General features: G+C 60.7%; 49 protein-coding genes and 12 pseudogenes (1 of these 61 running past the window's edge). 29 read left to right on the forward strand and 32 right to left on the reverse strand.

Going from position 1 to position 57,671, the window contains the following annotated elements:
* The coding region (locus tag ABK249_RS33955) for a transposase (RefSeq protein ID WP_415926492.1) at nt 1-175 on the reverse strand (175 nt) is incomplete at its 3' end.
* Nucleotides 176-178: 3 nt separating this feature from the next.
* A pseudogene (locus tag ABK249_RS28215) lies at nt 179-549 on the reverse strand (transposase); the annotation flags it as partial.
* On the opposite strand from ABK249_RS28215, the gene ABK249_RS28220 reads away from it, so the two are divergent.
* Genes ABK249_RS28220 through ABK249_RS28230 form a run of 3 tightly spaced genes read left to right on the forward strand, consistent with a single transcriptional unit; the run spans nt 548 to nt 2,534 of the window.
* Entirely contained in the window at nt 548-904 is a 357-nt protein-coding gene (locus ABK249_RS28220) for a hypothetical protein (protein ID WP_348864653.1), read from the forward strand. The pseudogene ABK249_RS28215 and the gene ABK249_RS28220 sit on opposite strands and share 2 nt — an antisense overlap.
* Nucleotides 898-1,347, forward strand: coding sequence for a GNAT family N-acetyltransferase (locus ABK249_RS28225; RefSeq protein ID WP_348864654.1), 450 nt, complete (start codon nt 898-900; stop codon nt 1,345-1,347). Before ABK249_RS28220 ends, ABK249_RS28225 begins: the two co-directional genes overlap by 7 nt.
* A complete protein-coding gene (locus ABK249_RS28230) occupies nt 1,233-2,534 on the forward strand; it encodes a YbfB/YjiJ family MFS transporter (protein WP_227705623.1) in 1,302 nt (433 codons plus the stop codon). Before ABK249_RS28225 ends, ABK249_RS28230 begins: the two co-directional genes overlap by 115 nt.
* Before the next feature lie 399 nt (nt 2,535-2,933).
* Here ABK249_RS28230 and ABK249_RS28235 read toward each other — a convergent pair whose 3' ends face one another.
* The 11 genes and pseudogenes from ABK249_RS28235 to ABK249_RS28285 form a co-directional block, all read right to left on the reverse strand.
* Nucleotides 2,934-3,776: a hypothetical protein gene (locus tag ABK249_RS28235; protein WP_227705622.1), complete on the reverse strand. Its 843-nt coding sequence runs from the start codon at nt 3,774-3,776 to the stop codon at nt 2,934-2,936.
* A gap of 142 nt (nt 3,777-3,918) precedes the next feature.
* Nucleotides 3,919-5,085, reverse strand: a complete 1,167-nt coding sequence (locus ABK249_RS28240) for a hypothetical protein (protein ID WP_227705621.1) — start codon at nt 5,083-5,085, stop codon at nt 3,919-3,921.
* A gap of 111 nt (nt 5,086-5,196) precedes the next feature.
* Nucleotides 5,197-6,507: a hypothetical protein gene (locus ABK249_RS28245; RefSeq protein ID WP_227705620.1), complete on the reverse strand. Its 1,311-nt coding sequence runs from the start codon at nt 6,505-6,507 to the stop codon at nt 5,197-5,199.
* 102 nt (nt 6,508-6,609) lie between these two features.
* On the reverse strand, nt 6,610-10,083 hold the full coding sequence (locus tag ABK249_RS28250; protein ID WP_227705619.1) for a c-type cytochrome: 3,474 nt from the start codon (nt 10,081-10,083) through the stop codon (nt 6,610-6,612).
* 16 nt (nt 10,084-10,099) lie between these two features.
* Nucleotides 10,100-11,371: a ferredoxin reductase family protein gene (locus tag ABK249_RS28255; protein ID WP_227705618.1), complete on the reverse strand. Its 1,272-nt coding sequence runs from the start codon at nt 11,369-11,371 to the stop codon at nt 10,100-10,102.
* 61 nt (nt 11,372-11,432) lie between these two features.
* Nucleotides 11,433-12,074 carry an OmpA family protein gene (locus ABK249_RS28260; RefSeq protein WP_227705617.1) on the reverse strand — a complete coding sequence of 214 codons (642 nt, stop codon included), beginning with the start codon at nt 12,072-12,074 and terminating at the stop codon, nt 11,433-11,435.
* Nucleotides 12,075-12,100: 26 nt separating this feature from the next.
* Nucleotides 12,101-13,552 carry a caspase family protein gene (locus ABK249_RS28265; RefSeq protein WP_052182645.1) on the reverse strand — a complete coding sequence of 484 codons (1,452 nt, stop codon included), beginning with the start codon at nt 13,550-13,552 and terminating at the stop codon, nt 12,101-12,103.
* A 10-nt stretch (nt 13,553-13,562) separates the two neighbouring features.
* Nucleotides 13,563-14,690: a hypothetical protein gene (locus ABK249_RS28270; protein WP_227705616.1), complete on the reverse strand. Its 1,128-nt coding sequence runs from the start codon at nt 14,688-14,690 to the stop codon at nt 13,563-13,565.
* Nucleotides 14,691-14,969: 279 nt separating this feature from the next.
* A pseudogene (locus ABK249_RS28275) lies at nt 14,970-15,266 on the reverse strand (DDE-type integrase/transposase/recombinase); the annotation flags it as partial.
* A 91-nt stretch (nt 15,267-15,357) separates the two neighbouring features.
* A complete protein-coding gene (locus ABK249_RS28280) occupies nt 15,358-16,488 on the reverse strand; it encodes a helix-turn-helix transcriptional regulator (RefSeq protein ID WP_037146388.1) in 1,131 nt (376 codons plus the stop codon).
* Between the two features lie 127 nt (nt 16,489-16,615).
* Nucleotides 16,616-17,545, reverse strand: a complete 930-nt coding sequence (locus tag ABK249_RS28285; RefSeq protein ID WP_227705615.1) for a nucleotidyltransferase domain-containing protein — start codon at nt 17,543-17,545, stop codon at nt 16,616-16,618.
* Between the two features lie 103 nt (nt 17,546-17,648).
* Between ABK249_RS28285 and glnQ the strand changes: the two are divergent.
* Nucleotides 17,649-17,810: pseudogene (gene glnQ / locus ABK249_RS28290) on the forward strand (glutamine ABC transporter ATP-binding protein GlnQ); the annotation flags it as partial.
* Nucleotides 17,811-18,092: 282 nt separating this feature from the next.
* Here the strand turns inward: glnQ and ABK249_RS28295 are convergent.
* The 3 genes from ABK249_RS28295 to ABK249_RS28305 all read right to left on the reverse strand — a co-directional run bounded on the left by ABK249_RS28295 (nt 18,093) and on the right by ABK249_RS28305 (nt 21,147).
* Nucleotides 18,093-18,710: an RES family NAD+ phosphorylase gene (locus ABK249_RS28295; protein ID WP_348864655.1), complete on the reverse strand. Its 618-nt coding sequence runs from the start codon at nt 18,708-18,710 to the stop codon at nt 18,093-18,095.
* A complete protein-coding gene (locus ABK249_RS28300) occupies nt 18,711-19,373 on the reverse strand; it encodes a hypothetical protein (RefSeq protein WP_037146383.1) in 663 nt (220 codons plus the stop codon).
* 292 nt (nt 19,374-19,665) lie between these two features.
* On the reverse strand, nt 19,666-21,147 hold the full coding sequence (locus ABK249_RS28305) for an FAD-dependent oxidoreductase (RefSeq protein WP_081952622.1): 1,482 nt from the start codon (nt 21,145-21,147) through the stop codon (nt 19,666-19,668).
* A 140-nt stretch (nt 21,148-21,287) separates the two neighbouring features.
* Here ABK249_RS28305 and leuC point away from each other — a divergent pair, with 140 nt between their 5' ends.
* The 20 genes and pseudogenes from leuC to ABK249_RS28405 form a co-directional block, all read left to right on the forward strand.
* Nucleotides 21,288-22,724: a 3-isopropylmalate dehydratase large subunit gene (leuC, locus tag ABK249_RS28310; protein WP_227705614.1), complete on the forward strand. Its 1,437-nt coding sequence runs from the start codon at nt 21,288-21,290 to the stop codon at nt 22,722-22,724.
* 15 nt (nt 22,725-22,739) lie between these two features.
* Nucleotides 22,740-23,375, forward strand: coding sequence for a 3-isopropylmalate dehydratase small subunit (gene leuD, locus ABK249_RS28315; protein WP_037144993.1), 636 nt, complete (start codon nt 22,740-22,742; stop codon nt 23,373-23,375).
* Nucleotides 23,376-23,377: 2 nt separating this feature from the next.
* A complete protein-coding gene (locus ABK249_RS28320; protein ID WP_227705613.1) occupies nt 23,378-24,349 on the forward strand; it encodes an oxidoreductase in 972 nt (323 codons plus the stop codon).
* Nucleotides 24,350-24,433: 84 nt separating this feature from the next.
* The gene (locus tag ABK249_RS28325; protein WP_037144988.1) at nt 24,434-25,279 is read left to right on the forward strand and encodes a GntR family transcriptional regulator; all 846 of its coding nucleotides are present in this window, start codon (nt 24,434-24,436) and stop codon (nt 25,277-25,279) included.
* Nucleotides 25,276-26,499, forward strand: coding sequence for an ABC transporter substrate-binding protein (locus tag ABK249_RS28330; protein ID WP_037144985.1), 1,224 nt, complete (start codon nt 25,276-25,278; stop codon nt 26,497-26,499). The genes ABK249_RS28325 and ABK249_RS28330 overlap by 4 nt, the downstream gene beginning before the upstream one ends.
* 76 nt (nt 26,500-26,575) lie before the next feature.
* A complete protein-coding gene (locus ABK249_RS28335; protein WP_227705612.1) occupies nt 26,576-27,448 on the forward strand; it encodes a branched-chain amino acid ABC transporter permease in 873 nt (290 codons plus the stop codon).
* Nucleotides 27,445-28,413, forward strand: coding sequence for a branched-chain amino acid ABC transporter permease (locus tag ABK249_RS28340; RefSeq protein ID WP_348864657.1), 969 nt, complete (start codon nt 27,445-27,447; stop codon nt 28,411-28,413). Before ABK249_RS28335 ends, ABK249_RS28340 begins: the two co-directional genes overlap by 4 nt.
* Nucleotides 28,413-29,174, forward strand: coding sequence for an ABC transporter ATP-binding protein (locus ABK249_RS28345; RefSeq protein WP_227705610.1), 762 nt, complete (start codon nt 28,413-28,415; stop codon nt 29,172-29,174). Before ABK249_RS28340 ends, ABK249_RS28345 begins: the two co-directional genes overlap by 1 nt.
* A complete protein-coding gene (locus tag ABK249_RS28350) occupies nt 29,167-29,865 on the forward strand; it encodes an ABC transporter ATP-binding protein (protein ID WP_037144968.1) in 699 nt (232 codons plus the stop codon). The genes ABK249_RS28345 and ABK249_RS28350 overlap by 8 nt, the downstream gene beginning before the upstream one ends.
* 28 nt (nt 29,866-29,893) lie before the next feature.
* Complete coding sequence (locus tag ABK249_RS28355) at nt 29,894-31,324, forward strand: MmgE/PrpD family protein (protein ID WP_348864658.1); 1,431 nt, start codon at nt 29,894-29,896, stop codon at nt 31,322-31,324.
* A gap of 1 nt (nt 31,325) precedes the next feature.
* Nucleotides 31,326-32,225, forward strand: coding sequence for an isocitrate lyase/PEP mutase family protein (locus ABK249_RS28360; RefSeq protein ID WP_227705608.1), 900 nt, complete (start codon nt 31,326-31,328; stop codon nt 32,223-32,225).
* Entirely contained in the window at nt 32,222-33,961 is a 1,740-nt protein-coding gene (locus ABK249_RS28365; protein ID WP_227705607.1) for a hydantoinase B/oxoprolinase family protein, read from the forward strand. Before ABK249_RS28360 ends, ABK249_RS28365 begins: the two co-directional genes overlap by 4 nt.
* Nucleotides 33,958-36,033, forward strand: coding sequence for a hydantoinase/oxoprolinase family protein (locus tag ABK249_RS28370; RefSeq protein WP_037144933.1), 2,076 nt, complete (start codon nt 33,958-33,960; stop codon nt 36,031-36,033). The genes ABK249_RS28365 and ABK249_RS28370 overlap by 4 nt, the downstream gene beginning before the upstream one ends.
* Nucleotides 36,030-36,638, forward strand: coding sequence for a cysteine hydrolase family protein (locus ABK249_RS28375; protein ID WP_037144930.1), 609 nt, complete (start codon nt 36,030-36,032; stop codon nt 36,636-36,638). Before ABK249_RS28370 ends, ABK249_RS28375 begins: the two co-directional genes overlap by 4 nt.
* A gap of 21 nt (nt 36,639-36,659) precedes the next feature.
* On the forward strand, nt 36,660-37,151 hold the full coding sequence (locus tag ABK249_RS28380; RefSeq protein ID WP_052182546.1) for a tautomerase family protein: 492 nt from the start codon (nt 36,660-36,662) through the stop codon (nt 37,149-37,151).
* Complete coding sequence (locus tag ABK249_RS28385) at nt 37,148-38,533, forward strand: FAD-dependent oxidoreductase (protein ID WP_227705606.1); 1,386 nt, start codon at nt 37,148-37,150, stop codon at nt 38,531-38,533. The genes ABK249_RS28380 and ABK249_RS28385 overlap by 4 nt, the downstream gene beginning before the upstream one ends.
* 16 nt (nt 38,534-38,549) lie before the next feature.
* Nucleotides 38,550-39,308: an aspartate/glutamate racemase family protein gene (locus ABK249_RS28390; protein WP_037145899.1), complete on the forward strand. Its 759-nt coding sequence runs from the start codon at nt 38,550-38,552 to the stop codon at nt 39,306-39,308.
* A gap of 11 nt (nt 39,309-39,319) precedes the next feature.
* Entirely contained in the window at nt 39,320-39,976 is a 657-nt protein-coding gene (locus tag ABK249_RS28395; protein ID WP_037144924.1) for an aspartate/glutamate racemase family protein, read from the forward strand.
* 83 nt (nt 39,977-40,059) lie between these two features.
* A pseudogene (locus ABK249_RS28400) lies at nt 40,060-40,257 on the forward strand (aldehyde dehydrogenase family protein); the annotation flags it as partial.
* A 290-nt stretch (nt 40,258-40,547) separates the two neighbouring features.
* A pseudogene (locus tag ABK249_RS28405) lies at nt 40,548-40,685 on the forward strand (NADP-dependent oxidoreductase); the annotation flags it as partial.
* 319 nt (nt 40,686-41,004) lie between these two features.
* On the opposite strand, the gene ABK249_RS28410 reads toward ABK249_RS28405, so the two are convergent.
* A complete protein-coding gene (locus ABK249_RS28410; RefSeq protein WP_227705605.1) occupies nt 41,005-42,441 on the reverse strand; it encodes an ABC transporter transmembrane domain-containing protein in 1,437 nt (478 codons plus the stop codon).
* 194 nt (nt 42,442-42,635) lie between these two features.
* On the opposite strand from ABK249_RS28410, the pseudogene ABK249_RS28415 reads away from it, so the two are divergent.
* A pseudogene (locus ABK249_RS28415) lies at nt 42,636-42,725 on the forward strand (DDE-type integrase/transposase/recombinase); the annotation flags it as partial.
* Between the two features lie 34 nt (nt 42,726-42,759).
* Here the strand turns inward: ABK249_RS28415 and ABK249_RS28420 are convergent.
* From ABK249_RS28420 to ABK249_RS28460, 9 genes are all read right to left on the reverse strand, one after another.
* A complete protein-coding gene (locus ABK249_RS28420) occupies nt 42,760-43,983 on the reverse strand; it encodes a metal-dependent hydrolase family protein (protein ID WP_227705604.1) in 1,224 nt (407 codons plus the stop codon).
* 22 nt (nt 43,984-44,005) lie between these two features.
* On the reverse strand, nt 44,006-44,470 hold the full coding sequence (locus tag ABK249_RS28425) for a GAF domain-containing protein (RefSeq protein ID WP_227705603.1): 465 nt from the start codon (nt 44,468-44,470) through the stop codon (nt 44,006-44,008).
* The gene (locus ABK249_RS28430) at nt 44,467-45,378 is read right to left on the reverse strand and encodes a branched-chain amino acid ABC transporter permease (protein ID WP_037155460.1); all 912 of its coding nucleotides are present in this window, start codon (nt 45,376-45,378) and stop codon (nt 44,467-44,469) included. Before ABK249_RS28430 ends, ABK249_RS28425 begins: the two co-directional genes overlap by 4 nt.
* Nucleotides 45,378-46,241, reverse strand: coding sequence for a branched-chain amino acid ABC transporter permease (locus ABK249_RS28435; RefSeq protein WP_227705602.1), 864 nt, complete (start codon nt 46,239-46,241; stop codon nt 45,378-45,380). Before ABK249_RS28435 ends, ABK249_RS28430 begins: the two co-directional genes overlap by 1 nt.
* A 7-nt stretch (nt 46,242-46,248) precedes the next feature.
* Nucleotides 46,249-47,454: an ABC transporter substrate-binding protein gene (locus tag ABK249_RS28440; RefSeq protein ID WP_037155466.1), complete on the reverse strand. Its 1,206-nt coding sequence runs from the start codon at nt 47,452-47,454 to the stop codon at nt 46,249-46,251.
* Between the two features lie 40 nt (nt 47,455-47,494).
* Nucleotides 47,495-48,196: an ABC transporter ATP-binding protein gene (locus tag ABK249_RS28445; protein WP_037155469.1), complete on the reverse strand. Its 702-nt coding sequence runs from the start codon at nt 48,194-48,196 to the stop codon at nt 47,495-47,497.
* 2 nt (nt 48,197-48,198) lie between these two features.
* A complete protein-coding gene (locus ABK249_RS28450) occupies nt 48,199-48,963 on the reverse strand; it encodes an ABC transporter ATP-binding protein (RefSeq protein WP_037155472.1) in 765 nt (254 codons plus the stop codon).
* Nucleotides 48,960-49,619, reverse strand: coding sequence for a TetR/AcrR family transcriptional regulator (locus tag ABK249_RS28455; RefSeq protein WP_037155475.1), 660 nt, complete (start codon nt 49,617-49,619; stop codon nt 48,960-48,962). Before ABK249_RS28455 ends, ABK249_RS28450 begins: the two co-directional genes overlap by 4 nt.
* Before the next feature lie 104 nt (nt 49,620-49,723).
* The gene (locus tag ABK249_RS28460; RefSeq protein WP_161784785.1) at nt 49,724-49,885 is read right to left on the reverse strand and encodes a hypothetical protein; all 162 of its coding nucleotides are present in this window, start codon (nt 49,883-49,885) and stop codon (nt 49,724-49,726) included.
* Between the two features lie 401 nt (nt 49,886-50,286).
* Here ABK249_RS28460 and ABK249_RS28465 point away from each other — a divergent pair.
* Nucleotides 50,287-50,585: pseudogene (locus ABK249_RS28465) on the forward strand (DUF736 domain-containing protein).
* Between the two features lie 36 nt (nt 50,586-50,621).
* Here ABK249_RS28465 and ABK249_RS28470 read toward each other — a convergent pair.
* Complete coding sequence (locus tag ABK249_RS28470; protein ID WP_227705601.1) at nt 50,622-53,102, reverse strand: TOTE conflict system archaeo-eukaryotic primase domain-containing protein; 2,481 nt, start codon at nt 53,100-53,102, stop codon at nt 50,622-50,624.
* A 166-nt stretch (nt 53,103-53,268) separates the two neighbouring features.
* Between ABK249_RS28470 and ABK249_RS28475 the strand changes: the two are divergent.
* A pseudogene (locus ABK249_RS28475) lies at nt 53,269-53,445 on the forward strand (DUF736 family protein); the annotation flags it as partial.
* Nucleotides 53,446-53,654: 209 nt separating this feature from the next.
* On the opposite strand, the pseudogene ABK249_RS28480 reads toward ABK249_RS28475, so the two are convergent.
* Nucleotides 53,655-54,278 (reverse strand): annotated as a pseudogene (locus tag ABK249_RS28480) (RES family NAD+ phosphorylase); the annotation flags it as partial.
* On the reverse strand, nt 54,278-54,892 hold the full coding sequence (locus ABK249_RS28485; protein WP_037155496.1) for a helix-turn-helix domain-containing protein: 615 nt from the start codon (nt 54,890-54,892) through the stop codon (nt 54,278-54,280). The gene ABK249_RS28485 and the pseudogene ABK249_RS28480, both read right to left, overlap by 1 nt.
* 106 nt (nt 54,893-54,998) lie before the next feature.
* Between ABK249_RS28485 and ABK249_RS28490 the strand changes: the two genes are divergently transcribed.
* Nucleotides 54,999-55,469 (forward strand): hypothetical protein, encoded by a 471-nt coding sequence (locus tag ABK249_RS28490; protein ID WP_280107532.1) that lies wholly within the window; start codon nt 54,999-55,001, stop codon nt 55,467-55,469.
* A 114-nt stretch (nt 55,470-55,583) separates the two neighbouring features.
* Here ABK249_RS28490 and ABK249_RS28495 read toward each other — a convergent pair.
* Nucleotides 55,584-55,739: pseudogene (locus ABK249_RS28495) on the reverse strand (IS5/IS1182 family transposase); the annotation flags it as partial.
* Nucleotides 55,740-55,818: 79 nt separating this feature from the next.
* On the opposite strand from ABK249_RS28495, the gene ABK249_RS28500 reads away from it, so the two are divergent.
* A complete protein-coding gene (locus tag ABK249_RS28500) occupies nt 55,819-56,628 on the forward strand; it encodes a hypothetical protein (protein ID WP_227705599.1) in 810 nt (269 codons plus the stop codon).
* A gap of 259 nt (nt 56,629-56,887) precedes the next feature.
* Here ABK249_RS28500 and ABK249_RS28505 read toward each other — a convergent pair.
* Together ABK249_RS28505 and ABK249_RS28510 are read right to left on the reverse strand one after the other, a co-directional pair.
* A pseudogene (locus tag ABK249_RS28505) lies at nt 56,888-57,196 on the reverse strand (IS110 family transposase); the annotation flags it as partial.
* A 339-nt stretch (nt 57,197-57,535) separates the two neighbouring features.
* A pseudogene (locus tag ABK249_RS28510) lies at nt 57,536-57,671 on the reverse strand (reverse transcriptase domain-containing protein); it runs 794 nt beyond the window's last position.

A 57,671-nucleotide genomic window follows, 5' to 3' on the forward strand; every position in this document is an offset into this window, starting at 1 on the left:
CCTGATCTGTCAGACTATGTGCAATGATCTCCCCACTGTCGGCGTCAACAGCTAGATGCAGCTTTCGCCAGCTGCGTCGGGATTTTACGCCGTGTTTTTCTTCCAGCCATTGGCCAGCACCATAGATCTTCAATCCCGTGCTATCGATCAAGACGTGAACCGGCCCGTCCACCACGGATTGGCGGTCATTGCTTTTGCTCGATGGCTTCCAGGTTCTGGCCCTCCGGCTTAGCGTGGTGTGATCGGGCACGGGCAAACCCAATCGCATCATGTCAAGCACCGAACTCAGAAGCCCTTCGCTTTGTCGCAAACGCCGCCCAACACCATGCCCAGCATCAGAGCAGTTTCGATCGCCAGATCCGAATACAGAGGCTGACCACCGCGCGTTTTGCGACGTGGTGCTGCCCAGCCCGCCAACGCTTCCGGCGTTATCCAAAGGGTTAAACTGCCCCGGCGGCGAAGGCCCGCCTCATACTCCGCCCAGTTCGTTACCTTGAACTTCATCTTACCGATGTGATGGCGGCGGGCGGCCTTATGTTTGTGCGGCATGCTGGATCAATCTTGCTATCTTCGATCGCAGCCACATAGTTGCAAAACGTTGAAATTTGATCCCCGCACCAACGCCCCGATCCTCGCGATCGGCCTCGACGACGATTCCCACGGAACGCCTGCCGCGCTCGGTCGGCTACTGTCTTATTTTACGGCCAGTGCCTGGCGCCATTGGCATATCGCTCCCGAAGACATCGGCGTTGAGGCGATCGGACATTTCGCCTTTTTCCATGACCGCTTCAAGGACAGCCTGTGGCCCCTGGCGCTGACATGGCTTCGATCCGGCGAGATCCCGGCTGGTTCACCCGGCCGCCTTCTGACGCAAGCAACTCCCATGAAGGAGCACCAATGTTGACCATCAAGACTGGAGGCGTCAACGATCGACGGAATTGGGAGCGCTTGTGGGGAGAAAACTGCGCCGATTTCGGAGCCGAGGACATGGATGATGCTGTCGTTGACGGACTCTGGCTGCGGATAATCGATGACGCCTATCCAATGCAGGCTTGGCTGGCAGCCGGCGATGCGGGATCGGTTGGGCTGGCTCACACCATTCTTCACCCACACACATTCTCCCTGAAATCCGTCTGCTATCTTGAGGATCTTTGGGTTTCGCCTCGTGCGCGTGGTGCCGGAGTGGCTACAGCGCTGATTAGTCATCTGGAAAATCATGGGAAGCGCGAAGGATGGCGCCGCATCTATTGGGAAACGGACGCGCAGAATTCGCAAGCGCAACGCCTTTACGAACGAATTGCGTCCCGCCGCCAATCGATCATCTATCAAATCGACACGGCATCATGACGATGGCTGTCCGCTTCCACTCCGCCAGGAGGCACGATCTCATCGTTATTGCGTCGCTGGCCCTAGCCCCGGCGATTGGACTTGGCATCGCACGCTTCGCCTACGCACTGGTTTTACCCGACATGCGCGCCGATCTGGGATGGACCTATGCGGATGCGGGCTGGATGAACACCACCAATGCAGCGGGCTACTTGCTTGGCGCCCTGCTCGCGGCACGCTCAAGTGCGAGGTTCGGCGCATTCCGCGCGGTGGTCGCTGGGGCTTGGGCTTGCATCCTTGCCCTTCTGCTCTGCGCCTTCTTCCGCCATCCCTTGCCACTCAACGTCGCCCGCTTGCTCGCTGGTACCGGCGGTGGATTGACTTTCGTATCTGGGGGTGTGCTTGCGGTCAGGGTGGCGCAGCGCAATCCCGAGCGCTCTGCATTCATGCTCGGCCTTTTCTACGCCGGTCCAGGACTCGGAATCCTATTGTCTGGCATCGCCGTCCCCGCAATCCTTTACAGAAGCGGACCGGAGTCATGGGCAACTGCCTGGGCGGCGCTGGCCATCCTATCCGTGCCGCTGGCAATCGGCCTACTGGCAGCACGCGGCGAAAATATCGTGACCTCCTCCGTCGCGCGTGAGCAGCCGCGCTACAAGTCGATGCTTTGGCTTCTTCCCGGCTATGCCGTCTTCGGAGCAGGTTACATCGCCTACATGACGTTCATGATCGCCTGGGTGCAGAATAGCGGAGGAAGCGCGGGTTTTCAGGCGCTGTTCTGGTGTACGATTGGTCTGGCAACAATTGCATCGCCATGGCTCTATGCGGCCATTCTCAAGCGTTTTCGGCACGGCAACGCATTTGCGATCCTGACTGGCATTACAGCGATCGGCGCCGCCCTTCCTCTCCTGTCGGAAGGTGTCCCGCCGTTGCTGACATCGGCCGCCGTGTTCGGCAGCGCATTCTTCTCGGTTGTTGCATCCACGACAGCATTTGTCCGGCGCAATTACCGCCCTGAGCAATGGGCCGCCGCTATCGGCATGCTCACCATCTTCTTCGGAATTGGCCAGATGCTCGGGCCAATCGCGACTGGTTTCATCAATGACTTGATGGAGAACCTCGCAGGCGGTCTATGGACGTCGGCACTCCTGCTGTTCGTCGCCATGTTGCTCGCGAAGCTTCAACGCGATCAGAGCTTTGGGCCATAGGCCTGGAGCAAATCGCAGGTTTCGGATCGGCGACTTGCAATCGCCAGTCTCAGCCACGCGGGATTTCGGCACCGCGCCGCAATCTTTAGCAGAGATCGGATCTCCGAGCCGCTGCGGGAAGCTCAGACGAAGCCTCCATAGAGTCACACTTCGGACGTCTACCATGTCGACGCCAGTGAACGACCAGATCCAGCCCAAAATTCGGTTTTTTCCAGATCTCGGCGTGCCCCCACCACCACACCTGCGCAAAGCCCCGCTCCCTCCAACCAGGACGGGCAGGCCGCCACGAGGTTCCCAGAAACAAGGGGCGCCGATCATACCGTCTGTCCTAGGGTCCTCGTAAGCGCCGCAGACAGTCTGCCAACTCTTCGTCATGGGGCAAACCATTTCTTGATGATATTAAGCTGGCATGACTTCCAGAACTTCCAACTCTCTGATAGCAAGCCGCAACGTTCCTTGCGATTCCACAGGGCTCGCAACGTGCAGCGGATAACCGGTTTGCACGTCATAGGCCCACGTTGCGGTTACGGCCGGGCCGTTTTGAACGCTTTTCACGCTGGTGCCATACAAATCGGCGAGAAGCTTGGCGTAGCGGTCAAGCAAGCCTCTCGGACCCACCTCTATATGAGCGCTGTCTTGCAGAAATGCATGCGCCTGCGAGGCTGAAAATCCCCTCTTTTTCAAAACCCTGATAGCCGCAAGCCAATCTTCGTCGAGGCCGTCCCTACGAAAAGTCTTTTGAGCCCCGGCACTGGAAGCGCGACGGAGGGCCAAGGCTACCGCTGCAGAGATCTTCTGATAGCGATCTTCCAATTCATAGGGATAGGTGAAATGTACTATAGCATAACAACCGCATATCTCCACCCAGATACAATGGGAGGTTATATGCACATTTTCGTTATTCCACTGTTTTATCCTGCATTCACCTTTTGTAAGAACAGCACTCTCGTCATCGTAACGATATCGCCTGCCGGCGACACCGACCATCCGCTCCCGAACCAGTGTTTTGCAGTCGGGATAACGGTCCTGGATCAGATGCAAGTTTATTCCAATGCCGCGAATGGTCGCATTGCGGTCGACGCCTGCGCTTTGGAATTTGGCGCCGCCAGGGAGGGGCACATCAAATTCATATTTCGCGCCATTTCGGAAAAGTTCGACCGCGCTAACCCCATCGCACGCTGCTAATAATACGACGCCGGCAAAAAGCTGAATCAACAGCAATCGTAGGAGGAAGAAGGGCATGGATGCGGATTTTTCCGGTTATACTCTGTCTCCCAGAAGAGTAACGGCCTCGGCCGAACGGCACATGCCCCAAATGAGGCACGTGCTGCGCAAATGGTCTTTTCATGACGCGACACGCCGGATGAAACCTTGAAGCCAATCTTCAGTATTTGCCAACATAGGCTTTCAGCATGCCGTCGTCGCAGGCGGGAGCCTTTCGCAGCTTCACAATCATGGCCTGGCTTTTTGCCTTTTCGGCAGATGGCAGCGTCACCGTTTTTTCCGCCGCAGTCGTCATCGGCGCCATCGGCAAATCGCCTTTCGGTGTCCACAAGCAGAGGTCTCCATACTGACGGAAGTCCTTGTCCGTTACGGTCTTGCGGCAGAAGCGCTTCCATTTTTCCGTCATCATGCAGCCCATCCGCGAGTGATAGGTCATCTTGCATTTTCGGGCATAATCGACTTTCTTGTAGCAATCGGAAATTGAGCGGGCGACGTCCTGAGGCTTTACTGACTTCCCCCAGAAATCAAAGCCATTCTCCATATCGAATGCCAGGTCGGGTTGCCCGATAGTCTCATCGTTTCCGGTTTCCTCGAACGCCCACCTGGTCCCGGATTTCTTTTTCGCACCCCATATATGCGCGATGTAATCCACGCCCGCACGCCTTGGCATCCTGGGATCCGAAATGCCGTTGGCATGACTGTAGCCGAAGAAGCTCGTCTGGATGGTCAAGGCCATCCGGGGCGAAAAGCCGCGATCACGCAATATCCGAATCGCCGCCATCCAGTCGGCATCGAGCGCGGCAGAACCGTCCAATCGACCCTTGCTTGTCGATGCGCGGGCTGCCGTCTCCAACGGGCCGAGAACATGGTCCCTACTCGCCTCGAAATAACCACCAGAGACAGCCTTGTAGCGGAAATGTACCGCCGCGTAGCACCGACACATTTCAAGCCAGTAGTAATAGGAGGACATCATGTTGTCGTGCTCGCGACTGCCCAGGCTGATGACGCATTGGCGCGGCAGTATCAAGTTCTCGTAGACCTGCGTGTAGCCCTGCCTGAGGTAGTTGCGCTTCCTGCCTTCTATGAGCGTCCCGCATTCCGTCATCTCGTCCTGGATGAGTCGCAGCGTGCCGGAAATGTCAGGTAGATTGCCGAGACCCGCTATCGTGAACAGGCGATCGACCCCCTGCCTGGCAAAGGGAATACCGGACGGAGGCGGAATGTCGATGTCATAGCGCTTCTGGTTGCGCCAGAGATCGATCGCCTGGGCGTTCTGGGTGGCGAGCAGAGAGCCGACAAGCACGGCAACACATGATAATAGCTTCATTGATATCCGTTTTCCCCACAGTTCGTTTTGGCTCGTGATGACGGCTGCCCCACGGGACACGCCGCTCGCCCGGACAATCGCATGATTGCCGCGGCCGGTGTCGCATGACGTTCAGTTTTCTTCCTCGCCGCCCTCCCAGACGTCGATGCTGCTGCAGGCCATGCGGCCGGCCGGATTGTCGTTGCTCGCAACCTTCTTCTTGCCTGTCGGCTTCTTTGGCTTCTGTTGGTCGGCGCGGCTGGCTTTAGACAGATCGAAGGGCTCATAGGCTACCGCCACAGGTATCATCGGAATGTCTCCGAGCCCGTCTATCCGCCAGAGAGAGAGATCGCGGACGACCTTTGCGCGATCTTCGGGGCGGATCCAGCAGCCGACCCACCAGTGATAGCGCAGCGGTCGGCAATCACGTTCGGGATCGCCCTTCAGGAAGCACTTAGGCAGGTCACGTGCCCGGCTCTCCACGGAAGAGCGATCGACCTCACGACCGGAGATCGGATCGTAGTAATGCGGGAAATAGAATGCGAACTGGCTGAGAATCGTGGCGGGGCTTCTCCACGCCTTTTCGGAGACAGAGGCGCGCGGATCGTAGGCGGTATTGAAGACATTCGAGAGATAAAGCTGGAAAGCGCCATAGCCGGCATTGCCTTCATCGCCGTGGGACAGAGCTTCGACCAGATGACGCCTGTTGGTCGATGACATGCCGCGCTTCCTGAGGACCGCATCGGCGCGCTCGAGCGCAGCGTAGAACTTCGGAAGCTGCTTAAGCTCGTTGTTCGTGAGGTCTACGGTCGAGGTGGTCTGCCCAATGAAAGGCCTGTTCGTCCTTTTGTCCATCAGGGTACACAGTCCCTGTTGGAAACGACTGGGAACGCACTTCACGCCGCCTGTGCCTTGCCCGTTTGTCGCCGCTTCCGGCGCCGGCGCATCGGAAGACCGATGACGTCTCTTTTTCAGTGAGGCTATAATCGGAGCGGCGAGCTTGGCCATTGCGGCGGAGGAACTCTCCGCGTAGCGGAAATGGAGTGCTGCGAAACAGCTGCACACGTCGATCCAGAGATAGTGCGACGTCATCATCTGGCCGTCGAATGGGTTCTTGAGCGTCACCGAGCAGGCTAACTGGCTCAATGAACGATCCGAAGCGACCGTATATCCGTCCTTCCGGCGATTGCTTTGCCGCTCCTCGATCAGGTCAGCGCATGTGTCGTATCGGTCCTGAATAAGCCGCAGGTTGACATCGATCCCGTCTGCGGAAAACACCCTGTCGACGCCTGCCTCATGGAATTTGAGGCCGTCGGGCGTCTTCACATCGATCTCATAGCGCGTCGAATTGCGATACATATCGAGCGCTTGCGCACCGCTGTAACAGGCTCCGAAAAGGAGCGCGGTCAGACCAAGCAAGCAGATCAGGCCCGGATGTCTCATTTGTTCTTCCTTTCCGGGCCTTCTTCGTCAAGCCGGCGCAGAACCGATCCCGCGCCGCGCACTTGAGCCTGCTGCCCACCTCGTGGCGATGCCCTCGTTCAATCACCTCACATCGAATGTCACCGCATTCAGCGCGCTGTCGCCGGCGGGGCGCGCGGCCTTTTCCGCTGCCTCGATGATCAGGCCGCGCTTCAGCGGCTGGAAATGCTCGCGGGCAAACTTGAGCGCCTGGTGTGCCGAAAGCCGGTCGGCGCCAAGTCCCCCCTCCTTGCAAAACGCGAGCATGGTCTCGCCAAGCCCCGGTTCGTCGAAGCGCAATTGCAGGCCCGACCCCGGATAGGGGATCTGCCGTCTTTCGCCGGCCTCCAGGAATACAGGCCCGAGAACGCCAGCCGGCAGTTCCTCGATGTTCTTGTTGACCTCCACGTAAAGGATCTGCAGCTCGCAGCGCCTGTTGGCGCTGACGGTGAAAGTCAGGAGATCGTTCACATGAACCTTCACCTCGGGAACGGACAGTTCCAGCCTCAGGGCGCCGGATGCCTTAGCGGGCGCCTGCATCGGCCGGTAGGCTTCGGTCGCGGCAGGCGTAAAGGGTGCGGACGCCTTCTTGGTGATGGCGGCAAAGGCCTGCTCAACCAGATCGTCGTCGCTGCCGGCGGTGGCGACGTCGTCATGGACGAACGCCACCTCATGCGCTTGCAGCGGCGCAACATCGGTGAGGCGCGGCAGCAGCGCCGCCCAGTATTCCTCGTATTGCTCGCGCGTCAGGAGCAGCCCGCCGTCAAACTTGGAGAGCCAGTCGGCGACAACCTGGTAGAGAACCGGATCGCCGAGCGAGATCGCCCGCTCGCGGAAGGTTTGGGGATCCAGCCCGAATTCACGCGACACCATGTCGAGATCGAGATTGTCGAAGAAGCGGTCGGCCATAAAGGTGACGATCTCGCCGCCACCGGCAGAGGTGGGCGCCTGCAGGCTGACCGGACGCCCCGCCGCGCTCGGCTGCACGGCGTCGAGCGCCGTAAGTGCCGTGATGAAGCGGTCTGAATCCTGCTTGTAGCGCGCGTCGATGGTGGCCTGGTCGGGATAGAGCTGCAGCAGGATGTCCCGCTGGTCCCGGTCGAACAGCGTGCTGGTCTCGACAAACCGGCGCACCTCGTCGCGCTTGCTGATGATGCCGTTCTCGTGGCAATCGAAGCACGAACGCGCATTGACGATGTCCACCCCCTTGCCGATCTCCTTCTTGCGGAAGGACACGATCGAGGTCGGCCCGACGAGCAACCGGTCACCGGCCGCGGTCGACAGGTAATAGCCCTGCATGCCGTTGGCGAGGCTGAAGATCATCTCGCCGCCGTCATGCTCGAAGGCCTTGGTCCTCGAAGGCGTCGGGCTGATCCAGGCCGGTCCGTCGGGATGGGCAAGCAGTGACTGGCGCTCGCTGCTGCCGGCAAAATCGTAGGATTTCCAGTAGTAGCCGCCAGCCCCCAATTCGTGTCGCTCAAGCATGCGGTTGTGGTCGGACACGCCGGAGGCTCCGGCCGAGAAGCCGGCGCGTTCCACCCGCATGCTGCGGATATTGTGGTCGGCATTGATGCCCAGCCGGCTCTCGAGGTCGGCGATCTGCGGCGGCAGCCGCAGCAGCATGTCGTAATACGGCGCCTCCGAGGCGAAACGGACGAACCAGTCGGCCCGCATGATCGGCACCAGGTCGTCGGCGCTGGTGGCGATCGCCTTCAGCAACGGATCGGTCTGCGGATCGACAGCATAGGGATAGCGGCGAGCCAGCCGCGCCCAGGCGTCTGCGGTGAAGCCGGCGGCCTCCGCTCCACGTGTATAGACCCCGCGGGTCAGCGCCTGCCAGTCCTCGCCGGTCCAGCCGTAGTTCCTGATATCGATGCGCACCAATGCGCCGTCGGTGCCGGCAACTGGCTCCACCTTGGAAAGCGACTGCGCCCGCGAGACAGAGTTGACGAACTTGTTGAGCGCGGCGTGGAACGCGTGCACGGGATTGGCATTGTCGATGTCGGCGCAATCGACTGGCGGCAGCGGGAATTCCGCTAGCGAGAAATATCGGGTGAAGACGCGGTCCGCCTCGCGCAGGCCGTTCATGTCCTGCAGAGCCGCCAGGTGCAGCTCCGCGGGCGGCCCACCGATGAAGCGCGGCAGGATAGCAGCGGCTTGAGGCTCGCTCCGTGTGGGCGCGGCGGCAGCCGCTTCGGCCGGCCTGTCCTGGCCGAGCTGACGGATCCAGTCGGCCAGCGTCGTCAGTTCCTCAGGAGTCATCTTCTGGCCGATCGGCATGCGGTTGCCAGCAATCGATTCGTAAAGGCGCGAGGCATCGGGATCGCCGGGCACCACGACGTCGCCGTCACGCGCCATGTCGGCGAGATCACCGGTCAGAAAGCTCTTCTGGTAGGTTGTCCCGGGTCCGTGGCAGCTGCGGCAGTGCTTGTCGATGACACTGTCGGCACGCGAGGCCAGTTCCGGATCGACAGCGGTGGAGAGCTTTGCCGCCGGCCTGACGGCTGAGGCCGCAGCCGATGCCGTTTCGGCGGAACAGAAGGCGGCGATGCGCTGCTGGAGGTCACCAGAGCCCGCCGCTCCCTGTCCTGTCGCATCCGAGCCCGCCGCTGGCTGGGCATCGGCGACGACGACCGGCACTGCCGCGGCCTTGTCCGTAATCGTCGCGACATCGACGAATTTGCCTGACAGATAGGCATAGATGGCCGCCCGGTCGTCCAGGGAGAGTTGTGCCGTTTCGGCGGCGATCCGCCGCATCGAGGCGCGTGCCATCGGCGAACCACTCAGCTTGTGCGCTTCGGCGAGAACGCCGACGATGAATTCCTGCGGCTCGTATTCGGCAAGCCGCGCCGCCGAGATATCAGGGGCATAGTCGCCGAATATGCCGGTCTCGCCCTCAAACGGACGGGCCTCGTCGAATTCGTGCGACAGGCCGAAACCCGCCTTGCGCGGCGTATGACACTGGGCGCAGTGGCCAGCGCCCTCGACAAGATACTGGCCGCGCGCCATCTGCGCGTTCTGCTGTGGTGGCGGCAGCGCTACGCTTTCCGTCGACCAGAGCTTCAGCAGGCGCGCATTGAGGAAATTCACCTCATGCGGCCGCGAACCGGCATCGCTTTTCGGCAGCGTGGCGATATAACCCCTGATGTCGAGCACGTCCTCCGGCTTCATTCTGGAATAGAAGGCATAAGGAAAGGCGACGCCGTAATAGCTGTCGCCTTCCGGCGAGGTACCGTGGATGACGGCATTCAGATAATCGCTGTTGCTCCAGCCGCCGACCCCCGCCTCGCTGTCCTCGGTGATATTGGGCGCATAGAGATTGCCGAATTTCGTCTCGATCCGCATGCCGCCGCCGAGGATGGTCGGATCGCCGTCCACGCCGTGGCAGCTGGCGCAGGACGAGGCATGAAACAGCGTTTCACCGTTGGCGAGATCCGGTTCGTAGTCGTTGAACTGGCCAGCCGCAAACAGATCCGCCGCGAGAGTTGGCACGGCTGCGCAAAGCATCGTAGCCAGGGCGGCACCAAATATGGTGGCATGACGGTTCGATCGCTTCATCAGTCGTTTCCTCGTTTCAACGGAACTCGAATTTTTCGAAATGGATGCCCTGCGGTTGCTCTCCCAGCCGGCGCAGGTCGCGCGTGATGGCCTGGCGCAGCAGTGCCGGCCCGCAAAAACAGACGTCAGATCCCCGGATCGGAAAGGGCACCGCCTTCAATAGCGCTTCGGCATTCATGCGTCCGTCTCGCTTGCTGGCATGAACATGATAGGTGAAACCCTCGGCGCGTTCGGAAATCGCTTGCAGCCGCTCCTGCCCCACGGCATCTTCCGGTGTCGGCACGCAATGGATCAGCGCGATGGACTTGCCGTTGCCATCGCCAAGGCTTTCGGCCCAGGCAAGAAACGGCGTGATGCCGATCCCGCCGGCAAGCCAGACCTGCCTCTCTCCGAAGCGGTTGAGATCGAAACAGCCATAGCCGCCCTCGACCATGGCGCGGTCACCGACCGCGACGGTATCGCGCAGCCTGCGGGTAAAATCGCCCGCCGGGCCGATCGAAAACTGCAGGCTGCCATCCTCGCCGATGGCTGACACGGTGAAGGGATGCGGCTCGCGCAGCCCGCCGCGACGGATCGAGAGGAAGGCGAATCCACCGGGCCTCACCCTGATGCCGCGGCCGACCGGCCTCAGGCCGATCACCGTGGCGCGCGGCAGTTTCTCGACCGAGACGACCTCGTAGCGCCGCCGGCGCAGCCAGGCGAGCACCTGCGTGAAGACGAAGCTGACGACGCCGATAAAAGCCATCAGCGTCAGATAGCTGGAGATCATCGCATTGGCGCTGAACGGCACCTTGACGAAGAACTGGTGGAAAGCGATCGCCATGAAAGCCACGCCCAGCAGGCGATGGCTGACACGCCAGAACTGGTAAGGAATTTCGAAGGGCAGTCTGGGCAGCCGCTTCAGCGCGCTGATGACGAGCAGCGTGGCAAGCACCGGGAAGGTGTAGCTGGCGACATCGACCGAGAGCTTGGCGAGTTCATTGCCGGCGATCAGTCCGTCGAGGCGCATGCCGACATATTTGTGCGGCAGGATCAGCAGGAAGACCGAGATGCCGATCCACTTATGTGCGAAATAGATCCGGTCGAGCCCGCCGATCAGCCGCTCCAGCCCGCGCGGCCGTGCAGCGAGAAACAGGTTCACCGCCATCAGGCAGAAGGCAATGACGCCGCACGAAAGCGCAAGGAAGTTGCGCGCGTCGAGATGCCCCGCCGCCTCGAACAGCAGGAACAACGGCAGGACTGCTCCCAGCAGCAGCAGGATGGCGTGGGCGAGCACCGGCCGGGTCATCCGGGGCGCCCTCCGATGGCGCTCCGGCGACAGCGCGCGCAGAGGGGGCGGTCCGCCGTCATCAATATGCACCGAGATTGATGACTTCGACGCGACGGTTCTCGTCGGCATCGGGATGGTGCGGGTTCTTCAGCCGCTCTTCGCCGTAGCCGATCGCGATCAGCCTGTGCCCGTCGATCGGAAAATGATCGATCAGATAGTCGCGCACGGCAGCGGCACGCTCTTCCGACAGGTCCAGATTATAGGCATCGCCGCCCGCCGCATCGGTATGCCCGTTGAGGACGACGCGCGATTGCACGAGCGCCGGATGATTGAGCGCCGTGCCGAGCTTGACCAGGTCAGGGATCGAATCCTCGTCGATGCGCGCGGAATCATAGGCAAAATGGATCTCGAGATTGATCTTCGGCAGGTCCTTCTCGGCAACGATCTCATCGAGTTTCGCCTTGGCCTCGACCTTCAGCCCGCGGGCCGGCAGCGAGCGCAGGAAGTCCCTGTCCTCCGCATCCATGGAAGGCGTCGCCGGGGCAGGCTTGCCGATCACCAGCGAGCGAGTGTTGGCTTTCGGTTTGCGCGCCAGCCCCTCGATCATCTGGTCGGCCGAAAGCGACTGCGCCGCGGCAAAGCCGGGACCAAACGCAACGCCAGCGACCGCGGCAAGCGTAATGATCCGCGCCGATCCCAACGCGCCAGTCTTCCCCTTCATCGTTCTCTCCATGGCTACACCCGTGGTCAATTCAGATCGTAATGGGGAATGGTTTCCAGCAGCGACAGACGGTCGAGCGTCTCCAGCGTGGCGCCGTTCAGCGCCAGTCCCTCGGCCTTCTGGAATTCCTCCAGGGCGCGCTTGGAGCCCGAGCCGAAGTCACCGTCGATCTTGCCGTTGTAATAGCCGGCGGTCTTGAGCGCGCTCTGCAGGCGCTCGAATTCCTTCTGATGGAAAAGCACCGAAAAGTCCTGGTTGCGAAGCGCCACCTTCGACAGCCGGTAGCCAAGCCCGGCCGCGTGCTTCAGCAGGCGCACGCCCTCGACGAAGTCCTGGCCGGTGCCCTGTCCGTTGATATACATGACGCCGAGCGTGCTGTAGGCCGGCACATAGCCGAGATCGGAGGAGCGGCGATAATATTCGACGGCTCTGCCGTATTCGCTTGCCGCATCATAGGCGCGACCGAGATTGTGCAAAAAGCGCGGATGCTCGGGTTCGGCTTCCAGGGCCTCCTGGCAGGCGGCGATGGCGCGCGCAGGCTTGATGGAATCGAATTCGACGCCTGGAATGCCCACCTGGTTATAGGGCGCGATGGCAAAATAATCGCAATCCGACGGCTGCGGACGGGAGAAATAGACCTCGTCCGTCAGCCGCACGATATATTCCGGGCGTTGCAGGCCCGCTGTTTCCCGCATCACGTTGGCCGCCGCCGTCCTGAACATCTGGCCGACTTCTATTCCGGGGCGCACGAGCTGTTCGGAAAGGGCTGCGGTATAGGGACTGTTGGCGCCCTCGCCATCGGTGGCCGTGGTGCCGGCAGCAGCGGAAAAGGCGATGATCGAACCGTAGGTATTGAAGCCTTCGTGCTCCTCGACATGCGTCACTGCATCGGCCTCAACCACTGCAAGGCCTCGACCGATGCGGTCTTCCCCGTCCCCCCGGAGCGCATCCTCGAACGGATTGTTGCGGCAGGCATCCAGCACCACGATCTTGGTCTTGGCCAACCTGTCCATGTCGTTGACGATCGAACTGAGGCTGATCAGCTGCGGCCCGATATCTTTTATCGTCGTCAAGGCGGCATCGGTCGGCACCAGATAGTTCGTGCTGTCGACCTGGATCGCATGGCCGGCATAAAAGAACACTGCGATATCGGCGCCGTCGAGCTTCTGCACGAACTCGACCATGGCGGCCTGCAACTGCGCACGGTCAGGATCATTGACCGCGATCACGTCAAAACGTAGTCCGGACAGGGCCTTACCGATGATGCCGGCATCATTGACCGGGTTGGCCAGCGCCGGCACGTTGACGTAATCGGAAATACCAATCACCAGGGCGACACGCTTGCCTGCATCCTGGAACAGGTTGGTCTGGGCTTTCGCCCCGGCCGGCAAAAGGGCAAGGAACAATGCCAGCAATGCCGCAACCGCCGGCATCGAAAATGCGCTGATGCGCCCTGCGGGAACCTGCAGTTTGTTCAAGACCCCTCCCTCACTTCAACAGCCGTGCGGGGATGGGCGTCCCGTCCCGTTGAAGGGTCTCCCGCCAGTCCTTGTCGTTGCAATATTCGACGTCCTGCTTGGCCGCGAGTTTCTGCGTCGGCAGCTGCACGGTCTTTTCCATGCTGTCGCCGACACCGACCAGCATCGGCAGATCACCTCGAGGTTCCCACCAGCACAGGTCACCAAACTTGGCGTAGCTCTGGCCGTCTTGCCCCTGCCCTTCATAGGTGCAGGCATATTTCCAGCCTTCGGTCATCCGGCACCCCATCTCCTGATGAAAATTCACCTGACAATCGCGCCAGTATTTTCCATTCTGGTAGCAGGTGGAAACATGCGACGCGAAATCCTGCGGACTTGCCTTGTAGAGCGGATACCCGGTCTCCACGTCGAACCCCCAGTCGGGCGTCGCCACGTCACGCGCCTTCAGCGCGCTCACACTCACTCCATAAAGATCGGCAATGATCTCAGCGTAACGGTCGCTCAGCTGTCGCGAACCAACCAGGATGTCGACGCTGTCATCAAGGATCTTGAACACCAGTTCCGCGCGGAAACCCCGTTCCTTGAAGATCTGGAAGGCTTCGACCCAGTCCTTGTTGATCTCGAGGTCAACGTTCAGCCGTTCGAGCGGGATAGGCTTGTCGGGCGAATAGCGCAAAGCCAGGCGCAGCGGCGTCAAGTCGGGTATATCCTCGGCGCCCTGCTTAACCGCCAGATGATAGGCGACATAGCAGTCGCACATATCGAGCCAGATATACCGCGAATCGATGAAGCTGTAGTCTCCGCCGCCATTGTTGCCGAGACTGAGCATGCATTCCTTCTTCGACCCACCCTTGATGGCGTCGGAGATATAGCCACGGTGATACCAGGCGGAATCGCGTTCGGAGACCAGCTGGTTGCAATCGGCAAAGTCGTCCTGGATGAGCCGCATGCTGATATCGACACCCTTCACATGTGCCTTGCGGTCGATGCCTTTGCCGGTGAACGTGGCGCCATCAGGCAGCGGCGTGAAAATGTCGTAGACCTTGCCGTTGCGCTCCAGCTCAACCGCAAGGCCGTCGCCCGTCAATGTAGTCCAGGCTGCAAAACCGAAGAAGAACGCACCGAGAAGAAACCGCATACTCTTCCCTTGCGGGCTGGCCGTCATTCCTTACCTCATAAATCGACACTTGCCTCAATAAGTTATTTCGGTTTTCATGAAATCCGCTTTACCCATTTGGGGGGTCTGTCGCAAAATTTTGAAGGGGCGCAGAAACGGCTTTCGCTGGGCACGGTTGTGCAGAGAGCGTGGCAGATTGCTGAAATGCCGATTGTCCACTGGTTGGATTGCTGGTTGCGGATCATATGCGCCACTTCGATGCCATCCAATGTTACTGACGCGGATCGGAGGGATTTGAAGCTTTCCGAATTTGTCGACAGCGCGGTAGAAATAAGTCCACTTGCCTTTGACTTGAAATAGGTCTCGCCCATTCGCCAGGGATTGCTGGTCGTGGATTTTCGTCGATGAGCGCGGCCGGCAATCAAGGACGAATAGTTTAACAACCCCTCTGTTCACAGCGGCGTGGTCAGCGGCAACGCCGCGCTCAGCCATAATCCCTTCCAGATCACGATAGGCCACGGCGTATCTGACGTAGAAAAACACCGCATACAGGACCACGTCTTTCGGGTAGTGGCTGCCTTTGAAATCGACCGTGATCGGGATCAGCAATACCTGCTCGTCTTCAACCCAGATCTATAGCACGACCATACAGGTTGCAATTCCACCGAAAGGTTTGCGACAATCCCCGTCATTCTCGTGTCCGGCGGATGTCTTTGCGACTTGCGCCCATGTTTCGATAACGCTCGAAGGCGCGGAAAAGCTTCTTCTGTGTCTGCAGACCCATTTTTGCTAACGCCGACTTCAGTTGCTGCTGAACCGTCGAAAGACCGACATGCCTTGTTCTTGCATGCTCGGACAGGGATACGGAATTGAGCGAGGCATGCACCGCCGATGCCTCTGCGGAGGTAATACCGTAGGGCGCACAGAACGCGAGGACATCTTCGAACTTGATATCGAACGGATGATTTAACTCCACGATTGAAATCGCTTCGTATCCGGAAGCGCGAAGGGCTCCATCCCGGTAGCGGGGGAATACATCGTGCACAGAGACCATATAGGCTGTCCCGAGATCGGGCAGTTGCAGAAGCATCGCTTGGCTACGGTCCCTAGCTTGGTCCTCCACCGCCGCGAGTCTCCGATCGAGGGTGCTGTCTCGGCAGCGCAACCGCCCGCCGCTTATCGAGAACAGCCCCTGCTCGATCAGGCGCTGCGCAGCGTCGTTCACGTGCACGACAGTGCCTGACCTCGTCAAAACGAGGCCATTGGCGAGGAGATCCAGCGATCCGCGGGAGTGATCGCGAGAGAGTTTCAGTTCATTGTGCAGGGCAGTGATCTGGAAAGCACCGAGGAGGTGCCGCGACAGCATCCCCAGCATGCTTCTCTGGCGGTTATCGAACTCCAACGAAGGAGAGGCAGTGGAAATGCCGAACCATCCGATATGCCCGTCAATACAGAGGTTGGCGCCGCTGATGTTGTACACTTCATGGCGAGGCAGAAGTTCCTGATGTATGGGACTGGACCGGGACTCGCTGGCGGATACGTATTCTCGTTCGTCGGCGAACACCCCGAGGGGACGTGCCATGACGCGCGGTACCCGGAAGTCTTCGGCAGCGTACTCCTTTAAATACTCTTGAGCGAACCCGCTTTCGTCCCTCGAGAAGAGGCTGAGAATCTCGGATTCGGAATTCATCTGACTCAATAGCAGATGAACCGCGTGACCTCCTGCGATAGCAGCAACGTCTCGGGCCACCGATGTCCAATATTCCGGTTCGCGAGCGGCGTTGTAAATCTCATGAATAACTGAATCCAATCTATCCATAAACGCTCGCTTTATTCATTTCACGCCTCAGGCGAATACATCCCGTCCAACAACCCAATCAGCGCAACCAAACCGCTATCGACGCGATAATTATTTATCAACAGGCCCTAATGCAGACGATGCAGGTTTAGTCGAGGGTTTCGCGGCAGATCATCTGAACAAGTTCCTGCAGTTTTCTGGCCCGCTCGACTAACCACTCCAGTTCCTCAGCTTCGATTGCGTAGCTCGGTGAGTATCGCGCCTCGACGTAAGCGCGCGACAGCAACTCAAAGCGGCGGCGCGCGATACGAGTGTCACGAGGCCAAGCGGCGATTAGCCTTTTATCAAGCTCCTCGGATTTTGACCGCAGGATTTTAAGGCGATGAGATTTTGCACTGTAAAGGGTCAGGACCTCAAGTGCGCAATGATAGAGCGCCTCGACTGTCTGGTGTAAAAGAAACGCCGAATAGTTTTCATGTCCCTTCCCCAACGCAGATCTAGCCGTCGTCGATGCATCGACCAATTTCATCCATTTCGCGTAGTGCTGTTTCGCCTCGGCAAGACGTTCTTCCTTGGTCAACACCTTTGGCTCAGCGAGAGGATTACGATTGTCTGCATATAAGACTTTGCCGTCTCTTGCGATATCCACAAAGAAGGGCCGCCCACGCGACAGTTGATCGTTAACATCCTGAAGGCTATGCACGATTGGTACGACTGGCGTCTCAATCCGGTGGCCTATCTGCTCCTGCAAGAATCTTTCTTCCAGCGCAAGCCACAATTCCTGTTCCTGAGCAAAACTCTCTGAATTGACGACGATTAGAATGTCATAGTCGGAGCGATACCCGCTCAGTCTATCCTCGACCCAGTCACCACGGGCATAGGATCCGAAAAGAATGACCTTGAGGATTTTCCCACTGGCTTTCTTAGCTGATTGTTTGGCCGACCTGAACTGTTCGATCTCAAAGAAGATGATCTCCAGCGCGCGGGCGAGCTCGCGCCGTTTGTTGGCCGGCAAATAGTCAAGAACATCAGTCAGGGTCAAAGCCGCATCAAAGCCTTCGATAGGATTCGAATCCATAGTAGCGGTTAGCCCCATACAACGCATGCCTACAATTTAGCGAGTGCGGCGGCGAAACACAACCGTCAGGACCCCGTGGCCAGGGCGAGCCCGTGCATGACCCATGATCGTGGTAACGCATGAAAAGGGTTTCGCACGAAAGGTTGCAGATCGCGTCTTCTTCATGGAAGCGGGCGAGGTCATAGAGGTTAAAGAGCCCGATGCATTCTTCGACGCTCCGGAGCATGACAGCACGCGGCGGTTTCTGACGAACATCATGCACTAGAGCTCTTGCGGTGACGGTACATGCAGAAGAATGCCAAGCCGCGGGAAACTGTTGCGGCTGTCGGTTACGGGCGTAACGCTATATTCGGGCGGCAGCAGCGCCAGCTTCGTGGTGTCGGGAATTCGGTTTCGAAAGGACGGAACGCTGGGAAAGCTGCAGGAAACGCTGAATTTGTCTTTTACCGACGAGAGACAAACTCAAAAGTGAGAGCATCAGTGCCTGACGAACGCAGCCCCCAAAGCAGAGCCGTGATTCACGACAGGCGCTCAAACCAAGAGCACTTTAAGGAAAATCGACCAGACTCACACGGAGGTCATTGATGACCGCGGCGAGCCCTGGTGCGCCGATCAACGGCACGACCCGGGCTGGCGCCAGCTTGGAGACGGCACGCCCGAAGACGGCGATATTCGTATGGCCGTTCAGGCGAGATGGATAGATGATGCCGTCGGGAAGCGACTGGTGCTCGTGGAACGCAAGCGCCCAGGAGCGCGCAAGGCTCTGACGCGAGGATTTCGCCACGTCAGTTGGCACCCCCATCCTGATGGCGTGATCGTTACGTAGGTCAACAAGGCTGAGGTCTACGACCGTCTCGATCTCAGCGTAGCGCCGCGCGTGGATTTCTTTTTCCTCAATCGGAAGATCGCCCATAAGACCGTCGCGGCGATCACGCAGGACCGCCTCAAGGAAACAGACCTTGAGTGTTTCGCCAAGATAGAGAACGCCAAAACGCTTCGTCGCGTCACGCCGGCGCGGATCGCTGAAACGGCTCGCCGTCTTTCCAAATCCCAGCGGGTCCGGAAAGGCGCTTCCGTAGATCCGGCCAAAGCGACGCCCTGAAGGGATCGTTTCGATATCGAGCGGCTGACGCTCGAAACCGGCAGGCGGCTTGAGACCCGCCATTTAGCGAAAGTCACCGCGGGCAATGCCCTCGGCTGCGGCGACCACGTCGCTATCCTGGCCCCGCTTCAAGGCGTCGAGCCCGGTACGACCGTCAAGCGCGCCGTGGGGCGAAACAAGGAAGCGGTAAACGGCCCAGGCACCCGCCAGGATCTCGTGCAATTTTGGAAGCGCCGCATAGGGCCGGCCGTCCTGATCGAGCTGCCAGGCCGGGAAACGGAACCCTCGCTTGGCGCCATCCAGGCCGAGCACCTGGCCGTTTTGGCGCTTTGTATTGACCGTGACCCGCGAAACGCCAAGAAGATCGGAAAAGGCCTCGGCGCTCAGCATGTCGTCCTCGCTGAGGATTTCCGCAACGCGGCGACGGCCGCGCTCTCGTGCGTCGGACAGGGCTGCCTTCAGTTCGTCATCCGGTTCGCCAGCCTCTTCGGCCGGAAACGCACTGTCGCCAACCAGTGGGTCTTCCTCGACAATCGAAATTGTCTGCGCTCCGGCGCGCGGATCCACGACGACGCGGAAACTCACCTGATGGCCAGCCTTTTGGCTCAGCTGCACCGCCTTGGTATACTGATTGAGCAACGCTTTTTCGAAATCGGCCTTGCGGGGCAGCTTCATCGATAGCGCGATATTTGGGGTTTCGGTTGCTGTCGTTTTCGTGACGGGCATGACAATCCACCTTTCGAAAATAATGTAGCCAGTCGTTGTCGGCTCGTCAAGTTCGTTAAATTCGTAAAGGCAATCGACCGACCTATCCAGACCAGTGTGTTTCCCAGAAAGCCTACCGCTCTTGAGGGGAACAGAACCAACGACGCCTTACTCAGAGGGGTTAAGTGCTTGATAGGACGGGCTTTGGGGGATAACGCCGATTTATGAAACTTGGTTGGGTGTAAAATGTGTACCGGCGCTATATCTCATCGCCGGTCGGTAATGGTGACATAACGCTTGCCGGAATCACACCTCACAGCCTTTCGCTGGCATGGCCCTCGGTCAACGTCGAACGGTCAGTCGCGGATGAGAGTAACTGCTGTTCGGCGATTAATCCGCTCGTAGCGGCGGCAGCGGCTTGCCGGCCAGCGATGAGGCCAAGTCCGATCGCCGTCAACAGTCCGTTTCCGGACAGATAACCGGACGCCTCATTGCCCGAAACGCCGCAAGCAGCGCCGCCTGCGGCATAAAGATTGGGCATCGGCCTGCCACTTTCACCGATCACGCGCGCGGACGTATCGACGACGAGGCCACCTTGCGTATGGAATAGGGCCCCGGTAACCTTCACGGCGCAATAGGGAGCCTGGAGCTCCGGCACATCTCTGAAGGAACGGCCGAAGGGGTCCGAGGCGCCGCCTTTCGCGTAGGACCGAACGTTTTCGAAGTTCGCCACAAGCACGTCGGCCGGCACGTTCATCAGAGTAGCAAGCGCCGGAATGGTATCCGCCGTCAGGACAGCGTCCATGCCTTCCGCGCGGCGAAAATCCTCGAACTGTCGGGTGATGCCTGCGATACGACTGTCGAACACCGACCAGGCGATCTGTTCGGGCTGGCGCAGCACCTCGGCTGCCTGTTCCGAATAGCCCTTCGCCTCGTTGCTGAAGCGCTCGCCCTCGACATTCACCTGAAAACCGCCTTCGGTGATCGTCGCCCAGGAAATCAGGATACCGGCCGGATGCGCAACCGAGCCGTGACCCTGATGACCGTTCAGATGCCGGCTCTTTGCACCCAGCGCCTCACCCCAGATCAGCGCATCGCCCTGATTTCCAGGATGGCCGAAATAAAGAGCGTCGGCCAGCGAGGTGATGTGCTTTGCCGCCAGCTCCTTGTTGCCGCCATAACCGTTGCACGCAAGCACGAGGGTGTCGCAGCCGACCTCTTCGGAACTGCCGTCCGGACGCTCGAAACGCAGGCCAAACACCCTGCTCTCCTTATCGGCGAAAAGCTCCGTGACATGAGCGTTACAGAGAACCGGAATCCCTGCATTCTCGACGGCTTCGCGTAGCGCATCGATCAGTTCCTCGCCGGAACGCGTTGGCAAACCATGCATGCGCCGCGCCGAATGACCAGGATAGGAGAAATCCGCAACGACCGAGAATTTCAGCCCGTATGTATCCGCTAGCCATTCCAGCGCCGGCCCTGTCGTGCGGGTGACAAGATCGACAATCTCGGCATCCGGTTCGTCATGCGCCTTCTTCATCACGTCGCGCGCAAAACTGTTTGCATCGTCGGAGATGCCAGCTTCGGCCTGCCATCGGGTCGCAGCGGCCGGCACCAGGCCAGCGGAAAGGGCGGTAGAACCGCGCGGCAGAGGATCGCGTTCGAGGACCAGAACCTCGGCACCTGCTTCATGCGCGGCAAGCGCGGCCACCATGCCAGCCGCACCTCCGCCGATGATCACTACCGGCACGGAATAATCGAACTCCCGGCTCTCTATCCGCGTCACCTTGGCCATTCTCGTCTCTCCGTTCCCGCATTGCAGACAGCTATCTGTCATTTTTGGAGGACAATAATCTGTATTATTTTTAAAACAACATTTGATTTTCGCGATCGCCCGTGCCTAGATTTGGAAAAAGGGAACGGAAGGAGGGCATCGTGCCAGGCATCGATGCTGGAGGCGGCAAAACGCTTTTCGACAAGGTTTTCGACGCGCATGTGGTCGTCAGGCGCGAGGACGGCCAATGTCTTCTGTGGATCGACCGGCACTTCCTGCATGAAGGCTCGTTCCACGCATTCAACAAGCTGAAGGACCGTGATGCGGAGGTCACTCGTCCGGACCTGACCTTCGGCATCGAGGACCATTATGTCCCAACCCGCACTCGGGATCTAAGCAAGATCGATCCGGCTATCCGGGGCATGATCGAGCAGCTGCGCGGCAATAGCGAACGCCATGGGTTGCGCCTCTTCGATCTCGACGACCCCGGACAGGGCATCGTGCATGTTGTCGGCCCGGAACAGGGGCTTACCTTGCCAGGCCTCACCATGGTCTGCGGCGATAGCCACACCGCTACCCACGGCGCTTTCGGGGCCATCGCCTTCGGCATCGGCGCTTCGGAAGTCGCGCATGTGCTGATGACACAAACACTCTGGCAGAAGAAGCCGAAGCGGATGCGCGTGACCGTCGATGGCACGTTGGCGCCGGGTGTCACGGCCAAGGATATCGCACTGTCGATCATCGCCAAGATCGGCGCGGACGGCGCGGCCGGTCATGCGATCGAATATGCTGGCTCGGCGATCCGTGGTCTTTCCATGGAAGGCCGATTGACGCTCTGCAATCTTTCCATCGAGGCCGGTGGCCGTTGCGGTATGGTCGCCCCCGACCAGACGACCGTCGACTATCTTCGCGGCCGGCCATTTGCACCACAGGGCGAGGCTTTCGAGGCCGCTGGGAAGGATTGGCTGGCGTTGGCCAGCGATCCGGATGCCGTTTTCGACCGCGAAGTCCTGTTTGATGCCACCGAGATCGCCCCCGTCGTCACCTGGGGCATCACGCCGGAAGATGCATCGCCTATTACCGCAACCGTGCCGGACCCGGAACAGATTGCCGATCCTGCCCGCGCCGCGCAGGTTCGCGATGCGCTGGATTACATGGACATCAGGCCCGGCCAGAGCCTCACTGATATTCGTATCGACCGGGTTTTCATCGGCTCCTGCACCAACAGCCGCATCGAGGATATCCGCGCAGCCGCCGCAATTCTCGCCGGCCGCAAAGCCAAGGTACCGGGCCTTGTTTCGCCGGGTTCGATGCTGGTGAAGAAGCAAGCCGAAGAAGAAGGATTGGACCGCATTATCCGCGACGCCGGCCTGGAATGGGTTGATGCGGGCTGTTCCATGTGCGTGGGCATGAATGGCGATCTCGTGCCGCCCGGCGAACGCTGCGCCTCCACCACCAACCGCAATTTCCGCGGCCGGCAGGGGCCGGGCTCGCGCACGCACCTCATGTCACCGGCCATGGTCGCGGCTGCCGCAGTCACCGGTCACCTGACAGACATGCGCCAGTTGATGCGCGAACCGGTTTCGGCCGGAAACTGAGGGGGAGGGAGCGCCATGAAGCCGTTCAAGACTCTGGATGCCATCGCCTGCCCCCTGCCCCAATCGAATGTCGATACCGACCAGTTGATCCCGGCCCGTTTCATGAAACGCTCGCGCGCCGATGGCTATGGCGGCTTCCTGCTCTATGACCTGCGTTTCGACGAGAACGGCGAGCCGAAGACCGATTGCCCGCTCAACGATACCATTCGTCAAGGAGCGCAGATCCTAGTCAGCCGCCGCAATTTCGGCAGCGGTTCCTCCCGCGAAGCTGCCGTTTATGCGCTGGTGGATTATGGGGTCAGCTGCGTCATCGCCCCGTCCTACGGTGACATCTTCGCCTCCAACGCGGTCAATAACGGTCTTCTGCCAGCGGTGGTCAGCGAAGAGGATTGCGAGGCGCTGCTGGCCGGCCTGCAGGATGGTGCCGACACGGCGACCGTCGATCTCGAAGCGCTGACGATCCGTTGTGCCAATCTCGTCGTGCCTTTTACCGTCGATCCGGTCTGGCGCACCAAGCTCCTGAACGGCTGGGACGATATCGACCTGACCCGCAGCCATTCCGAAGCAATCGCCGCCTTTGCCGCCGCGGACCGCGAGAGGCGACCCTGGATGCAGCCGAACCGGCCGACCACCGCGAAACCGGAGGCCTGATCGTGACGCTCGCCTTCTCGCCCGGTCGCATCGGTTCCCTGACATTGGCAAATCGCATCGTCATGCCGCCGATGCAGCGGTACGAAGGCACGGCGGAAGGCTTCGCGACCGATTATCACGTCAACCATTATGCGCGCCGCGCCCGCGGCGGTGTCGGCCTGGTCATCCTGGAATCGACGGCGATTTCGCCGGAGGGCCGGCTGATGGGCGACGATATCGGCATTTTCTCCCAAGCCCACGCGCTTGCTCTTTCAAGGATCGCAGCGGCGGTAAAGGCGGAGGGCGCCCCGGCGCTGGTGCAACTCAGCCATGGCGGTCGCAAGTCCCGGCCCTATGGCGGCGGGCCGCTGCTGGCACCGAGCGCGGTCGCCTATGACGAGCGCTACGGCATGCCGCAGGCGATGACGGAAGCCGACATCGAAAAACTGATCGCCGACTTTCGCATCGCCGCACGTCGAGCCATCGACAGCGGCTTTGCAGGTGTCGAGTTGCATGCCGCACACGGCTATCTTCTACACCAGTTCCTGTCGCCGCTCAGCAATCGCCGTGACGACGAATACGGCGGAGATGAAGACCGCCGCGCTGTACTGCCTGCCCGCATCATCCGTGCCGTCCGGGACGAACTCGGGCCGCAACCGGTCGTCACCATGCGCATCAGCGCCAGCGACAATGCAGACAGTGGCCTGACGCCCGAGATGGCGGCACGGGCGCTGTCTTACCTTGCCGGCCACGGGCTCGATGCCGTGCATGTTTCCGCCGGCGGCCTTGTGCCACCGGCTGCGCAGACAATGCCACTGGTCGAATCCCTCGCCTGCGCCGAGATCATCCGCAGCGCTCTTTCCATTCCGGTGATCGCTGTGGGAGGCATCAACAACCTAGCCGACGTCGAGGCCATCCTGTCGACCGGCAAGGCCGATTTCGTCGCGATCGGCCGGCCCCTGCTAATATATCCGGATCTCAGCCGCATTCTTTAATGAAGACGGTTGACACGGCATCAAATCTGTATTCTCAATAAGACAACTAAATGTCTTATAAAAAAGACAATCGGGAACGCTACAATGTCTTCGACCATGGAACCTCTGAAGGCGAGACGACTCTACCTCTTGCTGCGGGAACAAATCCTGCGCGGAGAAGTGGCGATCGACGAGCGCCTGCCGAGCGAGCCGGCGCTGGCGCAGGAACATGGTGTTTCACGCGTCACCGTGCGGCGCGCGCTCGACAAGCTCGCCAGCGACGGCATGATCGAACGGCGGCCAGGGTCCGGCACCTTCGTCAGCGGGGGCAAGACCAGCATGCCGGTCGTCGCAGACTTCTCGAACGTGCTAACCCACCTCGTCGAAATGGGCCGCAAGACGGGCGTACGGCTGATTTCGTTTGCCTATGTCAACGCGACGCCGGCTATGGCGGAAGAGCTACGGCTCGATCCCGGCGAACGGCTGCAGCGGTCCGTTCGTGTCCGCCTCATCGATGGCCAGCCGTTTTCCTATCTCGTCACCCACGTGCCGGAGCGGATCGGCATGTCCTATTCGGAAGCCGATCTCGCCTCGACGCCACTGCTGGAACTGCTGGAACGCTCCGGCCTCGTCGCCGAGCGGGCGACACAGGTGATCGGCGCGACGCTGGCCGGGCCGGAAGCGGCCGGCGCGCTTGACCTCGATATCGGCGCGGCACTTCTGTCGATGACGCGTGTCGTCTTCGAGCCTTCCGGCCGCGGCATCGAGCACCTTCAGGCGCTCTACCGGCCGGATCGCTACTCTTTCCATATGGATCTCGAACGCACCGGAGCCGATGGCGCCCGGCGCTGGACACCTGCCGATGCCGTGCGCGCATCGGAACAGAACAACGAAAACAAGAAGAATACCCGCACCAAGCGGCCGCCCCCTCAGAGGAGAACAAAACCATGAAATTTATCGATACGACATTGAACCGCAGAACAGCCCTGAAGGGTGGCGCAGCCGCCCTCGCAACCATGGCCGCCCCGGCAATCGTCCGTGGTGCCGAACCCTCACCGATAAAGGTCGGCATTCTGCAGCCGGTCACCGGTGCATTGGCTCAGGATGGTGAATACGGCCGCATGGGCGCCGAACTCGCCATCGAGGACATCAACAAGGCCGGCGGTATCAAGTCGCTCGGCGGCGCCAAGATCGAAATGGTCTTCGGTGATGCGCGCTCCACGCCGGAAGCCGGCACGCAGGAAGTCGAGCGCATGCAGGAAGCCGGCGTTTCGGCGATAATCGGCGGTTTCGCCAGTCCGATCTGCCTTGCCGGTTCGCAGGCTGCTGCTCGCTACGACCTACCCTATATCGTCGATGTCGGCGTGACCGATCAGATCATCCAGCGCGGCCTGAAGAACACGTTCCGCTTCGCACCGGGCTTCTCGCTTTGCACGGGCGCCGCGATCCAGAACCTCGTCAAGATCAACGAGGCTTCCGGCAAGGCAGCCAAGACCGTCGCCCTCGTGCACGAAGACGGCCTGTTCGGCTCGGGTCTCGCCAAGCTGATGGCTGCCGAACTGCCGAAATACGGTTTCGAAATCCTCGAACTGATCGCTGTTCCGACCCCTTCGCGCGATCTTTCCAACGTCGTCCTGCGCCTGCGTTCGCTCAACCCCGATCTCGTCATCCCGAGCACCTATTATGGTGAGACCGTGCTTCTGGCCCGCACCATGCAACAGCAGCGCGTTCGCCCGAAGGGAGTCTACAGCGTGCTGAACGGCGCGGCCTCCAACCGCCGCTTCGTCAAGGAGTTCCCGGAAGCAGCCGAAAACGTCATGGACTGCAACCACTGGCACGACCCGCGCAACGAAAAGGCCGTCGCACTGCAGAAGCGTGTGGAAGCCGCCGGCAAGATCTACAACTACAACGTCCCGCTCAACTATTCATGCGTCGGCCTCCTTGCCGATGCGATCGAGCGTGCCGCTTCGGGCGACCGCAAGAAGATCATCGAGGCACTCGGCACCTCGACCTTTGCCGGCCACCTGATGCCTTACGGCGCAACCAAGTTCGAAAACGGCCAGAACATGGGCGCAGCTCCGGTTTCGACCCAGGTTCAGGGCGGTGACATCAAGGTCGTCTTCCCGGAAACCTTCGCGAACGCCAAGCCGAAGTTCCCGGCCAACGGCTGATCGCCATCCAGTCGATGCCCGGGCCTGCCGTTACGCGGGCGCGGGCGATTGCCGGCCGAATGACGCGGGATAGAGCATGTTTTCTCCTACCATCATCATCGAAGCGATGATCAACGGGCTTTTGACCGGCGCGATCTATGCGCTGGTCGCCCTTGGTCTGACACTGGTCTACGGTGTGCTTCACATCATCAATTTTGCGCATGGAGCAACGCTCGCGGCTGCCATGTTCGCCGTCTGGGGCCTGAATGCCGCTTTCGGAATCGATACATACTGGACGATCCCGATCGTCACGCCTGCATTCTTCGTTCTTGGTTATGTGGTGCAGCGCTTCGTTATCGGCCCGGCAGCACATGGTGACGATGGCAGTATCCTGCTCATCACGCTTGGCATTTCCATCCTGATCGAAAACGCGTTGTTGGCCGGATTTGGCTCGGATACCCGCTCGATCCCCTCGGATTTTTCGTTTGCGATCGTCGAGGCCGGCCCGTTTCTACTGTCGAGTGCCCGCCTCGTCGGTGCAGCCGGTTCGCTGGTGGTGGCAATCCTGTTCTGGCTGCTGATGAGCCGCACGGACACCGGCAAGGCAATCCGCGCCGTGGCGCGTGAAAAGCTCGGCGCCAATCTCGTCGGCATCAATGTAGGGCATATCTACGCCATCACCTTCGGATTGGGCTGCGCGGCGCTCGCCGTTGCGGCAAGCCTGCTGATGCCGACCTTCTACGTTAATCCGCGCATCGGCGGCGCTTTCGTCAACATCGCCTTCACCGTCGTGGTACTCGGCGGCATGGGCTCCATTCCAGGCGCCATGGCCGGCGGCCTGATCATCGGCATGGTGGAGAGTCTGAGCGGCTTGCTGCTCGGGGAAAGCCTCGGTCAGATCGGCATCTTCATCATCTTCATTCTGGTCCTGCTCCTGCGTCCGACCGGCCTGTTCGGAGCCAAAGCATGATCGGACGCGGTTATCTTCCCATCATCCTGGTCACCCTGCTTATCGCGGCAACCCCGCTGGTGATCTCGTCGAATTCGTTCTTCAACTTCACCGTTCTGGTACTGATTATCGCGCTTGCCGCGCAGGGCTGGAACCTGCTCGGCGGCATCGGCGGACAGACCTCCTTCGGTCATTCGATGTTCTTCGGCATCGGCGCTTATACCGCCTCGATGCTCCAGACTCATCTCGGCGTGAATGCCTGGCTCTCGCTGGTCGCAGCGATTGCCGCCGGCGCGCTGGCTGGCCTGATCGTCGGTTTCCTTAGTTTCCGTGCAGGCCTTCGCGGATCATATTTCGCACTGGTGACGCTCGCATTCGCAGAACTGCTGCGCGTGCTCGCCAATGCCTCGGAACTGACGGGTGGAGCGGCCGGCCTGCTGCTGAAGCTCGATCTGGGCTTCGCCAACATGCAGTTCTCCAGCCGCCCGACCTTCATGCTGCTGGCGCTCGTCTTCGTATTCGCCAGTCTCGTCATCACCCAGAAGATCGTCAATTCCCGCTTCGGCGCACATCTCGTCGCCGTACGCGAGAACGAGGACGCGGCCAAGGCGCTCGGCGTCGATGTGCTGACCGTCAAACTGAAGGCCATCAGCCTTTCCGGCGCCATGACGGCGGCGGCCGGCGTGCTCTACGTCCAATATTTTCTTTATATCGACGCCGGTATCGCCTTCGGTATCTGGATTTCGATCGAGGCGTTGCTTGCACCGATGGTCGGCGGCCGCGGGATGGTGCTTGGGCCTCTGATTGGCGCCTTCACGCTGCACGGCCTTGGCGAAATCACCAAGAGCTTTGCGGGCCGCGTACCCGGCATAGACCTGATCGTCTTCGCCATCGTGCTGATCGTCGTGATTGCCTTTGCCTCCAGCGGTATCCTCGGCCTTCTCAAGAAACTGGCCGACCGCTTTTCCTCGAAGGGAGGTGCGTGATGCTTAAGGTTGAGAACGCCACCATGCGTTTCGGCGGCCTCATCGCCGTCAACAATGCCTCGCTGGACGTCAGAGAAGGCTCGATCACCGGTCTGATCGGCCCGAACGGCGCCGGCAAGACCACCCTGTTTGCCATCATCGCCGGCTTCCTGAAGCCGACGGAAGGCGCGATCTCGCTTTACGGCAAGGACATCACCACCGAGCAGCCCCACAGGCGCGCCATCTCCGGTATTGCCCGCACATTCCAGATCGTGCAGCCCTTTGCGGGTCTCAACGTGCATGAAAACATCACTGTTGGCGCTTATCTTCGGCATGCAAAGCCTTCCGATGCCGTCGAAAAAGCCCGTGACGTCGCCCGCCAGGTCGGCCTTGAAAAGGACCTGGAAAAATCCGCCGCGAGCCTGACGGTCGCCGGTCGTAAGCGGCTGGAGTTGGCGCGTGCGCTCGCCACCGAACCGAAGATCCTGCTGCTTGATGAAGTGCTCGCGGGTCTCAACCCTTCGGAAATCCGCGACATCATCCCGGTCATCCGCACGATCCGTAATAGCGGTGTCACCATCCTGATGATCGAACACGTGATGCAGGCGGTGATGAACCTGTGCGAACACGTCTACGTGCTGGCCCAGGGCAAGATGATCGCGGAGGGCACGCCGACGGTGGTCTGCAACGACCAAGCCGTGATCGAGGCCTACCTTGGCAAGGGTTCCGCAGAGCGGATTGCACGCCAGAGCGCAGAGAATACGGGAGGCCCGAATGCTTGAAGTCAAAGGCCTTCGCGCCGGCTATGGCGCCGTCGAGGTGCTGCGCGGCATCGACATTTCCGTCAGCAAAGGTGAGATCGTTGCGGTCCTAGGTGCCAACGGCGTCGGCAAGACGACGCTGAACAAGGCGCTGTCTGGCGTCCTGCCGGTAACGGCAGGACGCATTGTCTTCGACGGTGTCCCCCTCAGTGGCTCGTCGACGGCTGCAGTTGATGCGGGCCTGATCCATGTGCCGGAAGGCCGCAAGATCTTCCCAAACATGACCGTGCTCGAAAATATCGAGCTCGGCAGCTATCGCCGCGGCAAGAAGAACCGCACCCGCAATCTGGAAAACGTCTTCGCCACCTTCCCGCGCCTCAAGGAGCGCACGGGCCAGGCAGCCGGCACGCTTTCCGGAGGCGAGCAGCAGATGCTGGCAATCGGTCGCGGCATGATGGCCGAACCGAAACTTCTGATCCTCGACGAACCCTCGCTCGGCCTTTCGCCGCTGCTGGTCGAGGAGATGTTCAACCTCGTGCGCCGGCTGAACCAGGACGGCCTGCCGGTCATGCTGGTGGAGCAGAACGTCGTTCAGTCGCTGGAGATCGCCTCACGCGCCTACATCGTCGAGAACGGCACGATCACAATGTCCGGCACGGCGGCGGAAATTTCCGCCAATCCGGAACTGAAGCGGGCCTATCTCGGGCTTTAGCCCGGGTTAGAATGAGGAGGACACGATCATGACCATCGTTACCCGAAACATCATTACTCCGGGCATCGTTCCCGCATCCGTGCTTCTGGCCGAACCCCGGCCTGACTGGCTGACTCGATGGGGCCGTTTCGGCGTGACGCTGGGCTTCGACAAGCTCCAGCCGGAACTGGTCGCCCAGACAAAACTTGTTCTGCTCGATTGCATCGGCGCCATGGCATCCGGCATGCAGGAGCCGGAACTGCTGAAACTCGCAGGACGCCTCGCCAAACGCGGTCGCGGCGACGTAGCGGCTGTCGGTGCCGGCATTTCGCTGCGCGGCGACGATGCGGCTTTCATCAACGGTACAGCCGGCACCGCACTGGAGCTGGATGAAGGCAACTCGTTCGCACGCGGCCATCCCGGCATACATGTTCTGCCGGCGGCATTGTCGACCGCGCTTGCCGGTGGCAAGAGCGGCAGGGATTTCATGACCGCCTTCATCCTCGGTTACGAAGTGGGCGCGCGGGCGGGGGCTGCCTGCCGCCTGCGCCCCACCGTTCATCCACATGGAACATGGGGAACGATCGGCGCGGCTTTTGCGACCGCCCTGCTTGATGGAGCCGACGAGGAAGCTCTGATCGAGACGGTCAATGTTTCCGCGACACTCAGCGTCGGCGCCAGCCTGCGCGCAATGTTGGAAGGCGCCACCGTGCGCAACAGCTTCTGCGGTTTTTCCAACCGCAACGGCATGATGGCCTGGGATATGGTCGCTTCCGGCTTCAAGGGTGAGATCGACTCTGTCTGCACCGTTTATAGCGGCATCCTCGCCGAGGGTTTCAAGCCGGAAATGATGGCGGATGAACTCGGTAGTCGTTACGAGATCCAGCGCAACTATTTCAAGCGCCACGCCGCCTGCCGCTTTACCCATGGTTCGCTCGATGTCGTCCGGTCGCTGATCACGGCCCACGGCAGGATCGGGCCTGAAGACATCGCTTCGATCGAGGTCGAGACCTATGCCTACGCGGCACAGCTAGACAGTCTCGAACCCTCCAACATGCTGGCGGCAAAGTTCTCGCTGCCGTTCGCGGTCGCCACGACGATCATCAACGGCGAAGCCTCCGTGCCGGCTTTCCGCCAAGCCTCTGTCGACAACGAGACGATCCGCGCGCTGGCCCGCAAGGTCTCGGTCCGCGAAAAACTGGAATACACCGCCATGCTGCCGGACAAACGCCCGGCGCACCTGACCATCCGCCTCGCCGACGGCCGCGTGCTGGCTGCGGAGACCATGACCAATCGCGGCGATGCGGTCGATCCCTACACCCCGGATGAGGTCCGCGCGAAGTTCTTCGAGCTTGCCGTCCCGGTCTGGGGCAAGGCCCATGCCGATCGCATTCTGAATGCCATTGAAACGATCGAAACGGCGCCGGACCTGAAAGGCCTCAACAACCTGCTTGCCCAGCCTGCGATCAAGGAAGCCTGAAATGACCTTGAAAACTCTCCTGTCCCGGCCCGGCCCGATCGTGGCCCCTGGGATCTACGACGCCCTGACGAGTTCCATCGCAACCGATGCCGGCTTTGAAGCGCTTTATCTCTCCGGCGCGGCGATCGCCTACACCAGGCTGGGTCGTCCGGACATCGGCCTCGTCTCGATGACGGAAGTCGCCGATGTGATCGAACTCGTGCGCCACCGTGTCGAGACGCCGGTCATCGTCGATGCCGACAATGGTTACGGCAATGCGCTGAATGTCCTGCGGACCGTCAAGACCTTCGAACGGGCTGGCGCCAGTGCCATCCAGCTTGAAGACCAGACGCTGCCGAAGCGTTGCGGCCATCTTCAGGACAAATCGCTGATCTCGGCATCCGAAATGGCCGGCAAGATCAAGGCGGCCGTTGATGCCCGGACAACGGAAGAAACCCTGATTATCGCCCGCACGGATGCCGTCGCCGTCGAAGGCTTCGAAGCGGCGATCGAACGCGCTTCGCATTATGCCGATGCCGGCGCAGACGTGCTGTTCGTCGAAGCCCCCCGCTCGCAGCAGCAGTTGGAAGCCGTCTGCAAGGCACTCGGCCACCGTTTGCCGCTGCTCGCCAACATGGTGGAAGGCGGCAATACGCCGATGATGACAGCAGGCGAACTCGGCGCACTCGGCTTCAAGATTGTCATCTTCCCAGGCGGCATCGTACGGGCCATCGCCCGCACCGCACAGGATTACTATCATTCGCTCCAGGCCAATGGCAGCAATGAGCCCTTCCGCGACCGGATGTTCCAGTTCAACGACCTGAATGAACTGATCGGAACGCCGGAAATGCTTCAAGCCGGGCGCGAGTACGAAACCTTCGTTCCACCGAAGGGCGCCTCCAAGAAGGGCAATGCAGCATGACCACGAAAACGCTCGATCCCGTAACACTCGCCATCCTCAATGGACGGCTGGAACAGATCGCCGACGAGATGGACGCGACGCTATATCGCTCCGCGTTCAACCCTATCATCGCCGAAGCGCGCGACGCCTGCCACGGTCTCTACCACGCGGAAACCGGCGCGACGCTCGTTCAGGGCACGCGAGGTCTGCCGATTTTCGTGGGCGCCATGGCCTTTGCGGTGAAAGCGGTCATCGAGAAGGTGGCCCGAGATGGCAATCTTTCGCCGGGCGATACTTTCCTCTTCAACGATCCCTATGCCGGCGGTACACATCTGAACGACTTCCGGCTCGTGAGGCCGGTTTTCCGCGACGACAAGCTCTATTGCTGGATCGCCTCGGTCGGCCACTGGCTGGATATCGGCGGCAATGTGCCAGGAGGCTTCAACGCCAAGGCAACGGAAAGTTTCCAGGAAGGCGTGCGCATCCCGGTCGTCAAGCTCTTCACCAAGGGCGTCATCAACAACGACATTGTCGAGATCCTTTCTGCCAATTCGCGAGTGCCGCTATCCAACTACGGCGACCTGAACGGTCAGCTGAACGCGCTCGACCTTGGCGAACGAAGGCTCGGCGAGCTACTGGACAGCTATGGCAACGACACGGTGGAGGCAGCGTTCGAGGCCTTTTCGAACCGCGCCGAAGCAATGATGCGCGAGGAAATCCGCGCCCTGCCGGATGGCACATATGTCTTCGAAGACTATCTCGACAATGACGGGATCACGCCGGACAAACTCACCATCGCGCTCGACCTGACGATCAGGGGCGATGAGATGGTGCTGGACTTCTCCCGCTCCTCCGGCCCCTGCGCCGGACCGCTCAACATCGCCTATTCGACGGCGGCCGCCTGCTGCTACGTGGCGCTGAAGCATGTCTTCACCAGCGTGCCGGCCAATGCCGGCTGCCTGCGGCCGATCGAGTTCGTCATTCCGGAAACCACGCTGCTTGGCGTCAAGCCGCCGAAGCCGGTCGGCGGGTATACGGAAATCATCCTGCGCGTCATCGGCGTCGTGTTCGGCGCGCTTGCGCAGGCCGATCCCGCCCGCGCCACAGCTGGCCCGTTCGGCACGATCAATGCGCTTTCCATCGCCGGTTACCGCGATGACGGTTCGCGTTACGTGATGTTCTCCTTCTTCGGTGGCGGCCTTGGCGGCAATCCCGAAAGCGACGGCTTGAACCACGCCAACAACCCGATCTCCATGGCGACCATTCCGCCGGCAGAAATCATGGAAGCCTCCTATCCGGTGCTCTTCACCCAATGGGCGCTGCGGCCGGATTCGGCCGGTGCCGGTTATCACCGCGGCGGTGTCGGCGCGATCTACGAGGTCGAGGCCATGACCGACGCGGATGTCTTCCTGCTCGGCGAACGCGGCGTCTACGCGCCCTTCGGCGTCGCCGGCGGCGGGGAAGCGGCGCTCAACCGCTTCACCTGGCAGGCTGATGACGGCGAACACTCGCCACCGCTTGCCTCCAAGGTCGCGGATGTCCGCATCAAGCCCGGCCAGCGCGTGCGCATCGAAGCCCCCGGCGGCGGCGGTTTCGGCAATCCGAAGACGCGGCCTGCCGAAAAGGTGGCCCGCGACGTCCGCCTCGGCTTCGTCAGCCGTGAAGCAGCCCGCGAGATCTACGGCGTCGAAACCGATGCCGCAGGCAATATCGATATGACTGCGACGATGAAACTGCGTGAAGGAGCTGCCGCATGAACACCAACGTAAAGACGGGCGGCGCCTCCGTCGTCGGCGTCGATGTCGGCGGTACGTTCACCGACCTCTTTTTCCACGACGCTGCGACCGGCCGTTTCCGGACCGCCAAGGTTTCCTCCAACCGCGGCGATGAGGCGATCGGCTTCCTCGAAGGCCTGAAGACCTTCGGCTCGATCGCTGAACTCGGCTCTATCGTGCACGGCACGACGGTTGGTACCAATGCACTTCTGGAGCGCAAGGGCGCCTGCACTGCGCTCATCACTACGACCGGTTTCCGCGACGTTTTGGAAATGCGACGCCGCGACCGGCTGAATACCTGGGGTCTATGGGGCGACTTCGTACCCGTGATCGAACGGGACCTGCGTTTCGAAGTGAACGAACGTATTCTGGCGGATGGTACCGTTCGCAAAACGCTCGATCCGGAAGAAGTCAAGGCCGCCGCCCGCCGTGCGCTCGCTGCGGGTGCCGAGGCGCTCGCCATTGTTTTCATCAACGCCTATGCCAACCCGGCCAACGAACTCGTAGCGCTGGACGCCGCCCAATCGGTCTGGCCGAACGAGAACGTCGCGTGCTCTTCACAGATCCTGCCCGAGATCCGCGAATTCGAACGCACCTCCACTACGGCGCTTAATGCCTATCTGCAGCCAGTCGTCGGCGGGTATCTTCGCAAGCTGACGGATGCGCTGAAAAGCGAAGCCTTTAGCGGACGATTCCACATCGTCCAGTCGAACGGTGGCGTCATGTCGACGGAGACAGCACGTCGCCTGCCGGTGCGCACAGCCCTGTCCGGTCCCGCGGCCGGCGTCATCGCTGCGGCGGCAATCTCCAAGGCGGCTGGTTTCCCGAACATCATCACCGGCGATCTCGGCGGCACGTCCTTCGACGTTTCGCTGGTCGTCGAGGGCGAGACCTCCCTTGCTGCCCAGACAACGATCGACTTCGGCCTCGTCATCCGCACGCCGATGATCGAAATCACCACGATCGGCGCCGGCGGCGGTTCGATCGCCCATGTGGATGCTGGCGGACTGTTGCAGGTCGGGCCGGAAAGCGCCGGCTCGCGCCCCGGCCCGGTCGCTTATGGGCAGGGCAATACGCGCCCGACGCTGACCGACGCCAATATCGTGCTCGGCCGCATCAATGCCGACCGCCCAATCGGCGGCAAGCTCGCGCGTCTCGACGTCGAAGCCGCCAAGAAGGCCATCGAGGAACATGTGGCCAAGCCTACCGGCCTCGGTGTGATGGAATCCGCCGAAGCGATCGTAAAGATCGCCGACGGGCGGATGGCCGGCGCCATCCGCCTCGTTTCCATCGAACGCGGCCATGATCCGGCGAAATTCGTTGCCGTACCGTTCGGCGGCGGCGGCGCACTGCATGCCGGCTCATTGATAAAGGATGTCGGCCTGCAGGCCGCACTCGTGCCGCGTTTTCCGGGCGTCACCTCGGCGCTCGGCTGCGTCATAGCCGACATTCGCCACGACCAGGTGCAGACCGTCAACCTGACGGTCGCGGCACTCGACACCGAAGTCCTCGACAAGCGTATGGTGGCGGAGGCGGAAGCCGCCCGTCAGATCGTTGAGGAAGCCGGCCTGCAGATAGAGCGTATCGATGTCATTTTCGAACTCGACATGCACTATGTCGGCCAGACTCACACGGTTTCCGTGCCGCTGCCGGTGACGGTCGAAAATGGCTCGACAGGCGTAACCCGCGAGATTGTCCAGGCCGCATTCGATGCGGCATATCAGTCATCATTCAGCCGGCTGCTACCGGGCCTCCAGGCCAAGATCGTCAACCTGCGAACCTCGGCGATCGGTCGCCGGCCGCATTTCAGCCTCGGGGCACTGGCTCCGGAACCGGGTACGACCGTGGAACAGGCGAAGCGCGGCAACCGCCCCGTCTGGTTCGATGGCGGTTGGCATGACACGGCGATCTATGCCCGCCTCGAACTGCCGGTTGGCGCGGTGATCCAAGGACCGGCCATCCTCGAACAGCCGGACGCGACCGTATTGGTCGATCCAGACCTCATGGCTCGCGTCGACGACTTCGGCAACGTGATCATGGAGCGGAAGGGATGAGCAAGTCCGCCATTCCGGTTGAGAAAACTGGTCTGATCATCGTCGATCTCACCAACGATTTCCTGGCCCCGAATGGGGCTTATGGGCGCGCCGGCCAAGGCGCACAGGAGATCGCAGCCCTTCCGGAAAGGATCAAGCCGCTGGTCGACCTCCTGCGCGCCAAAGGCGGTTGGGTGATCTCGGCACAGTTCACGCTAGTGCCGGCCAAAGGCGGCGAGCCGATTATCTCGCCGCATCTGAAGGAACTGCGCCCCTTCCTCGGCAAGGGTGACTTCGCGCCCGGAAGCTGGGGCAACAGCCTGGTTGACACGCTGGCGCCGGCCGATCTGGTGGTGGAGAAAGTTGCATATTCCTCCTTCTACATGACGCGACTCGAATGGGTTTTGAAGAAATGCGGCATCGAGCGCCTGCTTGTCGGCGGCATCGTCACCAATGGTGGCGTCGCTTCCACGGTCCGCGACGCGCATGTCCGGGATTTCGACACGACCGTGCTTTCCGACGGCTGCGCCGCCTTTTCGCAAGCCACCCATAACGTCGCGATCGAGGCGCTGAAACCAGTCGCCCGCGTCGCCACCATTGCCGAAATCTGCGCCGAGCTCGGCTGAGCCAAACAATCGGAGGATATCATGCCCGTTATCGAGACCACGCTGATCGAAGGATATGACGCGGAGACGAAAGCGCGTCTGATGAAGGGCATGGCGCGCGTGGTGCGCTCTGTGATCGCGGCGGTGCCGGAAGGCACGATCACCGTCATCCGTGAAGTAAGCCCGAGCTCCTATGCCCGCGGCGGTATTCCGCGAGTGCCTGGTCCGCCACTCCCGCCGGCAACGGATTTCGTCGCCGACTTTGCGAAGGCGCTCGCAAGTGGCGATGCGGCGAAGGCGTCCGCATTTCTCACGCCAGAATTTACCGCCACGGATACCAAAGGTGCCACGATCAATCTCGCCGGGCTGATGAACGCCGCAGCCGGTCGGGTCTATGTTCGCTTCGACGAATCCGTCAACGACGAGAACGTGCTGGTGTTTGCCGAAGGTAGGGCCGGTTCCGCCCGCTTCATCGAACGCTTCACCATTTCCGGAAAGCTGATTTCCGGATACACAATCTGGACCACCGCATGAACAGCGCAGGTGACAAGGCCGACATCGTCATCATAGGCGCTGGCGCAGCCGGCCTTTGCGCCGCGCTTGCCGCCTGTGAAGCTGGTCTTTCCGTCATTGTGCTGGAGCGCGACACGGAGCCGGCTGGCAACACGGCGATGACACTCGGCATGCTTCCGGGCGCCGGCACGCGTTTCCAGCGCGAGAAGGGCATCAAGGATACGCCCCAGCTTTTCCTCGCCGACATCATGAAGAAGGCCAAGGGCAAGACCGACGAGCATCTTGCCCGTGCCGTTGCACAAGCTTCCGGTCCCGCCGTCGAATGGCTGCATGACCGGCACGGCGTGCATTTTGAACTGCTGGACGACATTCTTTATCCAGGGCATGCGCGCCATCGTTATCACGTCCCGAAAAGCCGAACCGGCGTCGAGATGGAGGCCAATCTTCTCAGGGCCGCGCAGGCTGCCGGTGCGCAGATCGTCACGGGCGCATTGGTACAGCAGCTGTTGTCGGCGGAAAACGGCCAAGTGGAGGCGGTCGGCTATAGCCTCAACGGTAAAGACAAGGTGATGGGTGCTGGCGCGGTCGTGTTGGCAACGGGCGGTTATGGCGCGGATGCCTCCATCGTCGCGCGACACATTCCCAGCATGGCGGATGCGGTTTTTTGCGGCCATCACGGCTCGACGGGCGACGCGCTGCGCTGGGGCGAAAAACTCGGCGCGGCCACAGCCGATCTTGGCGGCTATCAGGGTCATTGCGTGGCCGACGGTCCCGACCTGCCCGTCACTTGGGCATTGGTCATCCGCGGCGGTTTCCAGGTGAATTCGACCGGCAGGCGTTTTTCCAACGAGATGAGCGGTTATTCCGAGCAGGCCTCCGAATTGCTGAGCCAGCCCGACGGCACCGCTTGGACGATCTACGACAAACGCTGCGAAGAGCCGGCGCTGACGTTTCAGGATTATCACCGCGTGCTGGAAAGCGGTTCGGTCGTAACGGCGGATAGCATCGGCGAGCTCGCCGACAAGATCGATGTTCCACACGAAGCACTGCAGGCGAGTTTTGACCAGGTCTCCGCGGCGATCGGCGGCCTTTCGGCTGATCCGTTCGGCCGGGAGTTTACCGACTTGATGCCGCTCGAAGCGCCTTTTCTGGCGGTTCGGGTCCGAGGAGCGCTGTTTCACACCCAGGGCGGCCTGATGGTCGATGCATCAGCGCGCGTGCTGCGGTCGGATGGTTCGGCGCTACCCAATCTCTTTGCCGCCGGCGGCGCGGCACGTGGTCTCTCCGGCCCGGCTTCTTACGGTTATCTCGGCGGCAACGGCCTGCTGACGGCCGTTGTTCTTGGGCGTTTCGCCGGAGAAGGCGCCGCGGCGCTGCTGGGCAGCGCAAGACAAACGAAATGATGTGGAGGATCTGAGTTTGGCCAAGGTTCTAGTGATCGTCCCCTTTCCGATGGACGAGGACAATCTTTCGAAGCGTAAGGCACAACTCGACGCGGTCAGGCTTGGCGAGGGCATCGAGTTCGATTTCAAGCCGGTGCGCATCGCGCCGGTCAATTATGTCAGCCAGCAGGATTCGGTGCTCGCCGATGTCGGTATTCTGGAAGCCGGACTGCAGGCACAGGCTGAGGGTTACGACGCGGTTTGCATTGATACGATGAGCGATTCCGGCATGTCGGCGCTGCGTTCGGTGCTCGATATTCCGGTTATCGGCCCAGGCCGCCATTCCATGCTGCTGGCACTAACGCTTGGCGAAAAGTTCTCGATCCTCGCCATGTGGGATCGCTGGCGGCATCTCTATACGAAGACGCTCGCCGAGCTCGGTCTGCAGCACAAATGCGCCTCGCTACGTTCCGCCGGACTGCAACCGAATAACCAGAGCCTGCTCGCTGGCAAGGAAGACGAATTCTTCCCGGCGCTTTACGAAGCGGCGATGCGCTGCATCGAGGAGGACGGCGCCGATGTGATTATCCTCGGCTCGACCACGATGCACGAGGCACATGCCTATCTCGCCGAGCGCCTGCCTGTACCGATCATCAATCCGGGTCCATTGACCTATCGGCTTGCCGATGCAGCGATCAAACTGAAGCTCGCACATAGTCGCGTTTCCTACCCCTCCCCTTCGCAGATCGCAACCAAACGCCTGGCCGAAATGGGCAAGATTGCAGCCGGACTTTGAGGAGGACCAAAATGACCCGCATTCTTCTACTGTCGCCCGCCGACCTCGACCTAGCCGATGAGGTCATCGTCACCGGCGTCACCGATTCCGACACCGAAACCGTCCATCGCCGTGTCATCTATCCCTCCTGCCCGCCGATCGGCGCGCATGACTGGGCGCTTGCCGACCTCGCCATCATGGCCGCCGGACAGGACGCACAGGCTGAAGGCTTCGACGCAGTCTGCCTCGCCGATTTTGGAGATTACGGCGCCAACGCACTTCGTTCGCTGCTGGATATTCCGGTCGTCACCGCCGGCCGTGCGTCCATGCTGCATGCGCTTACGCTTGGCGCTCATTTCAGTGTGCTCACCGGAGAACGGGATTATGCCCGCGTTAAGAAACTCGTGCACGAATATGCGCTCGACTCGCAGTGCGCCGGCATTCATCTGTTGAGGCCCGGGGCCGAGGTCCTGGATGTGGTCGGTAAGGCCGAAGTGCTGGTGATCGCCGGGGGAACGCAAAAGTCCGGATTTGATGTGCCTAATATCCCGATCGTCGATCCTGTTTCGCTGGTGGTGAAAATCGCTGAAAGCCTCGTGGGCCTTTGCCTTTCCCACAGCCGCCGCGCCTATCCGGTGCCGCAGATGCGTAAGGCGGCATTGATCAAGGCTATCTCGCACCAAAGTTAAGGCAGCGATCGAAAAGATCGAAGAGCATGTGAATGACGCCCTCTCAAAGGCGCGCGCGTGGTCAAGGGCGGCAAGTGGCATGCGCGGCAGATCTGGTTCGTGTTTTCCGCGTTGCCGAGGCCTTGGAATCCGGCATGACCGGTATCAATACAGGCCTTATATCGACGGCTGAAGCACCGTTCGGCAGAGTCAAGCTCGTCGGTCTCGGCGACTTAGGATTGCGTTGCAGCATCGAGGCCATCACCAAGGTCAAATATGTGTGCGTCGGCAGCGTTGGCTAATCAAAATGCTCCCTTGCGGCGACCGTTCTGCAAGGCGCATTCCCGCGGGCGTATGAACTTCCGAATTCCCGAAAGATTTGAACCCGATAGTGTTCCTTTGCAGTTGATCTTCGCTTTTGATTGAACTCACCATTTAGCCGAAACCGTTTCATTGGCGGCGTGATCTGTTTACTTTTCGTCACAAGCTATGGCTTGTGGGGCTACGTGTTCTTTTGATCTCGCATTAAAAGGACACGTGCGCGGAGCACATGCTCTTGCTCCAGGCTAGGCCGTTCCGGAGGCTATGCCGCAGTGGCTTGGTAGGTCGGATACGTGACGGACGCCTTCGGACGAACATCGGCAACATCTCAACCCTCGATAATGCCGTCGCCGCATTCAACTCGACGGAGCGACAGACAGGCAAGACGATCATCCGCACTAGCGTATGAGAGACTTCGGGATGCGATCGAGCCGATAGTTAGCGGATCGCCCTCAAGCCGGTGCCGACGGCCGGATCAATTCCGGCCGTTATCAGCGATATGCCACCCAGGCTTCCGAAGTGGGCAACAACATCGTCTTGAGGATATAGAACATCGAGCCTGTGTTTTTTGCAGTTGATAAGATCAGAATGAACGCCTCTGTTACCACAAGTTCCTCCGCAACAGATTTGTTAGGCGTGCCAAGAATTTGGTCCGGCTGGAATGACTGATTGGGGACCGACTTCGGACTAACGGTCTCCGCCGGCATGCACCAATTGCGGAGACCGGATTACTCACTTTCCGGGATGAAGCCTCCGGTCTGGCGTTTCCAGAGCCGGGCAAACAGCCCATCGCGCATGACAAGTTCGCCGGGTGTGCCCTCCTCGACGATACGTCCTCCATCCAGTACCACAATGCGATCCATCTTTGCGATGGTGGAAAGGCGATGGGCGATCGCAATAACCGTCTTTCCCTCGTAAAAGCGCAAGAGCAGGTTCACCAGTGTCGTTTTCCCGGCGCCGGACAAGCCTACAAGGCCGACCTTCTCGCCGGATTTGATGGTGAGCGATAGATCCTTGATAACCCGCTTTTCCGCCCGATACGCGAAGCTGACGTTCTGGAAACGGACTTCTCCGCCTATGACCACGATCTCTCCTGCTTCTGGCGGATCCACAATGGTCGGCGGGGTCGTCATCACCGGCATGGCGTCCTTGATCGTGCCGATCGCCTGGAAAACCTGCTGCCCCATCTGGAGAAAGGTGAAGGTGTGTCCCGAAAGACGCTGCAGGACATAGACGGCCGCAACGAACTCACCGACGGATATGAAGCCCTCGACCAGTCCGGTGAGCCCGATCGACAGGATGGTGAGCCAAAGCCCGGTATTGAGCGCAACGACGATGAGTTCCGAGGTCCGGTAGATCCGTTGCTCGCCGTGCTGCGTGTTGACCGCATTCTGGAGGACGCGACGGATGGCGCCGGCCTCACTGTCTTCCGCGGCGAATTGCTTGATCATCTGCATGTTGCCGTAGAGATCGTTGACGGTGCCGGCGATCAGGCTGCGCAACTTGGCGGTACGCCGGGATCGCTCGGTGAAGATCGGCGCCATCTTTACCGCCAGCACAACATTGAGCACGATCCAGACCACGACCGGCAACGCCAGTTGCCAAGCCAGGGCCCCGAGCAGCACCACCGATCCGGCCATCGACAGAATGAAACGCGGAATGGTCTGGAACGCGGCAATGATCTGCTGCTGAACGGCGGACGCGACCTGCGAGAGGCGCAAGACGACCTGTCCGGCGAAAAGATCGTGAAAAAAGGCAATGTCTTGCCGTTCCACGGCCTTGTGGCCCTGCCATTGGATTGCGACTGGCATCGCGACGCTCAAGGTGTGGGACTGAAGCGTGTTCAGCAGGAATGACGCGATAGGCAGTCCTGGAAACAGCAGCAGGCCCAGAAACGTCAGCAGCGGCCATTCGGCTCGCAGGAAGTTCGCCGCGCCCTGCTGGCTGACACCATCCACGACAACGGACAAGCCCCAGACAATCGTCAGATTGATCGCCTCGACGGCCATGGCGGCGAGTGCAAGCGCAATCAGCACCGCCCGGAACATCGAGATGAAATGCAGAAGGACGGCAACCGGTCTTTTGGAAGGCAGCGGCCGGTAAGGAATGTCCAGAGGCCGGATCAGCTTCTCGAACGGTCGGTAGATGGCGTCTGAAATCGACATGTCTCTATCGCTTCGAATATCGGCAAATACGGCGGTTCACTATCGCCACCGATAAGACCATCGTCGGCGCCGGGAGGCAACCTCAGAGGCGCCGCACACAGATGGCGATTCAGGTCTGAGAGCAGGCGGCGATCACGATGGCATCGCCACCAGCGGACAAGTGGAGGATTGACCCTCTGCGCCCTTTAGGGCGAATCGAGAGCGACCACTTCCGGGTAAAGAAGAACATGCCCAAGATCGGTGGCTTCCAGTCATTTAACTCGGCACGCCGAACAATAGCCGGTTTGACGATTTCGGCTTGCGGATGGCGGCAGGCGATCAGCGCTTAATGAAGGCGCCGTCCTTCATGATCATCGGCATATGCATACCCTGACGCGTGAGAAGCGTGAGATCATCGAGAGGGTTGCCATCGACCACGATCAGGTCGGCGAATGCGCCGGCGGCGATCGTGCCGATCTTGCCTTCCACCCGCAGCAGGCGCGCGGCGATATGGGTGGCCGAGGCGATGACGTCTATGGCTGGCAGAACCCGGCCGCGGATGACGAATTCTTCCGACTGGTGCACATGCATGCCACCCAAGAGGTCGCTGCCATAGGCCATCTGCAGGCCGGCCTCGCGCATGATCAAAAGCGATTCCATGCCGGCGAGACGAACATCATCGACCTTGGCCACCGATGCGGCTGGCAGGCCCATGGCTTCACCCTCGCTCGAAAGCTTGTCATAGGTGACGAGCGTCGGAACAGCGAAAGCTCCCCTTGATGCGGCAAGCTTCGCCGTCTCAGGTCCGATCAGGTTACAGTGTTCCAGCGAATGCACGCCACATTCGACCGCCCGGCGAATGGCCTGGTCGGTATAAAGATGCGCCGAGACATAGGTGCCGGCATTTTTCGCTTCCTCGACCACGGCAAGCAGCTCTTCGCGGGAAAAGCCGAGAAAGTGGATCGGGTCGGTCGGCGAGGATACGCCGCCATTGGCCATGATCTTGATGAAGTTGGCGCCGCTCTTGATCTCCTCGCGCGCGGCACGGCGAACTTCCGGAACGCCATCGACGATACGGCCGAGCGCACCCAACGGGAAGCTGCGAAGCTGCACCGGATTATCATTGAAGGGGCCGCGATAATCGCAATGACCGCCGGTCTGGGCCAGGGCCTTGCCGGAAATATTGAGGCGCGGCGTCGGCCAGGACGCTTCGAGGGCAGCGGCAACCAGGCCCGAGGTTGCACCACCGACATCGCGCACCGTGGTAAAACCGCGATTGAGCATTTCGCCCATCAGCTTGAACGCGCGCACCGTGACGAGCGTATCGGGAAGCTGGCCGTTGCGGCCGAGATCGGCAGTCGAGGCGACAACATGAACATGGGCATCGATCAGGCCCGGCATCAGGATCTTGCCGGAGAGATCGATGCGTTCGGCCGACGCGCTTGAGACCGAGGTGCCGACCTCACGGATCATGTTGCCTTCGATCCGCACATTGACCGGATCGCTCGGGCGATCGGCAGTGCCATCAACGATGCGGGCGTTCTCGAAGAGAATGTTTGTCATGAAACTTGTCCTGGGAATGTGTTCAGGCGCGCCGCGCCTCAAGATAGGCAGGGATAAGCAAAGGCGCATAGGCAGCCGCCTTCGCAAGATGCTCCTCGGTATAGGCACCGCTTTTATCGAGCAAGTTCATCGTGCCGATGGTCTCGCCGTTGTAGACGACGGGGATGTTGATGACGGCACCGAGACCGAGGCTGAAAATCAGCTCATGGTCGTAGAACGCCCAGACAATGGCGTCCCGGTCCGGCCCGAGAAAGGTCTCCTGCCGGTCAATGACCTTCTCGCCCCACGGGGTCGGGCCCATGAGCTTGCGGCCGAACACCGGATAGGCAGCCTCGTTGCTTGAATAGACGCGAGCGACCTCGTCGCCATCCCGGTAAAGCAGGGTGAAGAGGCCAAAGCCGATTTCCTGCGACAGGGCCTCTTCCAGAGCCTTGTAGAGCGTCGCGGGCTGGCCGGGCGCGCTGAGCATCGACAGAAGTTCCTTCACGGTGATGTCTCCGGTTTCGGTGCGGGGGCGATACGTTCGGGCAGAATGCCCTGCGGGCGCAGATGCAGGACACAGAGCAAGGCGAGGCCGACGAGAATTTCGCGGATTGCCGCCACCTGCCCCGGTTCAAGCACGGTGAAGAGCTCGCCGAGAAAACGCGTCGCTTCGAGGAAGAACACGACGAGATAGGCACCGGCAAGCGCTCCCACCGGCCGACCGACACCGCCTGCCGTTACCGCGAGGAAGATATAGATGGTAATCAGCGGCTGGAAATGATCCGGCGAAATATAGGTCTGGAAATGACCGTAGAGAGCCCCCGCCAGACCGGCAATCCCCGCCGAAAGCGCAAAGGTCTGCATCTTGAAACGGGTTACGGATTTACCGGCGAAGGTCGCCAGTTCCTGGTCTTCGCGGATCGCCTTCAGCACACGCCCGAATGGCGACAGATCGAGGCGGCGCATCGTCAGGAACACCCCGAGTACGATGACGCTGACCAGCGCGAGATAAAACAGGTTGAAGCCATCGACGCCGAGCTCTGCTCGAAACGGCGCGGGTATCCCCGATATGCCATCCGAGCCGCGGGTCAGCCAGCGCTCGTTGAGCGCCACCATGCGCACCACCTCGGCAAAACCGAGGGTCACGATGGCGAGATAGTCACCGCGCAGGCGAATGGTCGCAAAGGTGGCGAGGATGCCGGCGGCGGCACCGATCAGGCAGGCAAGCAACATGGCAAGCGGCAACGGAACGCCGGCAATCGCCACCAGCGCCGAGGCATAGGCACCGACGGCAAAGAAACCGGCGACGCCGAGATTGACCATGCCGACGCCGCCCCAGATCAGATTGAGGCTGAGCGCCAAGAGCGCGTAGATGCCGCCGAGTGTCAGCGTGAAGATGAGGTAAGACAGCATCAGGTGTTCCTTTCACCCAGAATGCCTGCGGGACGCAGCGACAGGATGAGGAGAATGGTGGCGAAGCCGACGGCCGAACGATAGGTGGCCGGCAGAACCAGCACGGCCAGTTCCTCACCGATGCCGATCATGGCCGCGCCAAGTACGGCTCCGGGGATCGACCCCAGTCCGCCCAGCACCGCGGCGGCGAAAATCGACAGCAACAAACGTGATCCCGTCATCGGATCGATGGCCGTGTCGAGACCGAGAAGCACGCCGCCGACACCCGCAAGGCCCGCCCCGAGCGCAACGGTGATCATGGCGATCCGGGCCGGGTCCATGCCGAAAAGCCTGCCAAGATCAGGATTGTCGGCAACCGCTCGCATGGCTTTGCCGAACCGGGTAAATCGCAGGAACAGAAACACCGCTGCCATGATGGCGATGGCAATCGCCGCCGTCTGCAACTGTTGCGGCCCGAATCTGAGGCCGGCAAAACGCCAGTCACGGGCGATCGGTAGATCGAATCCCTGAAGATCGTTGCCAAAGATGAAACGGATGACATTCTCGAGAATGAGATTGACCGCGATCGAGGCGATCGCCACCGCAAGCGCGCCGGAGGGACGCAGACGGGCAAGTGCCGTCTGCTCCGCAATCAGGCCGACTGCGCCGCCGGCAACAAATGCCACCAGCGCGGAAGGAAACACACCAAGTCCGAGCCCGCTATTGAAATACCAGGCTGCGAATGCGCCGACCGTGGCGTAGGCCCCTATGGCAAAGTTGACATAGCGCAGCACGGCAAAGATCGCCGTGAGGCCAAGGGCGGGAATGGCGATCAGCATCCCCGTCATGATACCGTTCAGTATTGCCTGCGCCACGATCGTCATCACGGCCTCACGCGATCTTCAGGAGCTTGAGCTTGGCACCTTCGACCTGTTCGTAGCGGAACTGACTGTCGGAGATGTCACCGGCAGCGGTGAAATCGCAGGGGCCGGAAGCGCCCTGATAGTTCACCGACTTGCCTTCGGCGATCAGCTTGAGACCATCGACCGCATTGTCGACGACCATGCCGCCCTCGGCCTGGGAAACCGAACGGATCGCATCGCGGATCGACTTGCCGTTGGCGGCGCTCGCCTTGGCGATGGCCATGATCACGAGGTTTGCCTGGTCGTAGACCTGCGTGGTGTAGGGATCCGGATTCTGCATGCCGATCAGCGACACCAGGCGCTTGTAGGCGCTGGACGATTCGGCCGGCGACGGCGCAATCGTGAAGATGCCTTCGACAATTTCCGGGGGAACGCTGTCGATAAGCTTCTGGTTGACGGAATAGGCGAAGGCGATCTTCTTGCCTTCGTAGCCGGCGCGGAAGATATCCTTGAGAAGGACAGCGGTATCCGCCGCGTAGCCGCCCAGCACGATGACATCGGGACCATAGGCCAGCATGTCATCGACTTCGCTGCGATAGGACGGCTTCTTGTCGTCATAGATCAGCGATTTCGTTTCGCCGCCGGCGGCGTTCACCGCCTTCGTGATATTGGTGAACTGGCTTTCCGCAAACGGGGTCTGCGGCGAGAAGAAGAACAGCTTCTTCACGCCCTGCTCCACGGCGAACTCACCAAACTTGCGGCCCTGGAGAATGGTCGTCGGCTGCGTCCGGATTATGTAGCCCTGATGCGGCAGCGCCGTGATGGCGTCGGCACCGGAGACGGTGGCCAGCATGGTGCCGGATTCCCAGCAGATCGGCGCAACCGCGGTCGTGACCGACGAGGCCCAGGTGCCGAGAATGGCCGAAACGCGATCGACATCCACCAGCTTGCGGGCGGCGCGAACACCGGCTTCCGGGTTCGTCTGGTCGTCTTCCGAAATGATCTCGATCTGGCGTCCCAGAACGCCGCCGGCCTTGTTCACCTCGCCGGCGACCGCCTTGATCGCCTTGACCATCACCGGCCCGTAGGGGCCGCCCGAGCCGGTCAGCGGCGTCAATGCGCCGATCTTGATGGCCCCGTCCTGTGCCATGACAGTGTGCGGTACAAGACCGGTTGCGGCGAGACCGGCCACGCCGCCCATGAAGCCGCGGCGACTGAATGTGAAGCTGCTCATGCGTTGTTCCCTCTTCTTTGATTGATTGCTGACCGTCTTCTCAACCGCCCAGGAACAGGCGGCGAACTTCAGGATCGGCGGCCAGTTCTCTGCCGCCGCCAGTGGCCGCGTTGCGACCGGTAACAATGACATAACCGCGGGTGGAGATCTCCAGCGCCTCAAGCGCGTGCTGCTCGACCATGAGGACGGGCAGACCGGACCGGTTGAGTTCGATGATCGCCATAAAAAGCTCCTCGGCCGCCTTCGGCGAAAGCCCTGCCGTTGGCTCATCGAGCAGCAGCAGCTTCGGCTCGGTCATCAGGCTCATGCCCATGGCGAGGAGTTGCCGCTGACCGCCGGAAAGCGTGCGCGCCAGCGCCTTTCGTTTGTCGGCCAGAACAGGATAGCGGGCATAGACAGCTTCGCGCCGGGCCGCCATGCCCGAGGGATTGCCGAAGCTGGCGATGTCGAGGTTCTCGGCCACCGACATCGCGCCGAACACGTTCTTTTCCTGCATCACGAAAGCCAGTCCGGCCTTCGAGCGACCGAGCGCATCCTGGCGGGTCAGATCGGCGCCATTCATTCGGACGCTGCCGCCCTTCAGCGGCACCAAACCGGCAATCGCCTTGAGAAGTGTCGATTTGCCCGCACCGTTCGGGCCGATGATCGTGACGATCTCGCCCGCTTGCACGTCGATCGATGCACCTTTCAGGATTTCCTCTGCAGCGCCATAACCGGCCACAAGACTTTCAGCCTTCAACATGATCAGTGCCTTCCTCCGAGATAGGCTTCCTGCACCCGTTCGTCGGAGACGACCTCGGTAAAGCTGCCTTCGGTGAGCTTGCGGCCTTCGGCCATGACGATGACCGGATCGCAGAGACTCCCGATCAGCTTCATGTCGTGCTCGATCAGGCAGATGGTCACACCTTCGGCATTCAATGCCTTCAGATGCTCAGCGATTTCCGCTGTCAGAGTGGGGTTGACGCCGGCCATGGGTTCATCGAGCAGGATCAGCCGAGGCTTGGCCATCAGCGCCCGGCCGATCTCGACAAGCTTCTTCTGGCCGCCCGACAGCGCCGTTACCGGATTGTCGATCACATGGGTGAGGCGCAGCCGGCGGGCGATGGACAAAGCTTCCTCCGCCAGTTGTTCCTCGTGGCGCCGTCCGGCCGCGCTGCCGGTGAGGCTGGCCAGCAGGCCTTCTCCAGGATGGTTCTGGCCATAAAGCATGAAGTGCTGGAATACGGTGAGTTTTGGAAAACCCCGCGCGAGCTGGAAGGTACGGACCAGACCCGCGGCCACACGATCCTGGCTTCTGGCCCGGGTGATGTTGACACCGTCGAACATCACCGAACCGCTATCGGGCATATAAAGCCCCGAGATGCAGTTGAAGAAGGTTGATTTGCCGGCGCCGTTCGGACCGATGAGACCGGTGATGGCCCCCTCTATGACATCGAGATCGACGCCCGTCAGAACCTTGACACCATAGAAGCTTCGCCGGAGATCCCTTACCTGAAGAATTGACTTCATGGCTGCGGCTCCGAGTGTTTTGCGATCGTCGAAAAGTAGTCCCTGACCTGCTGCTTCCAGAACTCAAGCAGAGTTTCGTAATAGGTCGAATCCGCAGGACGTAGCACCGTCTGTGCAATCATTCCTCGGATCAGGCACATGGTGGCGTTCATGACGATGCGGACGCTGGCGGGATCTGCCTGCCGGTGGGCGGCAAGCGCCGTCCAGATCGCATCGAGACGATCATGAAACTCGTGCACGACGGGTATTAGGCCGGCGCGGAAGCCTTCGTTATGGCGCGCCTCGGGCAGGTATTCCAAGGTCACGTAGAAGAGTCGGTCGAACATGACCCGCCAGAGATAGTCGACGATCTCGTCGGTCGAACCGCCACGACGGCCGTAGGTGTCGGCAAAGGCCGCCAGCTTCGTGTTGACCTGCGTCAGGTGGTCAGCGACCGCGCTGATCACCAAGTCTTCCTTGGTGGCGAAATGATGGGTCAGCGCACCGCGCGACACCCCGGCTTTACGGGCGATCTCTGGGGTCGACATCTTGTTGAACCCCTGATCGTGAAGAAGTGCAATCGTGGCGTCGAACAACGCCTGGCGCGTTTCGCTGGATCGTTCACTTTGCGTGCGTGTACGTCGCGCGCCCGAAGGCCGCGTCTTGACTGAACTCACGATGTCCCCTCGGCTTTTTGCCAATTCTTAAGTCGGCAACCATTGGCGCCGCTTCTGTTGCAGCAATGGTTTACATGTAAAAAACAAACAGTCAAGTTTGTTTTTTACTGCACCTGCAACGGCAATAAGCAGGGCGCCAATCGTCCCTCGTGTCGCTTCGTCACGCTGATTTCCTCGATTTGCTTGTTGGCGCCGGGGAAGTCCGGCCCATAGGAACAAATCGCTGGTTTCAAAGCCATTCCAGCGTCGGCGGGCAGCTTTTCCAACCTCACCCCCTGGGGTTGCCAAAAGAGGCACGCGCGGCGTGTTTTGAATCTGGTGAGACGGCGGCTGGGGACGACGGGAGGGGTAACGTACCGGCGGCGGCGCTGATCATGCTGATGAGAAGACATCGATCATTCACGTCGTTCTCCGCTGACGGCGCGAAGCCCCCATACGGCCTCTCTTTTGGGCTGGTCTGGCACCGGACCGGCCCTGGCCTGCAACGACTCCGCCGACCTTCTTCCCCTGACCGCAGGCGGTCATTCCTCGCGAGCCAACAAGCTTGGCTGCCACCGTCCTTCGCTAACGCTGCGGACCTGCGGATGCATTCCGTCCAATCCGTCGCCTCTCGACCGCCATCGAGGCCGCATCGGGCGGCTTCGAACAACCTCAGGAGATCAAGACAATGGCTCAGATCGGCACCTTCACCCGCGACGAAACCGGCGCCTACAACGGCGCCATCAAGACCCTCACCCTCAACGTCAAGGCATCCATCAAGCCCTGCGACCGCGACAACGACCGCGCACCCGACTTCCGGGTCACAGCAACGGGTGTCGAGTTCGGAGCAGGCTGGAGCCGGACCCCCGCGAAACGGGCGCCGAATACCTCTCGCTCAAGCTCGACGATCCGTCCTTCACGGCGCCCGTCTACGCCTTCCTCGTCCAGGGCGACAAGGGCGAGCACAAGCTCATCCGGTCCCGCTGACCAGCATCACGGCGCTCCGCTCAAAGCGGGGCGCCCTCATTCGATCACATAGCCCAGCGCGCGATAACCCACTCGTCGCTTTGCGGCCATTCGGGCCAGCACCGGAACGGTGCTGTCGACATAGTCGACGACCAGGACGTCCCGCTTGCCATCATGCTGACGATGCAGACGTCCGACATACTGCGCCAAAGTGCCTTTCCAGGCGATCGGCATGGTCAGGAATAGTGTGTCGAGTCGGGCGTCATCGAAGCCCTCCCCGATATAGCGGCCTATCGCAAGTATCAGACGCTCATCATCGTCTGCGACATTCAACGCCGTGTTGGCTTGCTTGCGATCCTTCGCCGACATGCCGCCGCGTAGCACCACCAGATTTTTTACAAACGGCGAGAACTTCTGCTGCAGATAATCGAGGTGATCCTTACGCTCCGTCAGCAGGATGGGCGAACGTTTGGCCTCGAGGGATTTCAACACGTCATCGAATATCAGGTCATTTCGGCCTTCGTCCTGCGCAAGGGCTGCATAGATTGCTGGCATTGACGGGCGCTCGACCGAGGCGAGTGACGCTGGCAACTCAAACTTCGTCGAACGGTCGCGGGCACGATGGCGAATACCACGCTCGGCAGCTTGAACTCTTGCATTAACCCGATGGCGAACGGGGCCGCATTGCATGAAGATGATCGGATGATGGCCGTCTTTTCGGGCGACGGTGGCAGATAGGCCGACGACATATCGCGCTTTGGATCTGCGAGCGACAAGCTCAAAGCTTGCAGCGGACAGGTGATGGCATTCGTCGACAATCAGATGACCGTAATTACCCACGATGTCATCGACCTCGCCATTCCGAACCAGGCTTTGGATCAGCGCCACATCAATGATCCCAGTTGGCTTTCTTTTCCCGCCACCGATGATGCCGATCTGCTTTGGGTCGATGCTCAGGAAGGAACTCAGACGCTCCACCCATTGGGTGAGAAGCTCCCTGCGGTGAACAAGAACCAGCGTGTTGCGGCTTCGATGTGCTACGAGTGCAGCTGCGACAACTGTCTTGCCGAAGGCGGTCGTGGCGGCGAGCACGCCGTTATCGTTGGCGACAACAGCATCAAAGGCCCGCGATTGTGGCTGGCGAAGCATCCCTTGGAAGGAGACGCCGGCGGGTAAAGGCTCTCCGTCTTCGCGGTGATCCTCCAGATTGGCGGTCACGCCATAGCTCTTGATGAGTTCAATTGCTTCGTCGAAGCAGCCTCGTGGCAGCGCGACATGGCGCGGGTGAAGCTCGGCACAGGAGATGATCCGAGGCTTGCCAGATGTCGGCAATCGCATTGCTTGCGCGCGATAGAATTCCGGGTTCTGGAATGCTGCCAGACGCACGAACTGCGCAATCAGCGCGGACGGAAGCTCGGTCCTATCGATGTAAACCTGGTCGGCGATTACAACCTTGATGCTTTGCGGGATCGCAGCCTCAATTCGCCGCGGCTCGCTACGACGTGACGGCAACATCTTCCACGGCTCATCGGCATGTTCGTCATCGACCGGCATCCGGACGCCCAAGACCCGTCCCGCCAATTCGGCTTCGTCGGCAATCCTGAAGACTTCGTCCACCGATAACCTGGGCAAAGACGACAGGTACGCCCACTGGTCATCGTAAGGTCGTAAGTCGCCATCGACAAAAACGCTGTTGCCATTTTCACGGGCTTTCCTTTGCAGGGGAAGCGCGATCAGATTGCCGAAGCCGCCAAGTGGCATCGTGTCCTGATTGGGAAAGAAACGGTCATAAGACGTGAAGCCGATCTCAGGGCGGTTCTCCATCGTCTCTGTGATCAGCGCGGCACCCAGTTGACGGGCGATCCTGGCCGGAATGGGCTCGGCGAAGAATATCCAGACATGGCCTCCGTTTCCCGACCTCGAGCGTTCGAGGGCTGCGGCAATACCTTTTGCACGACATGTTACCAGCAAAGCTCTGGTATCATCCGCCCAGCTTTCCTTGTCGAAGTCAGCAGCAAGGAACCAGCATGTTTCGTCTTGCAGCAATGGATATACGCCGGCAGCAAAGTCGCTTGAGCGAGCATCGCCGCCACGGAGGTGCTTTTCGATGATATCTTCGGAATATGGGATGAAAGCCTGATGCGGGCAGTCCCCGCATTTCACCTTCGGCTTGCCGCAGATTCCTTTCGCCCACTCATTAGAACAGGCCGGTGAATAGCCGGAGCGTCCGTCCTTCTTATTGTTCCAGCGAACAGGGAAGACGTCGGGCCGACCGGCAAACAGCTGCCGAAATAACTCCACCTTCTCCATCGACGGTGAGCTGTTGGTAACAGGGGCGTCGGCGAAGGCTGGCTTCTCTGCGTCGGCCTGGCTATCGGAAATCAGCTGTTGCTCAAACGCTTCCAGTTCACGCTCAAGCGCCTTCCGCTCATCATTCAGATCAGCCAGCCGCCGTCGAATGCGAGCAATGTTCTCCCATGCATCATTCTTTTCCGCCAACTTTGCAGCTTTCGCCAAAATGATCGTGGGGATCAGCATAGGCCAAAGGCGTCCGTTTTTTAAGACGCACTATCCATCTCAGCCTCCGGAATTATGCGGAGAGAAATCCGCAGAAATCACCGGCAAATCCGGCCTTCAGCGACCGACACTCTGCATAATCACGTTCTCAGCATAATGCAGAGCGACATTTTGCGGTGCACCGCAAAACACCGAATTCGGCGCCGGCGGGCAGAAGACCGCCCGGAAAACCGAACGCGACTACATCTCCGTCAGGCTAGACGACCCGTCCTTCCCCCAGCCGATCCAGGCAATCCTCGTCGAGGTGGCCGGAGAGAAAGGCCTACAGCTCATCTGGTACCGCCCGAAGCAGCGGCCGCACTGAGGACCAGGACGATGTGGCCCCGCCGAGAGGCGGGGCCGGCTGACGTCGGAAGCGAAGATCGCGGGGGCAGGGCCCGTCGCGATCTTATTTTCGTGCGCCAGGACAGACAGGATTGCCGGATCGACCGGCGATCCTGTCTGTCGCACTCCATTGTCTCGCGATTCCAGGGAGGCCGGACTTGCTACCGCCAGCGTGCCGCGAAGCGCGCCTGGCGACAGCGACTTGCCATACATCTCGAGAATGGCCGCGACATCCTTCAGGATGCTGGTGAGCGGTGCCCCGCCAACATGTGAAAACTCCATGTCGCCGCGCTCGAACAAGGCGAGGCAGATCTCCCCGGAATCATGGCGCGACTGATAGGCAAGCCCGTCCGGCCGGTCCGGGTGATCCCAAAGCGCGTCGGTCCACAGGCCGCAAGGTCCATACGGGCCGGTGGAGATCGCGTTGTCGGTGCCGACCGCCTGCAGCCCAGTTCCGTGCATCCGCACAATCTTGAGAGGACGGGCACAGGCAAGCTCGCTCACCGAGCGGCCGGTGATTTCCGTCATCGACACCATCAGGCGCTGCGGATTGCGCAGGATGGTTTCCGCCAGCGCGCCGGCGCGGCTCGTGCCGACATAAAGGACGCCGAAGCGTCCGGTGGTGCTGTCGAAGCGGTTCGTCGCCGGCACGCCGCCGCCAGGCCCGAAAAAGACCGGCTCCAGCGCACTGCGATGCACGCGATGGAGGATCTGCCCCGCTGGAATAATATCGATCGGCAACCCGGACCCCACGAGCCAATCGGGGGGCGGTGGGGCAGCGCCCGATGGCCCTCTATCTTTTCCGGACGCCATCAGGCGAAGCCGTCCGAGCCCTCGGCGCGGACCAGCCGCGCGACCGCGTCGCGCTCGCCGGCGCGCAGCGCGGCAAGCGGCGTGCGACCGCCGAGCACCGCGTCGGGCGCTAGCAGGAAATCGAGCGCGATCCAGGGGCCGGCGGCCGAGAAGCCGCGCACCACGTCGGCGATTCCGGCAACTGTCTCACCCTGATCGAACTGGCAGGCCGGATACCGCCAGTCGCTGCCCTCGCGCACCGCAAGCAGCGCGCCGGTCCGCCGGCGCTTGTCGACGGCCTGACGGCTGATGCCGAGGATCCGGCCCGCCTCGTCGGCCGACACCGCGCCGCCGGCCCGCGCCAGCAACTGCTGGCGGTGTTCGACATTGCGCGCGAGTGCCGGAACAAGTGGATCGAGATCGGTGACGGCGGATCCCACCATCTCCGAATGGCTGAGCAATTGCGCCAGCGAACCCGCATCGGTCGGCGCAGCCAGCGCGTCGGCCAGATCCTTGGCAGACACATTGGCCGAGATGCGCTCCAGCGCCGACATGGCCCGGCGCAGAAATGCCGCCTGGATCGAGTCCGGATCAGTGTGAATATTGAGCACTAGGCCCACGGGTACATGGGACATGATTGCAATCTCTGCGGTTGTCGTCGTATCCAATATGGTGTATCGACATACAAAGTCAACCGAGCGTATGGAGGATACTCCCGTGCTCGACGTCGTGGAGACAATCATGGCCGATCCAGTCGATCGCGCGATTGCTGCTGCGAAGCCAAATGCTCGCCGTAGGCCCGCGCGTCCCTGGCCCGTCTGCGCTACTCTCATGATGCTGGCGCTGCCGTTCCTGATCGCCGAGGCGATTGCATGGATTGCCTTAACCCTGACATGGTGGGCATTTTTCGGCATTCTCTATCTGATGCGGCCCGCCGTCCTGCTCCTCGGCATCGCCGCGATCATGTCGGTGCCGATGGCGATCGTCGTCTGGCAGCATCCGGATGCTGCGAACGGAATACCCTTCTGGGCCTTTCCGCTCGGAGGCATCGGCGCGCTTTTGTTCGTGGTCGGCTATGTCGGACAGGTCGACCGGCTCCGGCCGCCGGATTTCACCGACCGATACCCGCCGTTCAGGACATCCCGGCCAGAGGAGCCGTCGCCGCCCGGAAGATTGGACGCCGATAAGGGGTCAACATTCCGCGCCGGTTGACGGGCCATAGATTGAGCACCGCTTTTGGCATTTTGGCGGATACCGTTGAAAAAGGCGCGTGTTAATCTCGCTCCGAGGTTCCCGTTGTAGGGACGTGCCGAGATGTATTTCCCTTCACGCTGGTTTTGGCATTGGTGGCGGGGTCAGCTTCGCGAGTTTCCGGAGGTTTTGGGCTGCTGCGGCGAGGTGGAACTCATCACGCGCTCCGTTTGGCCCTCGTAATCGCAGGCGATCCAGCTTGAGGATGCGTTTGAGGTGAGCAAAAAAAACCGGTAACTTCTCCGGGGTTTAGCACGGATTGTTAGGCCGGCTTCGTCCATGACCATTGCTTTTGCTCAAGGAGGCAACGGTGGCGGTGGAATGGACGATGACGATTGAGGGGAAGAACGAGTTCGGCGACGTTTGCCGCGGGGAGGTGCGAATTGATAAGAGTTGGGAGCACCTGTTCGACGGAGAGGTCGGCTTGTCGATCGAAGAGAGCAAGAAGATCATGGCGGCGCTGCAGAGCGCGGTCGTGAATCACGAGGCAGAGACCTATTCGCTCTTTCGTCGGGTCTGCCCGGATTGCTACACGTTCCGACCGGTCAAGGACTACACGGCGCGCCGGATCCGAACAGTGTTCGGGACAGTCGAGGTGCGCAATCCCCGCTGGGTGCTGTGCCGGGATTGTCACCCGGGCATAGCCGGCGCCTTCGCACCGCTGAAAGAAATCTACCCCGATCGGGCTACGCCCGAGTTGATGGAACTGACAGCACGGCTGGGAAGTATGATGCCGTACCGGCAGGCAGCGAAGGTGCTGGCCGAATTCCTACCCGTCGAGCCGACCGAAACGCACGCCACCGTGCGCAAGCGCACCATCAGGATCGGCGAGCGGCTGGACGATCAGGTTGCACAGGAAGAACGGCGCGCCGGGTCTCATCAAACGGATGAACGGCGCCAGCTCGAAATGCATCTACCCGGTGACCGACGCAAGGAGTTCGTCATCAGCATCGACACGGCTCATGTCCGCAGTGCCGATCCCAATTCAGCGCGAAACTTCGAGCTGGTTGTGGCCCGATGCGGCCGCGGCGGTCGCGGAAACCGACGGGCGCTATTTCGTCACCGGCAGCACCGACGAACAGGCAATCCGAGACCGAGCTCTGCATGCCCTTCGGCGTGAAGGATACTGCGGCTTCGGTGACGTCACCGTGATCTCGGTATAGCGCGGCATCTCGGATGCTGCCGAAATCCTCAAGCGGCTGCCACGGGCGATGCCGAAGCCGACAGCCCACATCATCGACTGGTTCCACATCGCCATGAAGATCCAGCCCATGCAGCAGATCGTCGATCACCTGATCCGCTCCAACTCTGACCGTGCCGAGGAACTGCTCACAATTGCCAAGGACATCAGAGCCGCGAAGTGGCGTCTATGGCACGGCACGCATCACGGCTTCGCAGATCGCCTCGGCGTCCGCGGCGTCATTTTTCTGCCTTTTCACGTAGGGCTTCACATAGGCCGGCGGCATCAGCCGCACGTCATGCCCGAAGACCGAAAGTTGTCGTGCCCAGTCATGGGCGGTCCCACAAGCCTCGATACCGATGAGGCAAGGCGGAACCTGCACGAAGAATTTCAGCATCTGTTGGCGACGTAACTGTCGCCGCACAACTACATTGCCATCGACATCAATCGCATGAACCTGGAACACCGATTTCGCTATATCGATGCCTACGGTAGAAATCTCTTTCATTCGAACGCTCCCGGTTTGTCCATCCTAACCGATGCCATCCTAGCACCGGCGGAGCGGGAGCCTTCCATCCCATCGATTTTCTGCAAATATCGCGGTAGGGATGCCCATTACTGGGCACCCCCCGCACAGATCCGGACGAGCGGAATTCCCGCATCCGGCTCCGCCGCCGAAGCGTCTGAACCCAGAGCCTGATGATGCGGTCGCGAAAGGCGCCGAGCGACCGAAAATTGGTCGGTACAGCGTGATAGGCATAGTAGACAGCAAGCACCTGCTTCAGCCATCGTCCCTGCTCTGGGATGGGCCAATGCATGCGCCGTCGCAACTCGTTCTTGACCTCCGTCAGCTTCGCCACTCTGCGGTCCCTCCGGCTTTTCCGGAGGATCTGGAACCGGCCCTGCCGGGTCTTGCCGCAGATGTGCGTAAAACCGAGGAAGTTGACGTCTCCGGTTTGCCAAGCCCTTTCCTGCGGCGAGCC

The organism is Neorhizobium phenanthreniclasticum (assembly GCF_040066075.1).
In the GTDB taxonomy this organism is placed as follows: Bacteria; Pseudomonadota; Alphaproteobacteria; order Rhizobiales; family Rhizobiaceae; genus Neorhizobium; species Neorhizobium petrolearium.

Coding starts and splice junctions, on each gene's coding strand:
- ABK249_RS28300 (WP_037146383.1), bottom strand. CDS start 19,373: ATGCCCGTCACGAAAACGACAGCAACCGAAACCCCAAATATCGCGCTA.
- ABK249_RS28325 (WP_037144988.1), top strand. CDS start 24,434: ATGTCTTCGACCATGGAACCTCTGAAGGCGAGACGACTCTACCTCTTG.
- ABK249_RS28270 (WP_227705616.1), bottom strand. CDS start 14,690: ATGCGGTTTCTTCTCGGTGCGTTCTTCTTCGGTTTTGCAGCCTGGACT.
- ABK249_RS28485 (WP_037155496.1), bottom strand. CDS start 54,892: ATGTCCCATGTACCCGTGGGCCTAGTGCTCAATATTCACACTGATCCG.
- ABK249_RS28260 (WP_227705617.1), bottom strand. CDS start 12,074: ATGAAGGGGAAGACTGGCGCGTTGGGATCGGCGCGGATCATTACGCTT.
- ABK249_RS28440 (WP_037155466.1), bottom strand. CDS start 47,454: ATGAGCAGCTTCACATTCAGTCGCCGCGGCTTCATGGGCGGCGTGGCC.
- ABK249_RS28385 (WP_227705606.1), top strand. CDS start 37,148: ATGAACAGCGCAGGTGACAAGGCCGACATCGTCATCATAGGCGCTGGC.
- ABK249_RS28230 (WP_227705623.1), top strand. CDS start 1,233: ATGGCGCCGCATCTATTGGGAAACGGACGCGCAGAATTCGCAAGCGCA.
- ABK249_RS28350 (WP_037144968.1), top strand. CDS start 29,167: ATGCTTGAAGTCAAAGGCCTTCGCGCCGGCTATGGCGCCGTCGAGGTG.
- ABK249_RS28295 (WP_348864655.1), bottom strand. CDS start 18,710: ATGGCGGGTCTCAAGCCGCCTGCCGGTTTCGAGCGTCAGCCGCTCGAT.
- ABK249_RS28280 (WP_037146388.1), bottom strand. CDS start 16,488: ATGGATAGATTGGATTCAGTTATTCATGAGATTTACAACGCCGCTCGC.
- ABK249_RS28490 (WP_280107532.1), top strand. CDS start 54,999: ATGGCCGATCCAGTCGATCGCGCGATTGCTGCTGCGAAGCCAAATGCT.
- ABK249_RS28420 (WP_227705604.1), bottom strand. CDS start 43,983: ATGACAAACATTCTCTTCGAGAACGCCCGCATCGTTGATGGCACTGCC.
- ABK249_RS28360 (WP_227705608.1), top strand. CDS start 31,326: ATGACCTTGAAAACTCTCCTGTCCCGGCCCGGCCCGATCGTGGCCCCT.
- ABK249_RS28245 (WP_227705620.1), bottom strand. CDS start 6,507: ATGAGACATCCGGGCCTGATCTGCTTGCTTGGTCTGACCGCGCTCCTT.
- ABK249_RS28370 (WP_037144933.1), top strand. CDS start 33,958: ATGAACACCAACGTAAAGACGGGCGGCGCCTCCGTCGTCGGCGTCGAT.
- ABK249_RS28225 (WP_348864654.1), top strand. CDS start 898: ATGTTGACCATCAAGACTGGAGGCGTCAACGATCGACGGAATTGGGAG.
- ABK249_RS28435 (WP_227705602.1), bottom strand. CDS start 46,241: ATGACGATCGTGGCGCAGGCAATACTGAACGGTATCATGACGGGGATG.
- ABK249_RS28410 (WP_227705605.1), bottom strand. CDS start 42,441: ATGTCGATTTCAGACGCCATCTACCGACCGTTCGAGAAGCTGATCCGG.
- ABK249_RS28305 (WP_081952622.1), bottom strand. CDS start 21,147: ATGGCCAAGGTGACGCGGATAGAGAGCCGGGAGTTCGATTATTCCGTG.
- ABK249_RS28335 (WP_227705612.1), top strand. CDS start 26,576: ATGTTTTCTCCTACCATCATCATCGAAGCGATGATCAACGGGCTTTTG.
- ABK249_RS28220 (WP_348864653.1), top strand. CDS start 548: ATGCTGGATCAATCTTGCTATCTTCGATCGCAGCCACATAGTTGCAAA.
- ABK249_RS28250 (WP_227705619.1), bottom strand. CDS start 10,083: ATGAAGCGATCGAACCGTCATGCCACCATATTTGGTGCCGCCCTGGCT.
- ABK249_RS28235 (WP_227705622.1), bottom strand. CDS start 3,776: ATGCCCTTCTTCCTCCTACGATTGCTGTTGATTCAGCTTTTTGCCGGC.
- ABK249_RS28355 (WP_348864658.1), top strand. CDS start 29,894: ATGACCATCGTTACCCGAAACATCATTACTCCGGGCATCGTTCCCGCA.
- leuD (WP_037144993.1), top strand. CDS start 22,740: ATGAAGCCGTTCAAGACTCTGGATGCCATCGCCTGCCCCCTGCCCCAA.
- ABK249_RS28240 (WP_227705621.1), bottom strand. CDS start 5,085: ATGAAGCTATTATCATGTGTTGCCGTGCTTGTCGGCTCTCTGCTCGCC.
- ABK249_RS28395 (WP_037144924.1), top strand. CDS start 39,320: ATGACCCGCATTCTTCTACTGTCGCCCGCCGACCTCGACCTAGCCGAT.
- ABK249_RS28255 (WP_227705618.1), bottom strand. CDS start 11,371: ATGACCCGGCCGGTGCTCGCCCACGCCATCCTGCTGCTGCTGGGAGCA.
- ABK249_RS28380 (WP_052182546.1), top strand. CDS start 36,660: ATGCCCGTTATCGAGACCACGCTGATCGAAGGATATGACGCGGAGACG.
- ABK249_RS28340 (WP_348864657.1), top strand. CDS start 27,445: ATGATCGGACGCGGTTATCTTCCCATCATCCTGGTCACCCTGCTTATC.
- ABK249_RS28445 (WP_037155469.1), bottom strand. CDS start 48,196: ATGTTGAAGGCTGAAAGTCTTGTGGCCGGTTATGGCGCTGCAGAGGAA.
- ABK249_RS28375 (WP_037144930.1), top strand. CDS start 36,030: ATGAGCAAGTCCGCCATTCCGGTTGAGAAAACTGGTCTGATCATCGTC.
- ABK249_RS28345 (WP_227705610.1), top strand. CDS start 28,413: ATGCTTAAGGTTGAGAACGCCACCATGCGTTTCGGCGGCCTCATCGCC.
- ABK249_RS28430 (WP_037155460.1), bottom strand. CDS start 45,378: ATGCTGTCTTACCTCATCTTCACGCTGACACTCGGCGGCATCTACGCG.
- ABK249_RS28285 (WP_227705615.1), bottom strand. CDS start 17,545: ATGGATTCGAATCCTATCGAAGGCTTTGATGCGGCTTTGACCCTGACT.
- ABK249_RS28450 (WP_037155472.1), bottom strand. CDS start 48,963: ATGAAGTCAATTCTTCAGGTAAGGGATCTCCGGCGAAGCTTCTATGGT.
- ABK249_RS28470 (WP_227705601.1), bottom strand. CDS start 53,102: ATGCTGATCCCCACGATCATTTTGGCGAAAGCTGCAAAGTTGGCGGAA.
- ABK249_RS28365 (WP_227705607.1), top strand. CDS start 32,222: ATGACCACGAAAACGCTCGATCCCGTAACACTCGCCATCCTCAATGGA.
- ABK249_RS28330 (WP_037144985.1), top strand. CDS start 25,276: ATGAAATTTATCGATACGACATTGAACCGCAGAACAGCCCTGAAGGGT.